We start from the raw sequence: 55,800 nt of genomic DNA, 5'->3' as shown, positions 1-55,800 counted from the left end.
CGGCGTAGTTAGATACACGACCCTGACCCCACGCCTCTCGTCCGAGCACAGCTTTTCACTTGAATTAATCTGACTCGCGAGAAATGGCACATGAGGCAACTTGAAGTGTGTCGCACCATATTCATAAATCTCGGAGTCACTTTTTATTGCGAGCAGTATCTCGACACTCTGAGGACTGCACTGCGCAACTTTTCCGGCGCGAGCATTCTTTAAATACGCAAAGCTCACGAGCGCCAGCAGTGCCACCAAAACGCCGGCAATCAGGCCAGCACGAGATCGGCGTTGCATAGACGAAATCTCCGAATTGTCAGCACTGGCAGAAAGATCTACCAGTCCGCATAGATGGTCATCGCGACTCCAGATCAAGTCTGCAGCCGATAAAAATCATAGGCAAGACATTCTGGAATCTCATGCAATTCAACTCAGCCACACCAGACGCAGATGCCGCAAGGAAGCATGATCTTCCAAGTCACAACCTATTCCTGCCATCAACCGAATGCTCGAACACCACCCCACTTGATGGTATCTCCACATCAGAAAAAGCTGCCAACTTGGATCCCGGCTGGTCAAAAATCACCACTCCATATGGAGTTTTACATTTTTCATTTGTTATTTTTGAAAAATCAAGAAGTATGCGCCCATCTTCCGCGTCATACTCCCAAGCACCACCACCATCAATATCACCCACCACCGTAGAATCTGAACAGGCCACGGCTGCCGGGAACGCCTTTACTTCGAACTTCATATCATGACCCAGCCGCAACTGCCTAATTTCAGCATCGGCTTTCCTGCTATTCCAGAGCCCGTAATATGCATCTTCAGAGCGAGGCCTCCCGCAGCCAGAGATCAGGAACACAGCGGCAATGACTACAAGCAGATTTTTCACAAAATTGCACTGCCATTGAGCACAATCAAAATTTGAGTAAAACGCAAAGATCACCCCAGGAATTACGTTTGACGACCTCATTTTCCCAACACTATTGCGATAGCCCATCATAGCGAATGAGCCACCCGCCACATCTGGGCAGTTTTTAACCAGCCGCCAATGAGGTAATATCAAGCCGATGGAGTTTGGTTCTGATTTCTTCCAACACACCATGGAGCCGATCGGCATCCAACATATCACCCTTCAACTCGTCGCCTGTCAGGCATACCACGGGAATGTCTGACTCTGTTGCGGTCAGAGCTGAACCAGATTCGTAATAGCTGAAGACGTCCTGAAAATACCAGGTATCGCCCTCCACATCTTCATCCGAAAGATTCACCCCAAGACAAACGTAAGCCCGTATGACGGGCAAGCGCATCTTTGGGTCCAGATAGGTAACTCGATAGTAGATTTCATCGACCTGCATGCAACCACCTCGTCGGCAGGCAAAGAATTCTTCGGCAGCGCCAGTCCAATTTCCAGGCTGCAAGACAGCTGCACAGCGGCGGAGCCGATCGGACCCGCCAAAGCACTGAAACTCTTACACACCCATGGTGCCCGGAGCCGGAATCGAACCGGCATGGGGTTGCCCCCGGCGGATTTTAAGTCCGATGCGTCTACCAGTTTCGCCATCCGGGCCTGGTGGCGCGTAGCGTGCCTGATCGCGCGGCGCTTGTGAACCGCAGGGCGCTGCCGATCCGCCAGACGCGCCGAACCGAGACAGCACATGCCGGCATCGGCAGGCCTGCGCACCGCCGCCCAAAAAACCCCGGCACCGCCGCCACGGCGGCACCGGGGACGCCAACGGCAAGCGTGGCGCGCGGCGCTCAGATCGCGCGTGAGTAGCGCGCCGGCTGGTCGGGCTGGCGCAGGTAGCGGTCGAAGCACATGGCGATCAGGCGCAGCAGCGGGCGGCCGCGGGCGGTGGCCTCGACCACGCCGTCGCGGTAGTCGGCCAGGCCGTCCGCGCACAGCGGCGCCAGCGCGCGCAGTTCCTCGCGGAAATAGCTGGCGACGTCGATGCCGTGGCGCCGCGCCACCGCCGCCACGTCCACCCGCCCCTGGCACATCAGCTGCTGGATCAGCTCGGCGCGCAGGGCGTCGTCGGTGCTGAGTTGCAGGCCGCGCAGCACCGGGCTGTCGCCGGCATCCACCGCCGCCTCCCAGGCCGGCAGGTCGCGCTGGTTCTGGCTGTAGCTGGCGCCGATGCGGCTGATCGCGCTGACGCCCAGGCCCAGCAGGTCGGTGTCGGCGTGGGTGGTGTAGCCCATGAAGTTGCGGTGCAGGCTGCCCTGCCGCTGCGCGCGCGCCAGATCTTCCTGCGGCAGCGCGAAGTGGTCCATGCCGATGTACTGGTAGCCCGCTGCAGAGAGCCGGCTGACCGCCAGCCCAAGCAGCGCCAGCTTCTGCTCGGCATCGGGCAGGTCGGCGTCGGCGATGCGCCGCTGCGCCTTGAACAGCTGCGGCATGTGCGCGTAGCCGTAGACCGCCAGGCGGTCCGGTCGCGCCGCGATCACCGTCGCCAGGGTTTGCTCGAACCCGGCCAGGGTCTGCCGCGGCAGGCCGTAGATCAGGTCCACGTTGACTGAACGCATGCCGTGCGTGCGACAGGCACGCAGGATGTCCAGGGTCTCGTGCACGCCCTGGCGACGGTTGATCGCCTGCTGCACCAGTGGATCGAAATCCTGGATGCCCAGGCTGGCGCGGTTGAAGCCCAGCTCGGCGAGGGTGGCGATGTCCTGCGGCGTCACCGTGCGCGGGTCCAGTTCGATCGACATCTCGCGGTCCGGCGCCTGGCTGAAGCGGAACAGGCCGCGCAGGCCCTGCACCAGTTCGCCGAGCAGCTCCGGCGCGAGGAAGTTGGGGGTCCCGCCGCCCAGGTGCAGTTGCACCACCTCGCGTTCGCCGTCGAAACACGCAGCCATCATCGCCGCCTCGCGCAGCAGCCGCTGCACGTAGGCGCGGCCGCGCTGCGGGTCGCGGGTGATGACCCGGTGGCAGCCGCAGTAGAAACACGGGCTGCGGCAGAATGGGACGTGGACGTAGAGCGACAGCGGCCGCCGCGGATCGCTGGCCTGGACCGCGGCGAACAACTGCGCCGGGCCGAAACCGGTCTGGAAATGCGGCGCGGTCGGGTACGAGGTGTAGCGCGGGCCGGGACGATCGTAGCGGCGCAACAGGTCGGCGTCGAAGGTCCAGGCGGCTGAGGGATCGGGCGCGGTGAGGATGTCCATGGACCGAGCATGCGCGGCGCGCGGTGCGGCCGCCTTGACCTGGATCAATCCGCGCACGCGGCCGGCGGCAACGGCGACACCGGCTCGAACGGGCGCCAGCTCATCTGGTGGCGGCGCCAGAAGGTTTCGGCGATGCGCTGTGCGATGTCGTCGGCCAGCAGGCGCATTGGCTGGTTGGCCAGCTCGGCGGTCGTGGCGCGGAACAGGCCCAGCCAGCGCTGGAACAGCAGGGCGCTGAGTTCGCGCATGGCCATGTGCCGCGGCATCGGCGCACCACGGAAGCGCCGCGTGCCGCGCAGCATCGCCGACCAGAAATCGCACAGCTGCTGCTGGTGCGCGTCCCAGTCCTCGATGTGCGCGGCGAACACCGTAGACAGATCCGCATCGGCGCGCACGCGGCGGTAGAACACCTCCACCAGCGCCTGCACCTCCGCTTCGCTGCATAGGTCCGGCCCCGGCAAGGGCATGCCTTCGATCTCGTCCTGCATGGCCCGCTCCACCTCGTTCGACCTGCCCAGTCTCCACGCGGTGGCAGCGGCGGCCTTGATCAGGATCAATGCCCGCCCTGCCCGCGCTGCCTAGTCTGCGACTGCGGCATGCGCCGACGCCGGTGTCGACGGGGGATCGGCGGCCAGGCGGCTGGCAGGCGCGGCGACGTGTGGCGCCGCTGCCTTGGCGCATGCCGCATCTCCCTTTCGCGATGGAACCACCGTCATGCCCTCAGCCGACGATCCGCTGCTCGACCCGCTCGATCCCGACGCGCCGCGCCCGCTGGTGCAGCGGTTGGGAGTGATTCTGTGGCCGAGCTTCCTGGTCGCCGGCGCCATGAGCGTGCTGTTCTTCGCCCTGGTCGATCCGCTGGCGCTGCGCGACATCACCTTCCCCGGCCGCCAGCTGAGCCGCGAACTGGGCTATACGGTGGGCTTCTTCATGTTCTGGCTGGCGACGCTGGCCTCGAGCCTGCTGACCGGCTTCCTGTTGCGTCCGGCGCCGCATGGCGACGACACGCCGCTGTCCTGAGCGGACTGCCGATGCCGCGTCCCATTCCCCTGCACCTGGTCACTGCGCCCGTCACCGCGGCCGGTCCTGCGCCGCCACATCGCTACACGCAGGTGCGCCGCATCGTGCTTTGGCTGCTGTTTGCCGGTTTCTACATGCTGCCGTGGATGCGCTGGCAGGGCCGCCAGGCGCTGCTGCTGGACCTGCCGGCGCGGCGCTTCGATCTGTTCGGCTGGACCTTGTGGCCGCACGACGTCGGCTGGCTGCTGCTGGCGCTGGGGACTGCCGCGGCGGCCCTGGCGGTGCTCACCACCCTGGCCGGACGCCTGTGGTGCGGCGTCGCCTGTCCGCAGACGGTGTGGAGCCATGCCTTCGCCTGGATCGAGCGCCGTTTCGCCGGCTGGCCCGCCGCGGCGCGCCACGTGGTGTGGGCGAGCGTGGCGCTGTGGACCGGGGTCAGCTTCGTCGGCTATTTCGTGCCGGTCGCCGACCTGGTCGCACGCCTGCATCCATTCGCCTGGAGCGGCTGGGAGACGTTCTGGGTGCTGTTCTACGCGCTGGCCACCTGGGGCAATGCCGGCTTCCTGCGCAGCCAGGTCTGCCGCTACCTGTGCCCGTACGCGCGCCTGCAGCCGCTGCTGTGCGACCGCGACACGCCGCTGATCGGCTACGACGCGATGCGCGGCGAACCGCGCGGCGCCCGCGCCTGCGGCCACGGCAGCATCGCCCAGCGCGGGCGGCGCCTGCTCGATCCCGTCACCGCCCGCGACTATGCCTGGCGCGCCAGCATCGCCCAGCTCGCCGGCCAGGGCGGCAGCCGCGGCGAGGCACTGGCTGCGTATGCCGGCACCCTGCCCAAGTTCAGCGCCGAGCAGCTTGGCGACTGCGTGGCCTGCGACGCCTGCGTGCAGGCCTGCCCGGCCGGCATCGACCCGCGCAACGGTGCGCACTACGCCTGCACCGCCTGCGGTGCCTGCATCGACGCCTGCGATCGCAGCATGGACCGCCATGGGTTCGCCCGTGGCCTGCTGCGCCGGGCCGGCGCCAATGCCATCGACCGCCAGCCGCGGCGCTGGTGGCGGCGGCCGCGGCTGCTGGGCGGCGTCGCCGCGCTGTCGATCGCGCTGATCGCGTGGTGGTGGCTGGCGGCGTAAGCCGATCCGGGCCGGCGCCAGTCGTTCTTGCAACATCGAACGGGCATCGCCGCCCCTGGGCCATGCGAACCCACGCGTGCAAAACAGGAAGCGCTCAGGTGGCGAAGCGCAACCGCGCTACGCTTGAAGCCGCGATCGCCCCTCTCCCTCGCCCGCGTATGCGGACGCGATGGGCGCGACGCATGTCCCGCGAAGCGGGACTTCCCCTCCACCGGATCCGCCAGGAGCGACCATGGGACACGCCAGGAATGGGCGCAGGCTGTTGACCTGCATCTGCCTCGCCATCGGCCTCTCGACCATCGCTTTTTCAGCGAGCGCGGCGCCAGCGACACACTATGTCGATCTCGCCACGCCGTTCGAACAGGCCGCGCTCGAGACGGCGGGCCAACCGGACGATGCACGGATCGCGGCGGTCCGGTCGCGCATCGATGCGATGCTGCCCGGGCTCTATCCAGAAGGTGCCGGCACAGACAAGCGGATCGACGCCGCTTTGCATCAGCTTTCCGCCGATCACGAGGACTACGACCGCGCCATCACCGATTTCCCGGCCGCCCTGAGCGGCGCGATCTTGCGATTCAAGCGTGTATTTCCCGGCTTCGCGTCACCGCTGCCGATCTACCTCTATCACTCGCTTGGGCAGCGTGACGGCGGCTCGGACTACCTGCAACCGGGCCATCGGCACGTGATGCTCTTCGGCGCCGACCTGATCGCGAAGTACCACGCCGACGATTCGCTCGAACCGTTCCTGATCCACGAGCTCTTCCATCTGCAACACGCCCGCCATTTCGCCGATTGCGACCAGCTCTGGTGCACGCTGTGGCAGGAAGCATTGGCCGTCGACGCGACCGCCACACTGGTGCCGCAGGCGACGGATCATCAATTGCTGCTCGACATCCCCGCGCCCATTCGCGCAGCGACCGATCGCCGCTGGTCGGTGGCCCTGTGCTTCGTCGCTGCACATTTCGACGACGCCGACAGCGCGGCGACCTCCAGCGCCCTGCAGATGGGCGGTCATCCCCCGGATGGGCTGCCGGATCGCTTCGGCTACTACCTGGGTCTGCGGCTTGCGCAAGCGACGGGCCTGGACATCGCCCGGCTTTCGCGCCTGGACAACAAGGCCGCGCGCCCGATCGCCCGGGCTGCGCTGGCGAAGCTGATGACGGACGCAGCGGTCACCTGCGCAGCGCCTTCAGTCAGCCCCGCGACGATGCGCCAGCAGACGAACGGTGCGCCTGGCGATGGACGCTGAGGCGCCGATGTCCTTGCGCGCAACCGTGCATCGGTCTGCGCGACCTCGGCCAGGTTCGCGGTCATCGCCACCACGATGCTCGCGCAACGCCGAGTCCAGCCCGCTCCCAATGCAGGCCGTCATTCGCGGCCGACCTCAGTCGGCGCGCAACACCGTCCAGATGGCGATCTGCCTCGGCGCAAGCAGCAGGTCGTCCAACGCGGCGTGCCACTCCCGCCGGTACGACCGATGCAGTTGCACGTCGAGGACATCTTCGCGGTCGGTCCAGGTCTCGTGTAGCTGGAAGACATTCGGTCGCTCGGGATCGACGTGCAGCGCCGCACGCACGAAGGTCTGCTCGTGACGCATCGCGTCGAGCACTGGATCGAGCAGTATGCGAAAGCGGTCGACCTGATCCAGCTTGACGTGGAAGGTGATGACGTACATTTCAGGAAGTGTTCTCGCACTCATGCCAGCGTCTCCGCTATCTGCACTTCGGCGACACGATCGGCGCCGTCGCGTTCGCCCTCGACCCGCAGCTCATGCGCAGCACCTCACCCGCCGCACGATGTCGCTGGCGAGCCGCGCCGCATGCGTCACCATCACGCCGTGGGCCACGCCTTCGTAGACGATCAGTTCGGCGCCCGGGATGATCGCCGCATAGACACGGCCACTGGCATCGAGTGGCGCGGACACGTCGCGATCGCCATGCAGGAGGGTGACCGGCAACGTGAGCGCGGCGGCCTCCGCCGAGAGATCGCTCAGCGCGATGGTGCGCTGGAACGCGACCACGGCGCGGCGCGAGCAGTCCAGCACCATGGTGGCCATCCACGCGTTGACGCGGTCCGATGCACCTGGCGCGAAGGGCGCGATATTGGCGTCGATCCAGCCCGACAGGTCGAAGGCGAGCTGCGCGCACAATGCATCCACCATCGCCGGGGTGATCCCGCTGTTGCCGACGACCCGCGGACCGGTCGCGCCGACAAGGATCAATCGCGCGATCCGGGTACGACCGTGGCGCGCGAGATAGCGGATCGCCTCGCCGCCCGCCCCCGAATGCGCCACCAGCGTGACGCTCTCCAGATCGAGCGTCTCCAGCACGGCAGCCAGGTCGTCGGCGAGCGCGTCGTAGCCGTAGTCGGCACGGTCGGTCGAGCGTCCGTGGCCATTGCGGTCGTACGCGATGGCGCGCAGGCCGGCGGCGTTGAGATGGAGCATGGTGTCGCCCCAGATCCGCCCGTCCATCGCCCAGCCCGCCAGCAAAACCACAGGCGGACCCTCGCCCCAGTCGCGCACGAACAGCGCATGACCATCGCCACGCGGGATGAGGGCCGGCGTCATGCGCTGTCCTTGTCGAGAAAGCCGATGACTTCGGCGATGCGCCCGTCCGCTGCGAGTCTGGCGATATCGGTGCCGGCGGCGATCGGCGCGCCGTGTTCGGGCGACAGCGTCCAGGAAAAGCGCACGAAGGCGCCGTGCGCATCGGGCGTGCCGCGCAGCGCGAATCGGTGGCCGGCAACCTGTGCGCGGGCAGCCGCGATCATCGCGGCGATGCCGTCATGGCCGGCGCCGGTCATCATCGGATCGGCGTAGCGGGCATCGGGGGTCCAGCCGTCCGCCAAGCGCCGGTCGCGCGAGGCCGCATCGGCATCGTTCCATAGCGCAAGATAGGCACGTGCCAGCGTGTCCGGGTCGTTCATCGCCATCTCCTCGTCGTTGATGGGCCGAGCATGCCGATGCCGATCCGACGACGCGATTACCTCGCAGGTAATGGCACCACCGCCGCAGGTCGCTAGGATGAGGACATGACCACACACGCGATCACCGTGGGCGACGTGCTGCGCGACTGGCGGGCCAGGCGCCGGCTCAGCCAACTCGATCTGGCCTGCGCGGCAGAGGTGTCCACGCGCCATCTGAGCTTCGTCGAGAGCGGGCGGGCGGCGCCCAGCCGCGACCTGCTGCTGCGCCTGGCCGAACCGCTGGCGATGCCGCTCAGGGAACAGAACCGGCTGCTGCACGCCGCGGGCTATGCGCCGGTGCATGGCGAGCGCGCCCTCGACGCGCCCGACATGGCGGCTGCGCTGGCGGCCGTCGACGCGGTGCTGCGCGCTCACGCCCCGTTTCCTGCACTTGCGGTCGACCGTCACTGGAACCTGGTGCGTGCCAACGACGCAGCGGCCGCGATGCTGGTCGGCATCGATCCGGCGCTGCTGGCGGCGCCCGTCAACCTGTTGCGCGCGACCCTGCATCCCGATGGCCTGGCGCCGCGCATCGCCAACCTCGCCGAATGGCGGCATCATCTGCTGGCCCGGCTTCGCCTCGAGATCGACCGATCGGCCGATCCCGAGCTCGAAAAGCTGCATGCCGAACTCAACGGCTTCCCCTGTCCGGCCAGCGATCGCCCGCACGGCGCTGCCGCGCGGATCGCGGTGCCGCTTTCGATCCGCAGCGGAGCCAGCGGGAGCATCCTGTCGTTTCTCTCCACCACCACGGTCTTTGGTACCGCAACGGACGTGACCCTGGCGGAGCTGACGCTGGAATGCTTCTACCCCGCCGACGATGCGACCAGACAGGCGCTCCTCACCGGCTCGCTTGCGTGAGCGAAGGCTCAGCGCGCAGCGCCGGCAGCGAGGCCGGATCTGACGTTCTCAGGGAAAAGACGGATCGCGGAAACGAAAAAAGGAGCCGCAGCTCCTTTTTCGGGGTTTCACCCGCCTCGCAAGAGGCACGTGACGCAATCTGGAGCGGGAAACGAGACTCGAACTCGCGACCTCAACCTTGGCAAGGTTGCGCTCTACCAACTGAGCTATTCCCGCTTGGGAGCCGCGCATTCTACACGCCTCCCAGGAGGTGCGCTAGTCCTTCGTTGCAAAAAAATGTCTGCCGCCGGCCGGCGGCGTGCCAGGTCGCGATTCGGCCTTTCCATTCGCGGTTCGGCGGCGTTGGGGTCGGACCGGCAGCAGCCGCCTGCACGCCGGTCGGGCAGCCACCGGCCGGCGCGACAGGCCGTCCGATCCTGAACGCAGCGAACGGTGACCATGGCGGCATTCGGCCGGGCATGGCCGCCTCGCTGAATCGGAGCGCATTCTCAGCAGCAACGCGTCCCCCGATGGGAACGCGCCGGCAACCGGCCAAGCAACCGAGGCGCTACTTCAGCGGATTCTCCGGCTCCCTGCCCTGCAGCGCCTTGTCCTGTCGGCAGGTCTTCAAGGGCTGCGCCGTGGCCGCCACGATCGTGGTGACTTCCTGGGTGTCGTCACGCGCGCGCACCTTGAGGCAGGCGCAGCCATAACCGGCACTGCCCGTGCCGGTCGCCACCCAGCGCGCTGGCGGAAACGTCGGCCACGTGCCCTCGGCCTGGTGCCCGCCCTGCTGGCCGACCGTCCATTCGCCGTCCTTGTCCACGAGCGTGGCATTGCCTGGCGTGGGATTGTCGAACCAGCCGCAGCGGGTGACGGTCTGCGCAGGCGGCGCCGCCTGTGCAACAGCGCCCAGGCTCAGCGCGACGACCAAGGCCGCGCCGATGACGCGCATGCACTGCAGGACGGGACGCGTTGGAGTCATGCGGTCAGGCGCGAATGGCGAGGCCTGCATCATCGCAAAAACGACCTGTGCCGGCATGCCGGAACGCCGCAGCGCGTCAGCGCCCGTTCCCCTGCTCCTGGTAGTCCGTCAGGTAGTGCTCCGGATTGCTCTGCGCCGACAGATCGGCGTCGTAGCGCACCAAGGCCGGCTTCGGCGTGCCCGGCACGTACAGCTCGCCCGTGGCCTCGCTGACGATCAGCAGCACGTAGGGGCGGCCGTCGAGCTGCACGGTGTAGCGCGTGTCCCTGTCGGTGCTGCGCGTGCTGGCGAGCAGGATCCTGCCGTCGATGGCGCTGTCCGCGTCGATGACCTGGATCAGCGCCTGCTGGCGCTCACGCGGGCCATAGCGCAGCGTCGACACTTTCACGCCATCGGCCGAGGCGTAGGCCTTGACCTGCTTGGCCACCTCCGGCCGCGCCGGCTCGGCGGATGCGCTGGTGGTGGCGCCGGCCAGCGGCAGCGCGCACAGCAGGAGGGCGAAGGTGTGGTGACGCAAACGGGACAGCAGGTGCATTGGCCGGGTCCTTGGTGGGAAACTAGATGGAGTGACCGGGCCGATCGCCTCGGCCCGTGCTGGAATAGACGAAGCAGACCGCCGCTTCCCCCATGGCAGCGGACCGAGGAGTAGCACAGTGACAGGACGCACCCTGCTTTGCCGCTGCGGCGGTCCCCTGGCAGCACCGCCGCCCCTTGCGCGCAGCGCCGCGCACGCCCAGCGCCTGCGCCACCGCGCACGTGCGCGGCGCGCCTGCATGGAGCGATGCCATGGCGAATGAACTGGACCGCTGGTTCGCCCAGCACATCCTCGCCCACGAGTCGGCGCTCATCGCCTACCTGATGCGCTGCTGGCCGCATCCGCAGGAGATCCACGATCTGCGCCAGGAGGTCTACACGCGCGTCTACGAAGCGGCGCGGCGCGCCTTGCCGGACACGCCGCAGGCGTTCCTGTTCGCCACCGCGCGCAACCTGATGGCCGACCGGGTGCGGCGCAGTCGCATCGTCTCCATCGAGGCGGTGGGGAATCCGGACGACCTGAACGTCCTGGTGGACGAACGCTCGCCGGAACGCTGGCTCGGCGGCCGCCAGGTGCTGGCACGGCTGGCCCATGCCCTGGACCGGCTGCCGGACCGCTGCCGCGAGGTGATCTGGCTGCGGCGGGTGGAGGAACTTTCGCAGAAGGAGGTGGCGGTGCGCCTGGGGATCAGCGAGAAGACCGTCGAGAAACACATGGCCAAGGGCGTGCGCCTGCTCGCCGATCATTTCCATGGCGCGGTGGTGACCACCGCGCCGATGCCCGTCGTGCTGCAGGAACCGCAAGATGGAAAGCTGGGCGATTGAAGCGCTGGCCGCGCAGTGGCTGACGCGGCGCGAAAGCGGCAACTGGCGCGAGGCGGACCAGGCCGAACTCGACGCATGGCTGGAGGCGTCCACCGCGCACCGGGTCGCGTTCCTGCGCCTGGACGTGGCCTGGAACGAAGCCGCGCGCCTGCGCGCGCTGGGCGCCGGCATTCCCGCCGGGCACCCGGCGCCGCGCGGCCTGAGCACGGGCCTGACGGTGACGCCGGGGCCGTCGCTTCCGCCACCGGCCACACCGCGCGCGGGCGCTGTGCGACAGCGCGCCACCTCCCGTCGCCGCGGGTGGCTGCTGGTCGCGCTCGGGGCCGCGGCCAGCGTCGCGGTCGCTGCCGGGCTGTATCTTCGCCTGGCGCCCGGGATGCCGATGGCCCAGGCCTACCGCACCGAGATCGGCGAACTGCGCACCGTCACCCTCGCCGATGGCTCACAGGCGACGCTGAGCAGCGACAGCCTGCTCGAGGCCAGCATCGGGCCGCAGGCGCGCCGAGTGGTGCTGCAGCGAGGCGAGGCGTTCTTCGCGGTCCGCAAGGATCCGACGCGACCGTTCGTGGTGCAGAGCGGCGTGCGTCGCGTGGTCGCGGTCGGCACCCGCTTCGACGTGCGCCAGGACCACGATGCGCTGCGCGTGGTGGTGACCGAAGGCATGGTGCGCATGGAGGAGACCGACGCCATGGACCGCACGCAGGCCGTGCTGCTGCCGGCCGGCAGCATCGCCACGGCGGATGCGCAGGGCGCGCGCGTGCAGCGCCGCAGCATCGCCGAGGCGGAGCGGCAACTGGACTGGCGCCAGGGCTACCTCAGTTTCGACGACGTGGCGTTGCCGCAGGCGGTGGCCGAGATCAACCGCTTCAACCGGCGGCCGCTGGTGCTGGCCGATCCGGCGCTGCAGGCGCTGCGGATCAGCGGCAGCATCCGCTGGAACGACCTGGAGGGCTTCGCGCGGCTGCTGGAACGCGAGTATCCGGTCCGCATGGAAGCGCATGCGGAAGCGGTGATCCTGCACCGCCGTTAGCCGCCGCAGCCGCACCGTGCTGCGCCGCGCCGCCCGCCTCGTTCCGTCGCACCACCAGGAGATGGAGATGTCGCATCGCTCGATCCAGCGGAGACTGACGTGGGGCGCGCTGCTCGCCACGGCAGCCGCCGCGGCGATCGCGCAGCCAGGCGGCTTCGACATCCCGGCCGGGCCGTTGGCGCCGGCACTGAACGCGCTGGCGCGGCAGGCGGGCCTGCAACTGCTGTATCGGCCCGACCTGGTCCGCGACCTGTCCACCCGCGGCGTGCACGACATCGCCGATCCGCTGCAGGCACTGGACGCGCTGCTGCAGGGCACCGGCCTGCAGGCCCGACGCGAGGGCAGCGATCTGGTGCTGCGGCGCATGGCCGCGGTCGCCGCACCGGCGCCTGTGCCACCCGCTGCCGCGGCGACGGCGCAACTTGCCACGCTGCAGGTGACCGGCTCGCGCCTCCCGCGCGCGCAACTGGAGGGGCCGGCGCCGGTGACGGCGATCGACGCCGGGCAGATCCGCGCCAACGGCTTCCAGCGCCTGCCGGATGTGCTGCGCGCGCTGACCCAGAACGGCGGCGAGACCCAGAGCCAGCAATCGGCCAGCGGCGCCGACTACACGCCGGGCGCCGAACAGGTGAGCCTGCGCGGGCTGGGTCCGAACCACACCCTGGTGCTGATCAACGGCCGCCGCGTGGCCGACTTCCCATTGCCGTTCAACGGGCGCAGCAACTTCGTCGACGTGGCGAGCATCCCGCTGGCCATGGTCGAGCGCATCGAGGTGCTGAGCGGCAGCGCCTCGGCGATCTACGGCTCCGACGCGATCGCCGGGGTGATCAACATCCTGCTCAAGCGCGACGCCGACGGCACCACCGTGGACGCCCGCGTCGGCCAGAGCAGCCGCGGCGACGCACGCACGCTGCAGGCCAGTCTCACCCACGGTTTCTCTGGAGAGACGCTGTCCGGCCTGGTCAGCGTCGAGGCGAATCTGCAACAGCCGCTATGGGCGTATCAGCGTGCCCGCCAGGATTCCAGTAGCGACGCCCCCACCGCACGCGCGGCGGCGCCGCGGCGCGCGTTCCTGCGCACCGATGCCAACGACGTGTATCTCGATCCGGGCGCGGCGACCTGTGCGCGGCTGGCGTCGCTCAACGATCACGACACCCGCTACAGCGCGCGCGACGGCGAAGGTGGCGGCGGCCTGCCCGGCTACTACTGCGGGAGCCGTCGCGCCATCGGCTACGGCACCGTGCTGCACCGCCGGCGCAGCGTCGATGCCTATGCCACGCTGCACCGCGCGCTGGGCACGCGTGCCGAGTGGTTCGCCGACGTGCAGGTGGGCCTGCAGGACATCGCGCTGATGCGCGGCGTTCAGACCTGGGCCTACATGCGCCCGGACGGCAACGAGGAAGGCTATTTCTACAACCGCCGCACCGCCCAGGTGGAGTACTGGAGCCGGCAGTTCGCCCCGGAGGAAATGGGCGGGCTGGACGTGGGCATGGTCCACAACCGGCAGCAGCGGCTCAGCGTGGCCACCGGCGTCGAGGGCGCGCTCGGCAGCGGCGATTGGGCCTACGAGGCGGTGCTGAGCCACTCCCAGGCGCGCCTGCGCACCACCTGGCCGCAGATCGTCGCCGCGCGTGCCAATGCCCTGTTCCTCGGCGAGCAGGTCGGCGTGGACCCGGGTTCGGGCTATCCGATGTTCGACGCCGACCCCGCACGGCTGTACACCGCGCTGACGCCGGCCGAGTACGCCGCGATCGCCGCACGCACCACCTACCGACCGCAAACGCGGGTCGATGCGGCCACGCTGACCCTGCGCCAACCGGCACTGTTCGGCCTGCGCGGCGGCGACGCCGGCCTCGCCCTGACCGCCGAGGTCGGCGCGCAGGCCTACGCCCTGCACCCCGACCCGCTGGCGACCCAGTCCTACTACTACAGCTGGCGCGACGCCGACGGCGCCGGCCAGCGTCGGCGCGGAGCGCTGGCCGCGGAACTGCGCCTGCCGCTGCTGGAGCCGCTGACCGTGGACAGCGCGGTGCGCTACGACCGCTATGCCTATTCCGGCCGCCAGATCGGCCGTTTCACCTGGAGCAGTGGCCTGGAGTGGCGACCGAGCGACCACCTGCTGCTGCGTGCCTCGCAGGGCCTGGCGTTCCGCGCGCCCGACCTGCACTACCTGTACGCCGGCGAGGGCATCGACGAAAGCGTGGGCACGGACTATGTCCGTTGCGCCCGCGAAGACGCCGCCGTGGCCGCGGCCGATTGCCGCTTCGACAGCGAACCGCTGCTGCGCCGGCGCCGCGGCAACCTGGACCTGAAGCCGGAGACCAGCCGTTCGTGGACGGCCGGGCTGGTGTGGTCGCCGCTGCAGGGGCTGGACCTGAGCCTGGATTACTTCGCCATCGATCTGCGCGACCAGGTGCAGGATCTGTCCGCCGACCGCGCGCTGCGCGACGAAGCCGACTGCCGCCTGGGCCGCCGCCCGCTCGCCTCGCCCGCCTGCCAGCAGAGCATCGCCCGCGTGGTCCGCAGTGCCGACGGCCGGCTCTACGCCGTCGCGCTGGCGCCGATGAACCTGGCGCGCACCACCACCAGCGGCATCGATGCGCTGCTGCACGGGCAACGCGAGACGCGCGTCGGGACGTTCGACGTGTCGCTGGCCTACACCTGGGTCCGCCAGTACCGCACCCAGCTCTACGCCGGCGAGCCGATGCAGGACGCGTTCGCGGCGAACAGCGGGGTCGACATGCCGCGTACCAAGGCCAACGCCAGCCTGCGCTGGTCGCGCCAGGCCTGGTCGGCGACCCTGCATGCGCAACGGCTGGGGCGCCTGCCCAGTTGGGAATCGGCCTTTGGCCGCTACGATGCCGGCAGCGGGCGATCGGCCTGGATCGGCGCCAGCTACCGCGTCAACGCCACCGTGGAATGCCGGCTCGATGCGCGCAGCACGCTCTCGCTGGCCGCGACCAACCTGCTGGATGCGATGCCACCGCGCGATCGCAGCGCCACGGTGTACCCGTTCTACGACATGTCCTGGTTCGACACCGTCGGCCGCCAGCTGTTCGTGCAGTACACCCGGCGCTTCGGGGCGGCGGCGCCCTAGTCGCGCGAGGCGGCAAGGTAGGGAAAGCCGCGACTGGCTCGTCTATCTACCGCAACGTCCCCCGCGGGAGACGCTGCCGCGCACTGCTGCCGGTTCCCGCACCGCCCTGTTCCGGAGCATCCGCTGCATGCAGACCCTGATCCAACGCGGCATGGCCGCCCTCCACCAGGACGACCTCGAGGGCCTGTACACGCTGTGGTCCGGCACCACCGTGCTCAACCATCTGCAGGCGGCCGACCTCGATCTGCTGATGCAGCGCTGCGATGCACGGATCCAGGCCGCGCCCGGCGAGGCGGCGCCGTGGCGGCTGAAGTGCCTGGTCTACCTGGACCGCAGCGAACACTTCAGCAGCGACCGCGCGCAGGCCTTGCGCACCGTCGCCGCCTGGGCCGAGCGCGCGATCGGCCTGGCCCCGCACGACGCCGAGGCGCATCGCCTGCTCGGCAGCGCGCACTACTGGCTGGACGAACCCGCCGCCGCGATCGGCGCCTACCGCACGGCGCATGCGCTGCAGCCACAGGTGGATCTGCAGGTGCGTCTGTTCGAGATGGAAGCGCTGCCGGCCGGGCAATCACCACAGCTGCTGCAGCTGGATTTTCGCGACCGTCATGCCTGCCACTACTACGGCGCCGGCGTGTCCATCGGCAAATGGAAGCACGCGGGGATGGATCCGGCCGACGCGGGCTACGTCGACGCTGTGCAGTTCGCACTCTACGAGCACGGCACCACGCTGTTCCGGCAGGCGCTGGAGTTGGGCGATGCAGCGACCTGCAACACCGACACACACAGCTTCGCGATGTGCTGCAACAACCTCGGCCTGCTGTACCTGGACCGCGGGCTGTACGCGCAGGCGCAGGCCATCCTCGAGGAAGGCCTGCGCCACAGCCAGTTCCAGTTCCTGTACCAGAACCTGCGCACGGCCTATCGCTACCAGGGCATGCACGCCGAGGCGGCGGAGCTGGCGCTGACCCTGATGCTGGACTACGACCTGGACACCCCGCTGTTCCTGGATTGCGCGCAGGCGGCGTGCAGCCATCTCAACCGCGTCGGCCGCCATGCCGACGTGCTGGAAATCGCCGATGCGGCGCAGGAGGCGTTCGAGACGCTGCCCGACGACGCGCAGGCCGATCCGGACCTGCTGCGCCTGTACGCGCTGGTGCAGGCGCACCACCGCCTGACCGCGGCGCGGGCGCTGGGCCGGCTGCAGCCGCAGCAGGTCGACACCGACCTGTCGCAGGCGGCCGCGCAAGCGAATCCGCACGACCTGGACACGCTGTTCGTGCATGCCAGCGCGCTCGGCGAGGCCCGCGCGTACCCGGCCGCGGTCGACGCCTACGGCGCCTTGATCGCCCAGGCCACGCAGCAGCAGGACGCGCAGGCGCTCAAGCGCGCGCGGCACGGGCGCGGTTACCTGCTGCTGTACTATCTGCCGGACGCCAAGGCCGCATTGCAGGACTTCCTCGCCGTGCAGCGCGACGGCACGGACGACTTCTACACGCACTACTACCAGGCCAACTGCCATTACGTGCTCAAGGACTATCGCAGCGCATTGCCGGCCTGCGACGCGGCGCGCGCCCTGCTCGACGACGACCTGTTGCAGGCGGACCCCGGCTCGGCGGCGCAGCTGTACATGATGGAAGCCAATTGCCACATGAATCTGGGCGCCTATCCTGCGTCGGTCGCCGCCTTCGAGCGCTCGCTGGCGCTGCACGAGCGCGCGGACGTGCGCGAGAGCTACGAGCTGGCCCGGCAACTGGCGGCCAAGCCGAAGAAGCGGCTGTTCGGGCTGTTCTCGTGATCGCCGGCGCATGAGCCACGCTTCGCACACTGCCCGCCCGCCGGGGCAGTGGCCGCGCGTGTCCTGACCCGGCCGCCGTGTCACTGCGCCATGCGCTCCTCGGGCTGAGCCTGCTGCTGGTCGGCTGCGCGGCGTCGGCACCGGCACCGCTGGAACAGCAGGTCTACGTCTGGCAACGGCAGTGGAGCGCCGCGCATGCAGTGGCGCTGGCGCAGACCCGCGCGGACTTCGCGGCGCTGCGCGTACTGGCGCTGCAGGCGCATCCGCGCGCCGGCTGGGGCCGCGCCGCGGTGGATCTGCGGCAGCTCGCCGCCGATGGCCGCCCGGTGATCGCGGTGGTGCGGCTGGACGGCCAATTGCCGGCACTGGACGCGGCGCGGATCGACACCGAGGTCCTGCAGTTGGTGCGCCGCTGGCGCGCGGCTGGCGTGGCGCTGCGCGGCGTGGAGATCGACCACGATTGCGCCACCGCGCGCCTGCCCGCCTACGCCGTGCTGCTGCGTCAACTGCGCGGCGCGCTGCCGGCCGACCTGGCGCTGAGCATCACCGCCCTGCCCGCCTGGCTGGACAGCACGGCGCTGGCGCCGCTGTTGCGCACGGTCGACAGTTCGGTGCTGCAGGTGCATGCGGTGGACGCGCCCGCGGCCGGCCTGTTCGATCCGGTACAGGCGCGGCGCTGGGCCGACCGCTACGCCCAGCGTAGCGCCAAGCCGTTCTGGCTGGCCCTGCCGGCCTACGGTGTGGCCCTGGTCGACAACGCCGATGCCGATACCGACGCCACGCCGCTGATCGAAAGCGAAGCGCCGCTGTCGGCACGCGGCACGCGCCACGAATTGCGCGTGTCGCCACAGCAACTGGCCGTCTTCGTCGAGGCGCTGCACGCGCACCGCCCGCCGCACCTGACCGGCATCGTCTGGTTCCGCCTGCCGCTGCCGGGCGATCGCCGCGCCTGGTCGCTGGCGACGCTGCAGGCGGTGGTGCACGGGCGTCCCTTGCAGGCGGCGGTGCAGGTACACGCCAGCGGCAGCGGCCCGGTCTACGACCTGATCCTGGCCAACCACGGCACCGCCGCGGCTGCGCTGCCGCGGCGCGTGGTCCTGCACGGCAGCACCTGCGAGGCCGGCGACGCCCTGGGCGATTACCGGCTGCACCTGCCGGAGCAGGGGCTCCGCTTCGACCGCACCACCGCTTCCTCGCCCCTGGCCGCCGGCGAACGCCGCGCACTTGGCTGGGTCCGCTGCCGCAACCTGCACACAGGTGCCATCGATGTCCTGCCGTGATTCCCGGCGCGCCGCCGCGCTCGCCGTCGCGCTGATCCTGCTGCCGCTGGGCCGCGCCCGCGCCTGCGGCCCGGAGTTTCCCTACCGTCTGCTCGACGACCGCGCCGGCGCGCTGGCGCAGTTGCCGGAAGGCAGCTTCGTCCGCGAGGTGCAACGCCTGGGCGCGCCGATCGACGGCCTCGGCCGCGCCAGCGCAGCGACCCTGCCGCGCTACTGGGACGCCGGCGCGCAGTTCCCGCAGCAGCGCGATGCCGTCGAACGCACGCAACTGGGCGCTGCGCGGTTCGCCCGGATCGAACACCTCCGCGCGCTGGACGACGCGCGGCGCGTCGAGCGCGAAGGGGCCGACCTGCCGCCGGAACTGCGCCTGTACACCGCCGGCGCGGTCGCATTCGCGCAGGGGCATTATCCGCAGGCGGCGGACTATTTCCGCCAGGTGCTGGCCCTGCCCGAAGCGCAGCGCCGCACGCGCAGCACCTGGGCCGCCTACTCGCTGGGGCGCAGCCTGGCGCTGGCCGCCGACGGCGCGTTGGCCGGCGATGCGCCGGCGCAGCGGCAGGCGTACCGACAGCAGGCGCGGCAAGCCTTCCAGCAGACCCGTGCGCTGCGCCTGGCCGGGTTCGACGATCCGCTGGAGCTGGGCATCGCCAGCCTCGGCGAGGAGGCACGCCTGCTGCTCGCCAGCGGCGACTGGAACGGCGCGATCGGCCTGTACGCGGTGCAGGCGGCGCAGGGCTCTGACACCGGCATGAGTTCGCTCAAGCAGGTGGCCGCCGACCTCGCCCGCCGCAGCGATGCCGAACTGGCGCCGCTGCTGCAGCAACAGGCGGTGCGACGGCTGCTGATCGCCAAACTGCTCAGCGACACCACCGCGTTCGACCCCGAGACCGGCAGCACCCTGTCCTCGGCGCGCTTCCTGCGCCTGCTCGAACAGGCGCAGCGCGAACCGGTGGAAGACGCCGACCGGCTGGCGGCGTTGGCCTATCGCCAGGGCGATTACCCCGCCACCGCGCGCCTGCTCGCGCATGCCGGCGACAGCGGCCTGGCCTGGTGGCTGCGCGCGAAGATGGCGCTGCGCGCCGGCGACGCCGCGCGCGCCGCCCAGGCCTATGCGCAGGCATCCCGGCGCTTCCCGCCGAACGAAGACTGGGGCACCCGCCGCAACGGCGACTGGAGCAACGAGACGGTCAAACCGCAGTGCCGCATCGAGGGCGAAGCGGCGATCCTGGCCCTGCAACGCGGCAGCTACGTTGACGCGTTCGCACAGCTGTACCGCAGCGGCGACCTCTACTGGGAAGACGCCGCCGCGGTCGCCGAGCGCGTACTCACCGTGCAGGAACTGCAGGACTACGTGGATCGCCACGTCCCCGCTGCGCCGCCGCCCGCCGCGGAGGCGGCAGCGGAGTACTGGGAGCGCACACCGGCGCTGAAACTGCGCGAACTGCTGGCGCGCCGGCTGATGCGCGACGGCCGCTACGACGCTGCGCTGCCCTACTTCGCCCAGGCCGGACTGCGCGAGGCGGCACGCCGTTACCGCGATGCGCGGCGGCAGGGCGCATCGGCCTGGACCGGCATCGGCCGCGCCGAGGGCCATTACCGGGCCGCATTGATCGCGCGCCGCCAGGGCATGGAACTGCTGGGCTATGAGCTGGGGCCAGACAACCGGGTCTACGCCGGCAACTACGCCGAAGCGGCCTCGCATGCGCAGCTGCGCCCGGGCGGCCTGATCGCCGCCGCCGAAGCGCAGCGCTGGACCGCCACCGCCGCCCGGCCCTACCGCCGCTATCACTACCGCTGGATCGCCGCCGCCCTGGCCGATCGCGCCGCCGACGACCTGCCCACACGCAGCCAGGCCTACGCCGCGGTGCTGTGCCAGGCCACCGACTGGTTGATCACCCTCGACCCGGCGCAGGCGCGCCGCTCCTACCAGCGCTATGTCGCGCACGGCGCCCTCAACCCGGTGCCCGGCAAGGCCTATGTGTTCGGCGTGGGCGCTTGCGAGACTCCGGATTTCGAAGGCGCGCGGCGGCGCCTGTGGATCGAGCGCGGTCAGGCCGTGCGCCAGTTCGTGCACACGCATCGCGTCGGCCTGGGCGCGGCCGGGCTGGCGCTGCTGGCCGCGGCGGCCTGGCTGGTGCGTCGGCGCGTGCGGCGCAAGTCGCGCGATAGCGCAAATCGGACGCCACAGGGCTGAGCCACGCGCCAAGTCGGACGAGCGCATGACAGCGGCCGCGTGCCATCACCGACGAAACCGTCAGGCCCGCGCTACACCGCCCTGACCAATCACGAATCCCGACTCCCGACTCCCCAGGTAGGGATCGCCCTCCCTCGCTCGTCTCTTCTCCAGGAGTTTCCCTTTCGGACTGGAATCGCGTCGGCGCACGCGGCGCCGGCCGCTCTGCCGTCCTGGACGACCGTTCTCCCGATGCAGCACCGCACCACGCGCGACAAGGACGTCACCGCTCGCGGCATGCGCCGCGTGGCGTTCGCGTGCCTGCGTCAGTCCCGCATGCACGCGGTCTGGAGACGGCGCTCAGTTCCAGCAGTCCCAGGCCAGGCAGGCGATCACCATCGCAGCCAGGCAGCACAGGCGCGTGCTGCGGCTGCGGCTCAGCAGCGCGTGCACGCCCTGCAACAGCAGCAGCGCGGCCAGCACGCACAGGCCGACCAGCCGCCCGTTGCCGCTGTGCTGGAAATTGGCGGAGGACAACTGCGGATCGGGACCGTCCACCCACGCGTACGGGCTACCGGACACGGCGTACAGCAGCAGCATGCCCAACGCATAGCCGCTCCAGGACAGCACCTGCGCGGTGATCGCCACGGCCTTGCGCGCGCCTGCCATCGCGCGGCCTCACTCGCACACGAACAGGGTGCCGGCGGCCGGCCCGGTGCCGCTGGCACGCAGCGGCCTCGCCTCGCAACGCGCGACGTCGCCGACGCGCCGCGACACCTGCACCAGGCCATCGGGTCCATAGCCGCACACCAGGTAAATACCGTGCGGGTCGGGCGCATCGAAGCGCCAGATCGACACGCCCGCATCACCCGGGCGGCGCGTTTCCTCGTTGCTCGGCACCAGCGCCGCCATTTCGCGCGGTGGCCCGGAATAGACGCCACTGGAGAACAGCCGCAGCGACGGCGCGGCGGCGAATGCGACGCGGGCGTCGGCCGGCAGGTCGGGACTCTGCAACGGCGCTTCGGCCACGCGCAGGCGCTCGGGACACTGCAGCGTCTGCCTGGCTGCGGCCGGCACCGCGAACAGCGTGGCGACGAGCAGCGGCAGCGCGCGGCGTGCCGTAGCGGAAATGTCCTTCAGAACCATCGCGTGCTCCTGGTCGACTGCGGCATCAAGACCGGCCAGGGCGTCCCTCCTGGCCTTCCACTCCCGGCGCTCCCCGCAAACACGGCGAGCCAGCTCGGCGGAGCGCGCCTACGGTGCCCACGCCATCGCCAAAGGTCAACGCGCCACCACCACGCCCGACCGGCGCGGTCGCGCGCGTCGACGCTCCCGCATTCCCCCACCCCAACCACCCGAAGAAGAGAACCCCGATGCACAGCACGACCCACGACTACAGCCAGTACAGCCCGAAATGGCAGTTCCGCTTCACTTTCTACGACACCTACGGCGAACCCAAGTCGGCCAGCTTCAAGGAGGCGATGAAGGCGCTGCCGTTCAAGGAGAAGCTGCGCCTCAACATGAACTGGTTCGCCTTCTTCTTCGGCTTCATCTACCTGTTCGTGCTCGGGCTGTGGCGCAAGGCGCTGATGCTGCTCGCCATCTCGCTGTGCTGCGGCATCGTGCTGACCTTCCTGCCGGACGCGGCCAGCCGGGCCTTCGGCATCGCCTACTCGATCCTGGTCGGCATGACCGCCAACTACGCCTACTATCTGGACAGGGTGAAGGGGAGCACCAGTTGGAACCCGTTCGAAGGCATCCGCTGGTAAGCGCCCGCTCGCGCAACGCCCAGCACACGTAGCGTCCGCCGCCGCAACGGCGGCGGACCCATCATTCCCTCGCCACCCAGGCCCGCGCCCAGGCAGCCCTTCCCTCCGCCTGTGCGACCCGTTCGTCGCGCACAGGCATCGCAACGAAGGAGCCGCCTGATGTCGCCCCTGTTCTACCGCCCGGCGTTCGCGCGCCGCACCCGCCGCGTCGCACCGCTGGCCGCCGCCATCGCGGTCCTTGTCACGGCCGGCCCGCACGCCGCGCATGCGCAAGACGCCACCACCCTGCCCGCCGTGCGCGTCAGCGAGCGCAGCGATCCCGGCACGCGCAGCAGCACCGCCACCAAGACCGACACCAGCCTGCTGGAAACGCCGCAGTCGCTGTCGGTGATCGACGATGCGCGCATGCAGGCCCAGGGCGCGCAGACGCTCAAGGACGCGCTGAGCTATACGCCCGGGGTGATCCCCACCCGCTACGGCACCGACTCGCGCTACGACTGGATCTCGCTGCGCGGCTTCGACGCCTATGCGCCCGGCTTTTACCTGGACGGCATGCCGCTGCGCAATAACGGCAACTGGGGCATCTGGCCGATCGAACGCTACGGCGCCGAGCGCATCGAGGTGCTGCGCGGCCCGGCCTCGGTGCTGTACGGACAGAGCGGCCCAGGCGGGCTGGTCAACGCGATCAGCAAGCGGCCGACCGCCGAGCCGCTGCACGAACTGCAAGTGCAGCTCGGCGATCACCAACGCCGGCAGCTCGCTGGCGACCTGTCCGGGCCGCTCAGCGAGGACGGCACCGTGCTGTACCGCCTCACCGCCCTGGCGCGCGAGGCCGAGCTGCCCGCCGGCGGCATGCGCGACGACCGCCGCTTCCTGGCCCCGGCGCTGACCTGGGCGCCGAGCGCGGCCACCCGCCTCACCGTGCTCTCGCAGCTCGGCCGCACCCGCGCCGGCGTGTACCTGCGCATGCGGCCGGCGGTGGGATCGCTGGTGCCGACCGCGATCGGCACCTATCTCCCCAGCCGCCTGTTCGAAAGCGACCCCACCTACAACCGTTTCGACCTGGACACGGCGATGTTCGCCGCGCTGTTCGAACACCGCGTCAACGACGTGCTGCGCCTGCGCCAGAACGCCCGCTACGGCCGCCTGAAGGTGGACTACCGCAGCGTGCAAGGACGCGGTTTCGTCATCGACGATCCCGCCGATCCGCTGGACCCGGCCAACTTCGCCCGACTGCGCCGCACCGCCTCGGACAGCAGGGAAACGGTGCACGCGCTGAACCTGGACAACCAGCTCGAGCTGCGCCTGCACGCCGGCGCCGTGCAGCACACACTGCTGTTCGGCCTGGACTACCAGCGCACGCGCATCGACCAGGTCACCCACAGCGGCGGCACCACCACGCCGCTGGACATCCGCCATCCGGTCTACGGCGATCCGGTCCAGTTGCCTGCCCCCTGGTACGACGGCATCGCCACGGTGAGCCAGACCGGCCTGTACGTGCAGGACCAGGTGCGCTGGCGCGAGCGCTGGCTGCTCACCCTCGGCGCCCGCTACGACCGCGCCGACAGCCGGCTCGACAGCCGCCTGGACGGCAGCCACAGCGACATCGTCGAACGCAAGGCCAGCAAGCGCGCCGGCCTCACCTACGTGGCCGCGAACGGCTGGGCGCCGTACCTGAGCTACAGCGAATCGTTCGTGCCGACCGCCACGCGCGACCCACTGAGCGGCCGCGCGTTCCGCCCGGAAAGCGGGCGCCAGTACGAAGCCGGCCTGCGTTTCCAGCCCGACGGCGGCACCCAGTCGTACAGCGCCGCCGTGTTCAACCTGCGCCGGCGCAACTACCTGACCTACGATCCGGACTACGTCCCGCGCCAGACCGGCGAGACCCTGGTCCGCGGCCTGGAACTGGAGGCGACGCTGCACCCGCTGCCGCGTTTGCAACTGATCGGCTCCTACAGCTACACACCGACGGTGCATGTCACCGCCAGCAGCAATCCAGGTGAACTGGGCAAGCCACTGTCAGCGGTCTCGCGCCATGCCGCCGCGCTGTGGGGCGACTACCGCTTCGACAGCGGCATCCGCGTCGGCCTGGGCGCGCGCTACACCGGCGCCAATCGCGGTGACCTGGACGCCGCGCGCGCCGAGGTGCCGGCATTCACCCTGTTCGACGCACTGCTCGGCTACGACCGCGATCGCTGGAACTTCGCCCTGAACGTGCGCAATCTCGCCGACAGGACCTACCTCAGCAACTGCGACGCCTACGACAACTGTTACTACGGCGAACAGCGTCGGGTGACGGCCACGGCGACGTATCGCTGGTGAGGCTAAGCGTGCGCGACGGCAGGAGGCGCCGTCACGCACGCGCTTCGCGCCGGTCGCTCCCGCGCGCATGCGCGGTCTGAGGACGTTCGCTCGTTTTGGCGAAGCACGCGGATCGATGCGACGACGAAACGATGCACGCATGACGCAACGCAAAAGGGCCGCAGAAAGCGGCCCTTTTACGTTGCATCGAACTGGAGGCCTGGGTCGGAATTGAACCGGCGTACGCGGATTTGCAGTCCGCTGCATAACCACTCTGCCACCAGGCCGGTGGACTGACGTCTTGCCGCAACGCCCATGGCGCCCGACAAAAACAAAGCCCCGCTGCCGGGGCCCTGGCGCGGGAATCGGACAATGCCTTACGGCTTTCGTCCAACACGTTGATTCAAAAGATGTTTTTGAATCAGCCCGACGCACAACGGACTGCATTGTGTACCAAGCTCCCCGGCTTGGCAACCCTGCGCTGCGCGTGCTCAGCGTTTGCGAAGAGCGCACTGCGGACACTACGACACGTGCGTGCCGCCCCACGACGACTGGAATGCCCACCACAGCGCCATGCCGGTGGCAGTAGACAAGCGCGGCATCGCGCGCCATCGCGCACGATCGGCGTCCTGCGCCGCTCTAGCATGGCGCCACACCCAACCGAGGCATCGCCATGAACCGATGGACACGCTGGAGCAGCACTGCGCTGTGCCTGGCCGCGAGCGCCACCGCCACCGCGCAGACCTGCACGCTGCAGTCGCAGACCGTGGACCTGCCGCTGGTCTCCAAGGCCACGCCCAAATTCGCCTATCAGGTGCGCGTGCAGCTCGGCAGCGATGCCGATGGCCGCAGCAACGGCAGCCAGGTGCTGGAAGTCGATACCGGTTCCACCGGCGTGGTGGTGCCGCTGAGCGACGCGCTGCGCAGCGCCTGGGACGCGTCCAGCACGCCCGGCTACATCTTCTACTCGAGCGACGGCAAGTATCACCCCGGCAAGTACGTGGACGTACCGATGCGGCTCGGCGTTTCCGCGGACGGCAAGCGCGCCGCGGCGCGGGTGGACCGCATCACCGTGCTGGCGGCGCAGTGCACCTGCGATGTCGCCAGCATCGCCCAACCACCCAAGCCGCTGGCGCAGGTACCCGCCACCTGCGCCGGCTACAACGGCAGCCCCGCGTTGAGCAGCACCACGCAGGTGCTGCGCGACTGCAGCACCATTGCGCCGGGCTTCGGCATGATGGGCGTGGGCTACGACCGCGGCGTCGACGCCGCGCGCAATCCGTTTCTCAACCTGGCGCAGATGCGCGCGCAGCGCATGAGCCCCGGCTACATCGTCGGCGCCAAGAGCATCACCCTGGGCGTCAGCAAGCGGGCATTGACCGGTTTCGCCCTGGTGCCGCTGCAGCGCGGTGCGGCTACCGCCACCGCGCCCAGCGACTGGCAGGCGCCCACCGCCTGCGCCAGCTTCCCCGACAGCGGCAGCGACTACCGCGTCTGCGGCAAACTGCTGCCCGACACCGGCGTGTCCTACATGATGCTCAATCCGGTGGTGCCGCCCGCTACGCCGGCCAGCCTGCAACAGACCGTGCAACTGGCCGGCCATGCCACGCGCGTGGTGCCGGATGCCACCCAACTGCGACTCGATGTCGTCGACGCCAAGGGACGGCCGGTGTTCGGCTACGGCTTCGCGGTCGGCGACGGCAAGGCGGCGACCCCGGACAGCGTGCAGTGGCGCGGACCGCTGAAGACGCCGCCGGGGCACATCAACAGCGGCCGCCACCTGCTCGCCGCGGGCGACTATGCCTACGACGCCGCCTGCGGACATGCTGGATTCCACGCGGTCTCCCCCGCGCCCTGACTCGGCGCAGGTATGCGGGTGTCGTCTGCGCGATCGCGCACGTCCGCACGGCGTCGCCACCGCTGGCGCGCGAGGTGCAGCAGCACTGGGTGGCACTGCTGCGTCTGCGCATCGCCGGTCATCGGTGGCCGGCGATGCGCTCGCTGCCGCAAGGCGTGTCGCTGCGCACGAACAAGCGGCGCGGCACGCGCGACGCGCTAGCGCGCTGCGGTCGTACCGCCCGACTGCGCCTGGGCCGTGTCGTAGATCGTCTTGGCACCGGTGAAGGTCGGTTGCACGTCTTCGTTCTTGCCGTCCAGACCATGATCGTTGTCGAGCCGCCAGCTGAACATGCCGCGCAGTCCGTGCTGCAAGGCGTAATTTGTCCAGGCGGCGGTGTCCTCGAGCGAGGTCTGCACATCGCCATTCTCGGTGGCCACACCGCCCATCAGGATGCCGGCGCTGACTCCGGCATCGAGCCACACCTGCGCATCCTGCGGCGTGCCCAGCGAGGAATAATCCTGCAACTCCGCGGCATCGACGTACTGATTGAATGCCGCCACCGCACCCTCGCCATACAGGCCGTCCGGACCATTGCCTGGCCATGGCACCGACACCGCGATGCCCAGCCCTGCCGCCTTGAAGCTGGCGCTGAGCTGGCCGACCAGCTCGACGACGAATGGCATGCCACCGCCTTCGGCGTCGATGCTGATCCCAGCGAGACCGTGCTGTTGCAGGTAGGCCACGATATTGGCCGTGGAACGGTTGGCGTTGTTGCGGTTGTCGGCCGCCGTCTCGGCCAGTCCGGTGTCGCCCACACCGGCATAGATCACCGCCGTCGGCGCCTGCGCCTTGATCTGGGCGAGATTCTGCATGGCGAATTGCTGGTCCAGATCCAGCGTGTAGCCGCTGGCGGCCGGCACGAAGCTGCCGAACGCCAGGTTGTAACGGCTCGCATAGCCGAGCGGGACCTTGCCCTGCGCAAGATTGTCGGCACCCGTGGCGTTCCATGTGTCGTACCAGGTCGCGATCTCGAAGGTCATCGGTAGCTCCTGAAGTGGCAGGTGAGTGGACGGCATCGCTTCGCGCGGCGCCTGACAGTCGATGCCGGCGCACGCGTTGCCCGCACACCCTGGCCGGGCCAACTGCCTCTCGGCGGGCGCCGCTGCACGGTCTGCAAGCCGCCATCGACGCTACCGCAGGCTTCTATCACGGCGGTCGACACAATCCCGATCCGGAACCGCCATTCCGGTCGCCGGCGCCAATGCGCCAGCATTCGCGCGCGACCGACCAGGCCAATGGCGGGAAGAGGCACCGTCGTCGGCACACGCAGTTGGGAGCAAGGAAACCACACGCGCCACGTCGCGCGATCACGCGGCCCAATGACAGCGACAGGCAGCACGGCGGCTGCGACAGCGGCAGACGATGGCAGGCTGTCCAGGCGAAACGTTGCGCACGACGCCGCACCGTCGGCAGCGGGCAAGGCCCCACTCGCAATGCGCAAGGGTCGCGCCGCGTGCACGTGCCCACCCACCATCGCAGCGCATCACCCAAAACGAAAACAGGACCCGAAGGTCCTGTTTTCATGATCTGGAGCGGGAAACGAGACTCGAACTCGCGACCTCAACCTTGGCAAGGTTGCGCTCTACCAACTGAGCTATTCCCGCTTGAGGCCGCGAATTCTACCGGGACCACGCAGCCTGTCAACCGTTGCCTTCGATTTTTTTCGCGTTCTTTTCCGCTACCGCGGCGCGCTCGTCGTCGCGCAGGCTCGGCCAGGCCGCATGCAGGTACTGGATGCCCGACAACAGGGTCAGGATCGCGGCGATGGCCAGGGTCCAGTCGCCGACGTGGAAGACGAACAGGCCCATCCACACACTCTCCGGCGGCGAGCCGTCTGGCATCACCGAGTACAGCAGGCACAGCAGCGCCACCATCTGCGCGGTGGTCTTGATCTTGCCGATCATCGCCACGCGCACCTTGGCGCGCTGGCCGATCTCGGCCATCCACTCGCGCAGCGCCGACACCGCGATCTCGCGGCCGACGATCACCGCCGCCCAGAACGCCATCCACGGCGTCGGGTGGCCCTGCACGATCAGGAACAGCGCCACCGCCACCATCAGCTTGTCGGCCACCGGATCCAGGAACGCGCCGAACGCGGAGTACTGGTGATAGCGCCGCGCCACCCAGCCATCCAGCCAGTCGGTGAACGCGGCCAGGCCGAAGATCGCCGCCGAGGCGAAGTTGGTCCAGGTGTACGGCAGATAGAACACCAGCACCAGCACGGGGATCATCACGATCCGCAGCAGCGTGAGCCAGGTGGGGATGGTCAACTTCATTGCGCTGCTCTACTCGCCTGCCGGATCGGGTACCGGCAGCCCGTGCAGGTTAGCGTAGATTCGTGCAGCCAGTGCGTCATTGATCCCTTCCACCCGCGCGATCTCGGCCTCGCCGGCGGCCTTGAGCCCGGCCAGTCCGCCAAAGTGCTTGAGCAGGCTGGCGCGGCGCCGCGGGCCGATGCCGGGGATGTCCTCCAGCTTGCTGGTCATGCGCGCCTTCTGGCGGCGCCCGCGGTGGCCGGTGATGGCGAAGCGGTGCGCCTCGTCGCGCACCTGCTGGATGAACTGCAGCGCCGGCGACGCCGCGCCCGGCCGCAGCTCGCGCCCGTCCGGCATCACCAGGGTCTCGTGGCCGGCGCGGCGCTCGGCGCCCTTGGCCACACCGATCAGCAGCACCCCGTCCACGCCCAGGTCGGCCAGCGCCCCGGTGGCCTGCGCCAACTGGCCGGCGCCGCCATCGATCAGCAGCACGTCCGGCAGCACCGCATCGCCCTTGCCCTCGCCTTCGGCGGCGCGACGGAAGCGGCGCTCGATCGCCTGGCGCATCGCCGCGTAGTCGTCGCCCGGCTCGATGCCGCTGATGTTGTAGCGCCGGTACTGGCTGCGCACCGGGCCGCTGGCATCGAACACCACGCACGAGGCCACCGTGGCCTCGCCCATGGTGTGGCTGATGTCGAAGCACTCCACCCGCTTGACCGGCTCGGCCAGGCCGAGCATCTCGCGCAGCGCCTCGCTGCGCGCGTGCTGGGCGTTGCGGCTGGTCAGTTCGGTGACCAGGGTGGCCTGGGCGTTGCGGCTGGCCAGCTCCAGGTAGCCGGCGCGCTCGCCGCGCACGTTCCACTTCAGCTGCACCTTGCGCTCGGCCGCCGAACTCAGCGCCGCCTCGATCAGCTCGGCGTCGGGAATCTCGCGATCCAGCAGCACCTCGCGCGGCGGCGCGTGCTCGACGTAGTACTGCGACACGAACGCGCCCAGCACTTCGGCGGCGCTGTCCTCGCCATTGGTCTTGGGGAAGAACGCGCGGGTGCCGAGATTGCGCCCGTCGCGGAACGCCAGCAGCAGCACGCAGGCGTTGGCGCCCTGGGTGGCGCAGGCCAGCACGTCGAGGTCGGCGGCGCGGCCGTCCACGTACTGCCGGCTCTGCATGCTGCGCAGCGAGCCGAGCAGGTCGCGCAGGCGCGCGGCGCGCTCGAACTCCAGGCGTTCGCTGGCGGCCTGCATGGCCTGCACCAGTTCCTCGCCGAGCTGGTCGCTGCGCCCTTCCAGGAACAGCGTGGAGCGGCGCACCGCCTCGGCGTACTCGTCGGCCGCCACCAGCGCCACGCACGGCGCACTGCAGCGGCCGATCTGGTACTGCAGGCACGGCCGCGAGCGGTTGCGGAACACGCTGTCCTCGCAGCTGCGCAGCTTGAACAGCTTGTGCATCAGGTTTAGCGTCTCGCGCACCGCGGTGACGCCGGGATACGGCCCGAAGTAGCGCCCGGGCACCGCGCGCGGGCCACGGTGCAGGGTGATCCGCGGCCACTCCTCGCGGGTCAGCAGCACGTAGGGATAGCTCTTGTCGTCGCGCAGCGACACGTTGTAGCGCGGCGACAGCGACTTGATCAGCTGGTTTTCCAGCAGTAGCGCCTCGCCCTCGCTGCGGGTGACGGTGACGTCCATGCGCGCCACCTGCGCCAGCATGGCCATGGTCCGCGCGTTCTTCGGCGAGCCGCTGAAGTAGCTGGACACGCGCTTGCGCAGCGCGCCGGCCTTGCCGACGTAGAGCAAGGTGTCGTCGGCGGCGTACATGCGGTAGACGCCGGGCGCGGTACTGAGGTTGGCGGCAAAGGCCTTGCCGTCGAACGGGGGCAATTCGGGGGTACTCATTCGCCGATCGCGAGGTCGCGCAGTTCGCCGCTGGCGATGTCGTAGCGCAGCACCGCATGCGCATCGGTCTCGGCGATCCACACGGTGCCCGCGCTCACCGCCAGCCCGCCCGGGCCGTGCAGGCGCCGCGGCAATACCGCGGTGGAGAGTTCGCCGCCGCCCAGGCGCAGGCTGCGCAGGCTGCCGTTGCCGCTGTCGGCGATCCACAGCAGCGGCGCGTCCGGGCTCAGCGCGATCGCCTGCGGGAACTGCAGGCGGGCACGGCTGCGCGGCCCGTCCTCGTTGCCGAAATCCCACGGCCCCTGGCCGCCGAGCAGGGTCTGCACCAGGTCCCCGCGCAACTGCATCGAGCGCACCGCCGAGCCCAGCGCATCGCACACGTACAGCACCTGCTGCACCGCGGCCAGGCTGCACGGCTGCGCGAACGCGGCCAGGTGGCCGCTGCCGTCGCGCAGCTCCAGCGCACCGGCGCCCGCGCGCCAGCGCAAGCTGCGGCTGCCCAGGTCGTAGCTCCAGATGCGGTTGTCGCCGGCCATCGCCAGGTGCACCTGGTTGTCGGCGATCACCACGTCCTGCGGATGGTTCAAGGGCGCCAGCAGCGGTTGCTCCACCCGCCCCTCGACCGGCTCGCCGGCGCGGCCGTTGCCGCACAGCGTATCGACCTGGCCGGTGAGCAGGTTGATCCGGCGCAGCGCATGGTTGCCGGTGTCGGCCACGTACAGCACGCCGCGCTCCAGCGCCAGCCCGCGTGGGCGATGGAACGCCGCCTCGCCGATCGCGCCATCGATGAAGTCGGCGGTGCCGATGCCGAACTGGCGCAGGACGCGGCCATTGGTGCTGCATTCGAGAATGCGGTGATGGCCGCTGTCGGCCACATACAGCAGGTCGTCGGCCACCACCAGGCCGGTCGGGAAGCGCAGCGGCAGGCGCGGCTCCGGCTGGGTCTCGCGGGCGTCGCGCAGGTCCTCGTCCAGCGGCAACGGCTGCCCGGCGCACAGCGCGTGCAGCGCCTTGTCCAGTTCGGCGCCGCCGATGCCGACCAGGCGCTCGCGCTCGACACCGCCGGCGTCGATCAGCACCAGGGTCGGCCAGGCCTGGATGTCGAAGCGCTGCCAGGCGGCCCAATCGGCATCGAGCAGGATCGGCGCGGACACGCCCTGGCTGCGCAGCAGCTTCAGCGCGCGCTGCGGCTCGCGCTCGCTGTCGAAGCGCGGCACCTGCACCACGATCACCTGCAGCCGTCCGGGATTGCGCGCCTGCCACTGGCCGAGTTCGGCCAGACGCTGCGCGCACCACACCGAGGCGGCATTGACGAAGGCCAGCACCAGCGCCCTGCCCTGCAGATCGCGCAGGCGGATCGGCTCGGCGTTGAGCCAGGCGCCGGACGCGGGAAGTTCCAGGGCGGCGATGGAATTCATCGGCCGATTATGCCGGAGCCGAGGTCGGCGGACAGTCGTGCCACGCTGCCGGCGGCCGCTTCGTCTACCAGTTGCCAGACCTGCTCGAACTGCGCGCTGCCGCCGGTGTAAGGATCCGGGATCTCGCTCCGGCCTTGCACGCCGGCCCACGGCAGCCACAGCGCCACGCGCTCGCGCGCCGACGCCGGTGCGCGCTGCAGCACGTCGCGCAGGTTCGCCGCATCGGCGCACAGCAGCCAGTCGAATTCGGCAAAGTCGCGGTCGCGCAGTTGCCGCGCGCGCAGGCCGGCGATGTCCACGTCGTGCGCGGCCGCGCAGGCCACCGCGCGCCGGTCCGGCGGCTCGCCGCGGTGCCAGTCGTCGCCGGTGCCGGCCGAGTCGACCTCCACCACGCTCGCCAGCGGCGAACGCTGCAGGTGGTGGCGCAGCGCGCCCTCGGCCATCGGCGAACGGCAGATGTTGCCCAGGCACACCAGCAGCAGCTTCATGCCTGGCCGCCCTGCAGATAGGCCTCGGCGCGCGCCAGGTCCTCGGGCGTGTCCACGCCCGGCGGGAACGGCGCAGGCGACAGCGCCACCGCGATGCGGAAGCCGGCTTCCAGCACCCGCAACTGTTCCAGCGACTCGATCCGCTCCAACTGCCCCGGCGGCATCGCCGCGAACCGGCGCAGGAAGCCGGCGCGATAGGCATAGATGCCGATATGCCGCAACCACGGGCCGGGCAGCGGCAGCTGCGCCTGCGAGGCGGCGAAGGCGTCGCGGTGCCAGGGGATCGGCGCGCGGCTGAAGTACAGCGCATCGCCGTCGGCGCGGCGCACCAGCTTGACCACATTGGGATCGAACAGGTGTTCGGCCGCGTCCACCGGCGTGCCCAGGGTCGCCATCTCGGCGCCGCTGTCGGCCAGGGTCCGGGCCACCGCGACGATGCCGGCGACCGGCGCGAACGGTTCGTCGCCCTGCAGGTTGACCACCAGGGTCGCATCGTCCCAGCCGGCGATGTCGGCGCACTCGGCCAGGCGGTCGGTGCCGGAGGCGTGGTCGCTGGAGGTCGTGGCCACGTGCACGCCGTCCAGGTCGGCCACCGCGGCGGCGATGCGCGCATCGTCGGCAGCCACCCACACCTGCGTGGCACCGGCGGCGAGCGCACGCCGGGCCACGTGGCGGATCAGCGGCTCGCCACCGAGCGCACGCAAAGGCTTGCCCGGCAGCCGCGAGGCGGCATAACGGGCCGGGATGGCGACCACGAAGGGCGGCACGGCGGCGCTCATGCCGCCACCGCGCTGGCGGTGGGAACGTCACTGGCGGCGGCAGGCAGGTGCGGGAGGGGGGCGAATCCGGCCATGAATTGATCTTTCTCCGTCAATTATTGAGAATAGTTCGCATTCGCCATTCGACGACCGGACTGTCCCAGCACGCGTGCCGCTGCGACAGCCTCTGGCGCGACGACCGCGTTGCCTTCCGCCCATTCTATAGACCCCACCGATGAACCTCCCCGCTCCCCCGCTCCGATCCGCTGCGCCGCCCTCCTCCGCCACCACGCGCCGTGCGCTGTGCCTGGCCATCGCCGCATTGCTGCTGCCTGCCGCGGCCGGCGCCGCCGAGGCCGACGCCAGCGCGACCGGCGACCGGCAACCCACCGAGCTGGAGAAGCTGGATGTGGTCGCGCAGCGCAAGGATGGCTATACCCCGCCGCCCAGCGCCACCGGTACTGGCTTGGTGCTGAGTCCGCTGGAGACGCCGCAATCAGTGAGCAGCATCGGCCGCGAGCAGATGGACGATTTCGGCCTGGACAACGCCAACGCGGTACTGGCCTTGGCCACCGGCGTCAACGTGGAGAAGATCGAGACCGACCGCACCTACTACACCGCGCGCGGCTTCGACATCATCAATTTCCAGGTCGACGGGCTGGGCCTGCCGTTCACCAACGGCGGCGCCGAGGGCGACCTGGACACGGCGATGTACGAGCGCGTGGAGGTGCTGCGCGGCGCCAACGGCCTGCTGTCCTCGACCGGCAACCCGTCGGCGACGATCAACTTCGTGCGCAAGCGCCCGACCCAGGACCTGCAGGGAAGCGTCGGCGTCACCGCCGGCAGCTGGGACATGCGGCGGGTGGACGCGGACCTGTCGGGCAAGCTCAACCACAGCGGCAGCGTGCGCGGACGCATCGTCGCCGCCGGCCAGGACGGCGACAGCTACCTGGACCGCTACTCGCTGAAGAAGCGCAGCGTCTACAGCATCGTCGAGGCCGACCTGAGCGACAGCACCCTGCTCAGCGTGGGCGCCAGCGACCAGAAGAACGAACCCCATGGCGGCATGTGGGGCGCCCTGCCCCTGTACTACAGCGACGGCAGCGCCACCCACTATGCACGCTCGACCAGCACCTCGGCCGACTGGTCGTACTGGAACAGCACCGACAAGCGCGCGTTCGTGGAACTGCAGCAGGCGCTGGGCGGCGGCTGGCAGCTCAAGGCCGCGCTGAACTACCGCAAGCTGGAGTCGGACGGCAACCTGTTCTACGCCTACGGCACGCCCGATCGCGCCACCGGGCTGGGGCTGTACTCCTATCCCTCGCGCTACGTCAGCCACGAAACCCAGAAGTACGCCGACCTCTACGCCAGCGGCCCGTTCGTGCTGGGCGGACGCGAGCACGAACTGGTGGCCGGCGTGAAGTGGGCCGGCATCGACGTCTCGCAGGTCTCCACCTACCCCGATTCCAGCGACACCAGCGCCTGGTTCGCCCTGCCCAGCCTGGAGAACTGGAGCGGCGACATCGCCCTGCCGGCGTTCACCACCGCGCCGACCGGCGCCGCGTTTGACATGATCCGCCGCAGCGCCTACGCCACCGCGCGCTGGAACCTGAGCGATGCGCTGAAGCTGATCACCGGCGTCAACCACACCCGGATCGAGAGCCGCGGCCAGAACTACGGCGTGCAGCACGTCTACGACGCCAGCAAGACCACCCCGTTCGTCGGCGCGGTGTACACCTTCGGTCCGAACTACGCGCTGTACGCCAGCTATGCGGAGATCTTCAATCCGCAGACCGAACTGGACCGCAACCTGCGGGTGCTGGACCCGATCACCGGCAGCAACGCCGAACTGGGCATCAAGGGCCAGTGGCTGCAGCAGCGGGTCAATGCCTCGTTCGCCATTTTCCGCGCCAAGCAGGACAACACCGCCGAAGCCGATGCCTACGTCGGCACGCTGCAGACCTACAAGCCAGTGGACGCCACCTCCACCGGCTACGAGTTCGACATCGCCGGCCGGCTCGGCGAACACTGGCAACTCAATGCCGGCTACACCCAGCTGAGCCTCAAGGACGACGCCGGCAACAACGTGCGCACCTACGTGCCGCGCCGCACCTTCAAGCTCGCCAGCACTTACACCGTGCCGCAGTGGGAAGCGCTGAAGCTGGGCGCGACGCTGACCTGGCAAAGCGACATCTCCCGCGACCAGCAGGCCGTGGACACCAGCGGCAATGAGATTTTCACCCGACAGGACAGCTACGCGCTGCTTGGGCTCATGGCGCACTACGACTTCACCCCGCAGTTCAGCGCCACGCTCAACGTCTACAACGTCACCGACCGCAAGTACATCAACAGCCTGTACTGGGCGCAGGGCTACTACGGCGCCCCGCGCAACACCGCGCTGTCGCTGAACTATCGGTTCTAGCGCGGTTGGCCGACGCAACGCGGCGCTCAAGGCGTGGGCTGCGACGAGCGGCGCAGCAGGCCCGAGCGTCGCGCCGCCTGCGTGCCTCCAGGCACCTCTCGGAAGCGTCTTGAACGTCCTGTAGGAGCGGCTTCAGCCGCGACGGGCCTTACCGGTAACGCCCATCGCGGCTGAAGCCGCCCCTACGGGAGACGCTGGATCCGGCGCGATTGCGGCGGAAACAGCCGATGCGCGGCGCCGCTAGTCGCCGGACTCGCCGGCGCGGCCGCGCAGCTTGTCCAGCCGATCCAGCAGGCCGATCCAGAACGCCGCCGGCAGCTCGGCGACCAGCGGCACGCTGAAGCACCAATCGTTGACGAAGGCGGCGCACTTGACCGCGTCCTTCTCGGTCATCAGCACCGGCAGTTCGCTGCCGAAAGCCAGGTCCGCGGCGCGGTACTGGTGGTGGTCGGGAAAGGCATGCGGGACCACGCCGATGCCCTGCGCGCGCAGCATGTCGAAGAAGCGCTGCGGATGGGCGATGCCGGCCACGGCATGCACGCGCTGGCCGGCGAAGCTGCGCAGCGGCCGCGCACGGCCCCCGCGCAACGGCTGCGCGCTGTCGATGCGCAGGCGCATCGCCCATTCGCCGAAGCCGGCTTCGAGCGCGCCGCTGTCGCTGGCCTGGCCGAGGTTGATGACCCGGAAATCGCATTCGTTGCCGCGCGCCACCGGCTCGCGCAGCGGCCCGGCCGGCAGCAGACGGCCGTTGCCGTAGCGGCGCTGGCCGTCCACCACCTCGATCTCGATGTCGCGCTGCAGGCGGTAGTGCTGCAGCCCGTCGTCGCAGACCACGATGTCGCAGCCGGCCTGCAGCAGCGCGCGCGCCGCGGCGACGCGATCGCGGTCCACCCGCACCGGCACGCCGGTCTTGCGCGCGATCAGCACCGGCTCGTCGCCGCCCTGCTCGGCCGAGGTGCCCGGCTCGATCCAGCGCGGCTCCTGCGGCTGGCTGCGGCCGTAGCCGCGGCTGGCCACGCCTGGGCTCCAGCCGGCGTCGCGCAGGCGCTGCACCAGGGCGATGGTCAGCGGCGTCTTGCCGGTACCGCCGGCGGTGAGGTTGCCGACCACCACCACCGGTGCGGCGATGCTGTGGCGCTTGCGCCAGCCGCGCCGGTACAGCGCACGGCGCAGCGCGATCGCCGCCGCGTACAGCGGGGTCAGCACGCGCGCGTGCAACGGCGGCGAACCCGTGCCGTACCAATAGGCGGGGGTGTGTGGCCCGCGCTCGCTCATCCGAGCTGCCTTTCGCGGAACTGCATGCTGTGCAGGTGCGCATACACCCCGCCCAGCGCCAGCAGTTCGTGGTGGGTGCCGCGCTCGACGATGCGGCCATGGTCCATCACCAGCACCTGGTCGGCGTGTTCGATGGTCGACAGGCGGTGGGCGATGACCAGCGTGGTGCGGTCGGGCATCAGCCGGTGCAAGGCATCCTGCACCAGCCGCTCGGATTCGTTGTCCAGCGCCGCGGTGGCCTCGTCGAGGATCAGGATCGGCGCGTCCTTGAGCATGGCGCGGGCGATCGCCAGGCGCTGGCGCTGGCCGCCGGACAGGCGCCCGCCCTTGGCCCCGACCTGCGCCTGCACGCCCTCGGGCAGGTGCTCGACGAACTCCATCGCGTTGGCGTCGGCGATCGCCTGCTGCAGTTGCGCCGGGCCCGCGTCGCGCATCTCGCCGTAGGCGACGTTCTCGGCGATGCTGCCGTCGAACAGCATCACCTGCTGGCCGACCAGGGCGATCTGCCGGCGCAGATCCTCCAGGCGGTATTCCTGCAGCGGATGGCCGTCGAGCAGGATCTGCCCGGACTGCGGGTCGTAGAAGCGCGGGATCAGCTTGACCAGGCTCGACTTGCCGCTGCCGGAGCGGCCGACGATGGCGGTGACGGTGCCGGGTTCGGCGACGAAGCTGACCTCGGCCAGCGCCGGCCGCGCCTGCCCCGGATAGGCGGCGGTGACCTCGCGGAACTCGATCCGGCCCTGCGCGCGCTCGATGTGGCGGGTGCCGCTGTCCTGTTCCTCCGGCGCGTCCAGCACCACGAACAGCCGCTGCGCCGAGGCGACGCCCCGCTGCAGCATGTTCTGCACGTTGGTGAGGTTCTTCAACGCCGGGATGATCGCCATCATCGCGGTCATCAGCGACACGAACTCGCCGGCGGTCAGGCGCCCGGCCAGCGCCTCGTGGCCGGCGATCAGCAGCAGCGCGGCCAGGCCGATCGCGCCCAGCAACTGCACCGCCGCCGAGGAGATGCCGCGGGTGGATTCGACCTTCATCGCCAGATGCAGATTGGTATTGGCCAGGTGCTGGTAGCGCTCCATCTCGCTGGCGCGCGCGCCATAGACCTTGACCTCCTGGTTGCCGGACAGCGCCTGCTCGGCGGACTGCATCAGTTCCGCGTTGCTCTCCTGGATGCGATGGCTGACCCGCCGGTAGCGCTTGGCCACGCGGTCCATCACCCAGGCCAGCGGCGGCGCCACCAGCAGGATGGTGACGGTCACGGTCCAGCTGTACCACAGCATCACCGCCAGCGCGCCGACGATCTGCAGGGTCTGCTGCACCATTACCTTCATCGCGTCGACCGCGGCCTGCGCCACCTGCTCGCTGTCCGAACCCAGCCGCACCAGCATCGAGGCCACCGGCTCGGCGTCGAAGCGGCTGCCCGGCAGGCGCAGGTACTTGTCCAGCACGTTGACCCGGAAATCGCGGGAAATGCTCCGCGCCGCACGCCCCATCGACATGTCGGTGACGTAGCCGGCGATGCCGCGCAGCACGAACAGGCCGACGATCTGCAACGGCAGCCACATCGCCACCTCGCGGTTGCGGGCGATGAAGGTCTCGTCGGTGATCGGCTTCATCAGCGCCAGGAAGCCGGAGCCGGCCAGCGCTTCCAGCAGCGCGCCGACGGCGGCGATCAGCAGCAGGCCGCGGTAGCCGCCGGCATAGGACAACAGGCGGCGATAGGTCCGCCAGGGAGAATCCTGGACGGGCACGTCGGTGGGTACATTCACTTGGAGCTTCCGTCCCTGTTGACTTCGGGGGCAGTGGCGATGGCGATGCGGCGGAATCCGAGCTGGCCCAGCGCGTCCTGCGCGGTGACCACCGCCTGGTACGGCGTGCGCGCGTCGGCACGCAGCAGCACCGGCTGCTCGCGGTCGTCGCCGGCGACCTGGGCGATGCTGCGCTTGACCGACTCCACGTCGGTGCGCAGCACTTCCTGGTCGTTGATGAAGTAATGCCCGTCGGCGTTGATCAGCACGCTCAGCGCGCGCGCCGGCGGCGGCGCATTGCGGTCGCTGGCGTTGGGCAACTGCAGTTGCAGCGTCGAACGTGCATCGAAGGTGGTGGTCACGACGAAGAAGATGATCAGCACCAGGATGACGTCGATCAACGGCACCAGGTCGATGTGCGGCTCGTCCTGGCCACGGTCGTCGCGGATCCGCACCGGCTCAGCCCTTGGCCGTCGCGGCGTTCGACGCGGCGCCGCGTGCCGCTGGCGCCACGGCACGGCCGTGGCCGTCCAGTGCATCGGTCAACGCGGTGGCTTCCTGCTCCATCTCGATCACGTAGCCGGCGATGCGGCCCTTGAAATGGCGATGGAAGATCAGCGCCGGCACCGCGATGATCATGCCGGTGGCGGTGCACACCAGCGCCTTGCCGATGCCGCCGGCGAGCTGGTTCACATCGCCCAGGCCATGGTCGAGGATGCCGAGGAACATCTGGATCATGCCGACCACGGTGCCGAGCAGGCCCAGCAGCGGCCCGGCCGAGGCGATCGTGCCCAACGCGTTCAGGTAACGCTCCATGCGGTGCACGACATGCCGGCCGGTGTCCTCGATGCGCTCGCGCACGATCTCGCGCGGGCGGTTGCGCACGTCCAGGCCGGCGGCGAGCAGCGCGCCCAGCGGCGAATTGCGCCGCAACGATTCGATGTGGGTGGGGTCGAGCTTGCCGCGCGTGGCCCAGTTGCGCACTTCCTGGCCCAGTCCCGGCGGCAACACTTCGCTACGGCGCAGGCTCCAGAACCGCTCCAGGACGATCGCCAGCGCGACCACGCCCAACAGCAGCAACGGCACCATCGGCCAGCCACCGGCCTTGACCAGTTCCCACACGTCGCAACCCTCCGGCACGCTCGGCCGTTCGTTCACTGGCCGATAGGATAGCAGCCGCCCGCGCCCGCTCCGCCGCGTCCCACAGCCGCGCCCGCCAGGGCCGCCGCTCGCGCAGTTGCAGGCCGGCGCGCCCCAACCACACGCGCAGCGCACCGCCCTGCGGGGTGTCGGCGACCTCGGCGCCGGCGGCCTGCCAGCGCGCCACCACGCCCGGATGCGGATGGCCGAAGCGGTTGCCGTAGGCCGCCGAGACCAGCACCAGCCGTGCGCTGGTGGCGGCGACGAAGGCCGGCTGCGAGGAATGCGCGCTGCCATGATGCGGCGCCACCACCACGTCGGCGCGCAGCGCCTGCGGTGCCTCGCGCAGCAGCGTGCGCTCGACCACGTCGCCAATGTCGCCGGCCAGTAGCAACGCGCCATGCGCGGTCTCCACGCGCAGCACGCAACTGGATTCGTTGCGCAGATAGGGAAAGTGCCGCGCCGGGTGCAGAAATTGGAAGCGCACCCCATCCCACTCCCAGGCCTCGCCGGCCACGCAGGCCCGGTCCACCGGCAACGGCGCGCCGGCGGGGGCCTGGACCAGGCCGACCGGCAACGCCGCGCGCACCGCGGCCAGGCCGCCGGCGTGATCGTTGTCGCCATGACTGATCACCGCGCGATCCAGCCGCGCCACGCCAAGCGCATGCAGCGCCGGCACCACCACCCGCTCGCCGGCGTCGTAGCCGTCCTCCACCGCCGGCCCGGTGTCGTACAGCAGCTGATGGTGGGCGGTGCGGACCAGCAACGACAGCCCCTGCCCCACGTCGAACATCACCAGATCGACCTCGCCCGGCCGTGGCCGCTCCAGTGGCGGGTGCAGCAACGGCAGCCACAGCAGCGCCGCCAGCGGCTTGCCCGGCACGGCGCGCGGCAACAGCAGCCAGAACGCGCCCAGCAGGGCCAGCGGCAGCGCCCAGTCGCGCGCCTCCGGCAGCCAGCGCAGGGCGAAGCGGCTCTCGCCCAGGGCGACGAACAACGGCCAGGTCAGGTCGAAGCAGGCAGCGGCCAGGCGCCACAGCCAGACGCCCGTGCCGGCATGCAGTGCCTCCAGCGCGGTGCCGAGCAGGGCCAGCGGCACCACCACCAGGCTCCACCAGGGGATCGCCAGCAGATTGGCCAGCGGCCCGACCAGCGAGGCCTGCCCGAACAGCATCGTGCTCACCGGCAGCAGGCCGACCGTGGCCACGCCCTGCGCGGTCAGGAAACTGCGCAGCGTCTCGCGCCAGCCGCGCCCGGCGTCGGGCATGCACCAGGCCAGCCAGGCGACGCCGAGGAAGCTCAGCCAGAAGCCGGCCGAGAGCACCGCCAGCGGGTCGCAGAGCAGCATGGCGATCGCCGCCAGCGCCAGCGCGTCGACCACCCGCACCGGCCGCCGCCACAGCCGGGCCGCGACCACCACGGCGATCATCAGCGCGGTGCGCACGGTCGGCAGGGCCATGCCCGACACCAGGGTGTAGCCGCCGGCCCCGAGCAGCGCCAGCGCCGCCGCGGCCTGGCGGCGCGGCCAGTAGCGGCCCAGTTGCGGCCACAGCCGCCACAGGCCACCGCCGAGCAGTGCGAAGGCACCGGCGACCAGGCCAACATGGAAGCCGGAAATGGCGATGAGATGGGTCAGGCCGGCGGCACGCAGGATGCGCCAGTCGCGATCGTCCAGGCGCCGCGTGTCGCCCAGCGCCAGTGCCTGCACGTAGCGCGCCGAGGCCTGCGGCACGGCCGCGGCGATGCGTGCGGACATCTCCGCACGCCAGGCGTCGATGCCCTGACCCGGCGTCAGTTGCGCTGCCACACGCGGCACCACCACGTAGCCGCTGGCGCTGATCCGCTGCGCCAGCGCATAGGCCTCGGCATCGAAGCCGCCCGGATTGCTCAAGCCGCGCGGTGCACGCAGGCGCACTTTCAACTGCCAGCGCGCGCCGGCGCGCAGGGCGCTGCGCGGCCCGGCTTGGTGCGTGCCGAAGTCGTCGTACCACGCCAATTGCAGCAGGCGCCCGCGCACCGGCGCCGGCTGCGCCGCGTCGTTGCCTACGCGGAACAGGAAGCGGGTGCGGCGGGTCTCCGCCTGCGGCAGTTCCACCACCTGGCCACGGACGTCGACCACGCGCTTTTCCCAGTCGGCCGGCAACTGCCTTGCCAGCACCATGCCGGCGACCAACGCCAGCCAGCCGGCACCGATCGCGAACGCCCCCAGCCAGCGCCAGCGCGGCGCCGCCACGTACAGCGACGCCCCGACGAGCAGGATCGCCACGGCCAGCGGCCAGGGCAGCAGGCGCGGCAGCCACAGCGCGGCCAGCACACCGGCGGCGAGGCTGGCCGCGACCGCAGCGCCGAACGGCGCCGGTGCCGGCCAGCGCGACCCGCCAACGCCAGCGACGTCTCGACGCGACACGGCCTCTGCTGCCAGTTGCATGTGCTTGCCCTCCATGGCATCGGCGGATCGGACGCAACGACACGACTCCGCGCGGGCATCCACAACGTGCAATGCCATCGCGATCGCCGTGCCAGCGTCGCATCGCGCTCCGACGCGGGCCATCGGGCTACGCCGGGACACCGCGTCAGAATTTGCCTAAGCCGAGCGCGCGCCGCGTCACAGTCCTGGCGCAGTTCGCCGCAGCTTCATCGCCAGGCGCCTATGGTGCTGTGCCCAACGTCGTAAGGAGTGCGCGCATGCGCAAGGGCATCGCACTGATCGTCGGAGTCACTGGCATCTCCGGCTACAACCTCGCCAACGTGCTGGTCGCCGACGGCTGGACCGTCTACGGGCTGGCGCGCCGCCCGGTGCCGCAGGAAGGCGTGATCCCGGTGGCGGCCGATCTGCTCGACCGCGAGGCCACCGTGGCCGCGCTGCGCGGGCTACCGATCACCCACGTGTTCTTCTGCACCTGGACGCGGCGCGACACCGAGAAGGAGAACGTCGCCGCCAATGGCGCGATGCTGCGCCACCTGTGCGAAGGCCTGGACGGCGCAGCGCTGCAGCACATGGCGCTGGTCACCGGCACCAAGCACTACCTGGGCTCGTTCGAGCACTACGGCAGCGGCAAGGCGGAGACGCCATTCCGCGAGAGCGAACCGCGGCAGCCGGGCGAGAATTTCTACTACACGCTGGAAGACCTGCTGTTCGACGCCGCCGCGCGCCATGGCTTCGGCTGGAGCGTGCACCGCTCGCACACCATGATCGGCCAGGCCAACGGCAGCAATGCGATGAACATGGGCGTGACCCTGGCGGTGTATGCGACGCTGTGCAAGCACACCGGGCAGCCGTTCGTGTTTCCCGGCTCACGCGCGCAGTGGGACAGCCTCACCGACCTCACCGACGCCGGCCTGCTCGGCCGCCAGTTGGCCTGGGCGGCGACCAATCCGGCCGCACGCAACCAGGCCTTCAACACGGTCAACGGCGACGTGTTCCGCTGGCGCTGGATGTGGGGCGAAATCGCCGCGTTCTTCGGCCTGGACCCTGCCCCCTATCCGGAGGCGCCGATGCCGCTGCAAGCGCGCCTGCAGGACGCCGCGCCGGCCCTATGGCGCGAGATCGCCGAGCAGCATGGGCTGGTGCAGGCGGACGTCAACCAACTCGCCTCGTGGTGGCACACCGATGCCGACCTCGGCCGCGAGATCGAGTGCGTCAACGACATGACCAAGAGCCGCGATCTCGGCTTCCTCGGCTACTACGACAGCCGCGCATCGTTCCTGGAGCTGTTCACGCGACTGCGCGCGCAGCGGGTGATTCCCTGAGGCGCGCGGCTGGGTGACACGTGTAGGAGCGGCTTGCAGCCGCGACGGGCCCTACCGGTGATGCTCCGTCGCGGCTGAAGCCGCTCCTACGGGGCGCTTGCGATCGAAGTGCTTGCGCCTGTCCGAGGATCGCTGGTGTCGGCAGATGCAGTGAAGCCACTGCGGCTCGCTGCCTGGTTCGTCGCGCGTGACGTCGCTCCACCGCGCGGCGAAGCGTCTATGTGCACTGTGGGAGGGACTTCAGTCCCGACGCGCATTGCATCGGGGCGCAGGACACCGCTCTTGTCGTGACCGCGAGCGCTGCACAGCAAGCCAGGCTGTCACGCCCGGCCCCGCATGCAACAGACTTCGGCGGCTCGCGACCTCAGGCCGCGACTATTCCCGACACCGTGCAAGGTGGCGACATATGCCGCCACCACGCTCGCTCAAACGTCCGCAGGCGCCAATTCGCGCAGCTTGCCCTGGTGCAGTTCCAGCACGCGATCCAGCTTGCGCGCCAGGCTGCGGTCGTGGGTGACCAGGACCAGGCTGGTGCGTTGCGCGCGGTTGAGTTCGAGCATCAGCGCGAACACGTTGGCCGCGGTCTTGTCGTCGAGATTGCCGGTCGGCTCGTCGCCGAGCACGCAGGCCGGGCGATTGACCAGGGCACGCGCCACCGCGGCGCGCTGGCGCTCGCCGCCGGACAACTCGCCCGGCTTGTGTTCCAGACGATGGCCCAGGCCCACCGATTCCAGCAGCGCCCGCGCGCGCGCATCGGCATCGGGCATCGGCGCGCCGCCCAGCAGCACCGGCATCATCACGTTCTCCAGTGCAGTGAACTCGGGCAGCAGGTGATGGAACTGGTAGACGAAGCCCAGCGAGCGGTTGCGCAACTGCCCGCGCGCCGCGTCGGTCAGCGCCGACATGCGCTGCCCGGCCACGTAGACCTCGCCGGAGGTCGGCACGTCGAGGCCGCCGAGCAGGTGCAGCAAGGTGCTCTTGCCGGCACCGGACGCGCCGACGATGGCCACGGTCTCGCCAGCGGCCACGCTCAGCTCAAGGCCGTCGAACACCGGCGTGCGCATCTTGCCTTCGGCGTAGGTCTTGGCCAGGCCTTCGGCGCGGATCGCCGCGCCCGCTTGTGGCTTCTGCATTCCCGATTCCCGATTCCCCATTCCCGATTCCCGGCCCTCATTCATAGCGCAGCGCCTCCGCCGGCTGCGTGCGCGCCGCACGCCAGGCCGGGTACAGCGTGGCCAGGAAGCTCATCAGCAAGGCCACGATGGTGATCACCATGACGTCGTGCGGCTGCATGTCGGTAGGCAGGCCGGTGATGTAGTAGACGTCCTCCGGCAGCAGCTTGATGTTGAACACCGCCTCGATGCCGGCCAGGATCCGCTCCAGGTTGAGCGTCAGCACGATGCCACCGATCACGCCGGCGACGGTGCCGATCACGCCGATCAGCGTGCCCTGCACCATGAACACCTGCATCACCCCGCCCGGGCTCAGTCCCAGCGTGCGCAGGATGGCGATGTCGGCCTGCTTGTCGGTCACCAGCATCACCTGCGAGGACACCAGGTTGAACGCGCCCATCGCGATGATCAGCGACAGCAGGATGCCCATCACCGTCTTTTCCATTTTCAGCGACTGGTACAGGTTGGCGTTCTCGCGGGTCCAGTCGCTGACCATGTACGGGCCGTGCAGGTTCAGCGCCAGGTCGCGCGCCACGTTCCAGGCCTGGTCCATGTCGTACAGCTTCAGGCGCACGCCGGTGACGCCGTCGCCCATGCGCAGCACGCGCTGCAGGTCCGGCATGCTGGTCACCGCCAGGCCGCGGTCGATCTCGTTGTAACCGGCCTCGAAGATGCCGCTGACGGTGAAGCGCTTGTAGCGCGGCACCATGCCCATCGGGCTGGCCTGCGGCTCGCCCAGCATCACCACCACCTTGTCGCCGACGCCCACGCCCAGCCACAGCGCCAGCTCCTGGCCAAGCAGGATGTTGTAGGACCCCGGGGTCAGGCTGTCGACCGAGCCCTGCTTCATCTTCTGCGCCAGCACCGAGACCTTGGCCTCTTCCTTGGGCAGGATGCCGCGGACGATCGCCGGCTGGTTGCGCTGGCCGGTGAGCAGGGCCTCCTCCTCGACGTAGGGCGCGGCGCCGGCGACGCGCTTGTCGCGCATGGCCACGTCCACCGCGTGCTGCCAGTCCTCCATCGGCGCGCCCTGCGCGCTGACCGTGGCGTGCGCGGCCATCTGCAGCAGGCGGTCGCGGATCTCCTTCTGGAACCCGCTCATCACCGCCAGGGTGGTGATCAGCACGGTCACGCCCAGGGCGATGCCGAGGATCGAGGCCATGGAGATGAAGGAGATGAAATTGTTGCGGCGCTTGGCGCGCAGATAGCGCAGGCCGATGGCCACGGGTAAGGGTTTGAACATGCGCAGCCACCATCCAGGGAGCGCTATGGTGCCATTTGCGGCGGCGCAGACGAAGCGGCATGGGCGGCAGCGGCCAGACGCAGTTCACGTCGTGCCGCCGGTGGCAGCGTGTCCGGCCACCACGCCAGGCGCTGGGTGCGCCCCTGCGCGTCGCGCCAGCGCACGAACGCCAGCGGCCCGCGCCAGGCGACCTGCAGCGCGCTCACTGCCGCGCCGTCGACGCTGGGCGCACCGGCGCCGGCAGGAAGCACCAACGTGCGCGGCGCCCGCCCGGCCTCACGGCGCAGCAGCCACGCCGCGTAGAGCAGCGCCAGCACGGCGGCCGGCCAAGCCAGACGTAACGGCAGATCGGAACCGAGCAGCGACAGCGGCGCCAGCGCGCCGAGCAGGGTCAGCGCGGCCAGCAGCCAGCGCGAGGGGCGCCAGTCAAGCCGGCATGGCGCGGATGGAAGCGATGAGATCGGCGGCGCGCGCATCGGGACAGGCCTCGTAGCCCATGAACCAGCGCCACAACTTATCGTCCTCGCAATCGAGCAGGTATAGGAAAACCCCGCGCTCGGCCTCGGAAGCCTCCCCCCAGCGCCGGTCCAGGTAGCGGCCGAACAACTGGTCCAGTTCGCGCATGCCGCGGCGGCAGCGCCAGCGCAGCTTCTTCAGTTCGGTGCTCTCGTCCATCGCATGCGCCCTTGCCTGGGGGCGGCGCCGCACGGCAGCCGCCGAAAACGAACGCGGCACCGAACCCGAAAGCCGGTGCCGCGCGATCGGCGGGCAGGCCCGCCGCTTGGAACGTGCGCCGCTGCGATCAGGCGCGGCGCGCCATCATCAGCTTCTTGATCTCGGCGATCGCCAGCGCCGGGTTCAGGCCCTTCGGGCAGGTCCGCGCGCAGTTCATGATGGTGTGGCAGCGGTATAGCTTGAACGGATCTTCAAGATCGTCCAGACGCGCACCGGTGTCCTCGTCGCGCGAGTCGATGATCCAGCGGTAGGCCTGCAGCAGGATCGCCGGGCCCAGGTAACGTTCGCCGTTCCACCAGTAGCTCGGGCAGCTGGTCGAGCAGCAGGCGCACAGGATGCACTCGTACAGGCCGTCGAGCTTCTTGCGGTCCTCCGGCGACTGCAGCCGCTCGCGATCCGGCGGCGGCGGAGTCTGGGTGCGGATCCACGGCTTGATCGAGGCGTACTGCGCGTAGAAGTGGGTCAGGTCCGGCACCAGATCCTTGACCACGCTCATGTGCGGCAGCGGGTAGATCGGCACTTCCTTCTTGCCGCAGTCGGCGATCGCCTTGGTGCAGGCCAGCGTGTTGGTGCCGTCGATGTTCATCGCGCACGACCCGCAGATGCCCTCGCGGCACGAGCGGCGGAAGGTCAGGGTCGGGTCGATCTCGTTCTTGATCTTGATCAGCGCGTCCAGAACCATCGGGCCGCACGCGTCCAGATCCACCTCGTAGGTGTCGGTCCGCGGGTTGCTGTCGTCGTCCGGATTCCACCGGTAGACCTTGAAGGTCCGCACATTTTTCGCGCCCTTGGCGGGAAAGTGCTTGCCCTTGCCGATCTTGGAATTCTTGGGGAGGGTGAACTCTGCCATGGCTTTAAAATCCGGGAATGGGGATTGGGGAATGGGGAATGGGAAGCGGGAGCGAAGAGCGCATGCGCTGTTCTCGATTCCCGATTCCCTACTCCCGTTTCCCGGCTGTGGTCAGTAAACGCGCGGCTTCGGCGGCACCACGTCCACGTCCTTGCTGAGCGTGTACATGTGCACCGGGCGGTAGTCGAAGCTGCACTGGCCCTTGTCGTCGACGGTGACCAGCGTGTGCTTCTGCCAGTTGACGTCGTCGCGGTCGGGGAAATCCTCGTGGGCGTGCGCGCCGCGGCTTTCCTTGCGCTGTTCTGCCGAGTTGATCGTCGCCACTGCGTTGAGCAGCAGGTTGTTCAGCTCGTAGGTCTCGATCAGGTCGGAGTTCCACACCAGCGAGCGGTCGGACACCTTGACGTCCTCGAAGCTGGCGAAGATGTCGGCCATCTTGTCCACGCCTTCCTTCAGCGTCTTGCTGGTGCGGAACACCGCCGCGTCGGACTGCATGGTGCGCTGCATCTTGTCGCGGATCACCGAGGTCGGGGTGCTGCCGTTGGCGTTGCGCAGCTTGTCCAGCAGGCCCAGCGCCTTGTCGCAGGCGTCGCCCGGCAGGCCCTTGTGCGGCGCGCCGGTCTTGATCGTCTCGGCGCAGCGGTTGGCCACCGCGCGGCCGAACACCACCAGGTCGAGCAGCGAGTTGGAGCCCAGGCGGTTGGCACCGTGTACCGACACGCAGGCGGCCTCGCCGATGGCGTACAGGCCCGGCACCACCGCATCGGGGTTGTCGCCGTCCTTGCGCACCACTTCGCCGTGGTAGTTGGTGGGGATGCCGCCCATGTTGTAGTGCACGGTCGGGATCACCGGGATCGGCTGCTTGTGCACGTCGACACCGGCGAAGATGCGCGCGCTCTCGGCGATGCCGGGCAGCTTGTCGTCGATCACGCCCGGGCCGAGGTGGGTCAGGTCGAGCAGGATGTGGTCCTTGTGCTCGCCGACGCCGCGGCCTTCGCGGATCTCGATGGTCATCGAACGCGACACCACGTCGCGCGAGGCCAGATCCTTGTAGTGCGGCGCGTAGCGCTCCATGAAGCGCTCGCCGCTGCTGTTGCGCAGGATGCCGCCTTCGCCGCGCACGCCTTCGGTGATCAGGCAGCCGGCGCCGTAGATGCCGGTCGGGTGGAACTGCACGAACTCCATGTCCTGCATCGGCAGGCCGGCGCGCATCACCAGGCCACCGCCGTCGCCGGTGCAGGTGTGCGCCGAGGTGGCGCTGAAGTAGGCGCGGCCGTAGCCGCCGGTGGCCAGCACCACGCCGTGGGCACGGAACAGGTGCAGCGAGCCTTCGGCCATGTCCAGGGCGAGCACGCCGCGGCAGGCGCCTTCCTCGTCGAAGATCAGGTCGAGCGCGAAGTACTCGATCATGAAGCGCGCGTTGTGCGCCAGCGACTGCTGGTACAGCGTGTGCAGCATGGCGTGGCCGGTGCGGTCGGCGGCGGCGCAGGTGCGCTGCGCGGACGGGCCTTCGCCGTACTTGGTGGTCATGCCGCCGAACGGACGCTGGTAGATCTTGCCGTCCTCGGTGCGGCTGAACGGCACGCCGTAGTGCTCCAGCTCGATGATCGCCGGGATCGCCTCGCGGCACATGTACTCGATCGCGTCCTGGTCGCCCAGCCAGTCCGAGCCCTTGATGGTGTCGTAGAAGTGGTAGCGCCAGTCGTCCTCGCCCATATTGCCGAGCGCGGCGGAGATGCCGCCCTGCGCGGCCACGGTGTGCGAACGGGTCGGGAAGACCTTGGTCAGGCAGACCGTCTGCAGGCCCTTCTGGGCCAGGCCGAAGGTCGCGCGCAGGCCGGCGCCGCCGGCGCCGACCACGACCATGTCGTACTTGTGTTCGGTGATCTTGTAAGCGGACATCGAAATGTGGTTCCTAGAGGGGGCGCCGATGGATCAGGCGATGCCCAGCGCGATGCGCGCCACGGCGAAGATGCTGACGATGGCGCCGAGCACGGCGACGAAGCGCACGATGGTCTGCGCGGCCAGGGCCAGCAGCGAGGTGTGCACGTAGTCTTCCAGCACCACCTGCATGCCGAGCTGGGCGTGCCAGAACGCCGCGATCAGGAAGCCGACCAGCAGGATCGCGTTCCACGGCTTGGCCACGGCCTCGGTGGCGGCGACGTAGTCCGAACCGAGCAGGCTCAGCACGAAGATCAGGAACCAGATCGACAGCGGCACCAGGGCGGTGGCGGTCAGGCGCTGCAGCACGAAGTGCTCGGTGCCGGTCTTGGCCGCGCCCAGGCCGCGGACGTTCTTCAACGGGGTGCGATAGCGGCTCATGCGGTGGCTCCCAGCAGCACGTAGGCCCACACCGCGGCGGTCAGCACGAAGCTGAGCACGACCGACAGCCAGCCGATGGTGACGAAGGCGCGGACCGCGTAGCCCTGGCCGAAATCCTGCAGGATGTGGCGCAGGCCGCCGAACAGGTGGAAAGCGAAGCACCAGGTCCAGCCGAACAGGAACACCTGGCCGTACCAGGCGCCGGCGATGTCGCGGAAGAGATTCCAGGAGGCGGGGCCGAGCATCAGCGCCAACAGGCCGGCGGCGATGATCAGGGCACCGATCGACAGCACGATGCCGGTGGCTCGATTCAGGATCGAGGTCACCATCTGGATCTGCCAGCGATAGACCTGCAGATGCGGGGAAAGGGGACGTTCGCGCGTAGCCATTCGCTGGGCTCGTTGTCTCGGCTGGGCGGCGTGCTTAAGGCCGCGTTGGCTCAAAGCTGCTCAAAAATCGATGCAGCGTCCGTTTTTCTCCCAGTCGCCGTAGCGCGTCGGCTCGAGGCCGCCGCGCCCGCCGATCTCCCGCGGCGCAGGCTCGGTCTGCGGAGGGGTGTCCTCGGCAGGCCGCTGCGTTTCGGGATCGGACTCGGGTGTGGGGGTTGGTTGGCCTATCATGCGGGTCTCACAACTCGTCAATTTTAGTCCTCCCCTCTCGTGCCTGACAACCTGAATCTGGAATCCGGCGGTTTTTCCGCCTTGCCACACCTGCAATACGTCGCCTTGCGCGGTCCGGATGCAGCGGCCTTCGCCCATGCGCAATTCGCCAACGACGTGCAGGCGCTGGCACCCGGGCAATGGCAATGGAACGCCTGGCTCACCGCCAAGGGCCGGGTGATCGCGGTGTTTGCGCTACTTCGCCAGGCCGACGACGCCTTGCTGATGCTGCTGGCCGACGGCGGCGCCGAGGAACTGGCGACGGCACTGGGCCGCTTCGTGTTCCGGCGCAAACTGCGCGTCACGGTCGAGGACACGCTGCATGCCTTCGGTCGTTTGAGCGTACCCGAGCAGGCCCGGGGCGCGGCGTCGGCGCGCGATGAGGCCGGCGTGATCGAACTGGACATGGGCGGCGACGGCCTGCCGCGCACCCTGCGCCTGGTGCCGGCGCCGGTCGCGGATGCGCCGGCCGCCGACCCGGCGCTGGCGCAGGCCTGGCGCGCGGCCGACCTGCGCCTGGGCCTGGCCCGGCTTGCGCCGAGCCAGCGCGAACAATGGACGCCGCAGCAGTTGGGCCTGGACCGGCTGCACGCCTTCAGCGTCAAGAAGGGCTGCTACCCCGGCCAGGAAATCGTCGCCCGCACCCACTTCTTGGGCAAGGCCAAGCGCGCCGCGCAGTTGCTGGAAGTGGATGCGACCGTCGCCATCGACGCACCGGTGCTGCGCGACGGCCAGCCGTTCGGCAGCGTGGTCAGCGTCGCCGGCACCCTGGCATTGGCGGTGCTGCCGCTCGAGGAGGCGCCGCCGGCGGGACTGGACGTCGACGGCCACCCCGCACGGTGGCAGCCACTGGTCGACGGCCTGGCGCGCTGAGCGCGCGCCGTAACGCCAGCTTTCGCTTACGGCTGTTGCGAATCCCCAATCCCAAATCCCGAATCCCGCGCCTCCAGGCGCCCCCCACTCTCGGCATCGAAGAAGTGCAGCGCGTCGCCGCGCACCGCCACCCGCAGGCGCTCGCCCAGGCCCGGCAGCGCGCGCGGCGCCACCCGCATCACCAGCGGCTGCGCGCCGTGGCTGAGATTGACGAAGATCTCGTTGCCGACCGGCTCGATCACCTCGATGGTGGCCTCGAAGCCGCCCTGCGCGTCGTCGCTGGGCTGCAGGTGCTCCGGCCGCACGCCGATCGCCAGCTCCCGGCCCAGCCATTGCGGCGCGACCTGCGCACCCGGCAGCGGCACCCGGTCGCCGTCCTGCAACTGCAGCTGCAGGCCGCCCTCCTCCACCAGCCGCCCGCGCAGCACGTTCATCGCCGGGCTGCCGAGGAAACCGGCCACGAACAGGTTGGCCGGGCGGTCGTACAGCGCCATCGGCGTGTCGATCTGCTGGATCACCCCGTCCTTGAGCACGACGATGCGCTGGCCCAGGGTCATCGCCTCGACCTGGTCGTGGGTGACGTAGATCATGGTGGTGCCGAGCTTGCGGTGCAGTTGCGCGATCTCGGTACGCACCGAGTGGCGCAGCTTGGCGTCCAGGTTGGACAGCGGCTCGTCGAGCAGGAATACCGCCGGCTCGCGCACCAGCGCGCGACCCAGCGCCACGCGCTGGCGCTGGCCGCCGGACATGGCGCGCGGCAGCTTGTCCAGCATCGGGGTCAGGCCCAGGGTGTCGGCGGCGGCGGCCACGCGCTGGCGGATGACCTCCTTGCTCTCGCCGCGCAGCTTGAGCCCGAACGCCAGGTTCTCGGCCACGGTCATGTGCGGATACAGCGCATAGCTCTGGAACACCATTGCGATGTCGCGGTCCTTCGGCGCCACCTCGTTGACCACGCGCTCGCCGATGCGCAGCTCGCCGCCACTGATCTCTTCCAGGCCGGCGATCATCCGCAGCAGCGTGGACTTGCCGCAGCCCGATGGCCCGACCAGCACCATCAGTTCGCCGTCGGCCACTTCGAAGCTGGCCCCGTGCACGGCGACCTGACCGTTGTCGTAGACCTTGCGGATGTTGTCCAGTTGTACTTTCGCCATGTATCCGGTTTCCGGCAGTGAGGAACGGGCTGCCGCCGGTCCCTCCCGAGGGCAGTGCATACGAATTCGGGTCGCATCATGCCCGCGCGCAGGCAACAATGGATCGCGATGCGGTATTCTGCCATGTAACCGTTTTCACGGGGCAACATCGAGCCTGGGAGGGCATGCAATGCGATCCGCCAGCCGCCGCTCCGGCGCGCCGCCGTCATCCTGCCGGATGACGACCGACCTGCAGCATGAGGCATTGGAGAGGTATGCTCAGAGGTCTGGCAGTCGTATTCATCTCCTGGATCGTGCGTTCCCGCCTGGCGGCCCTCCCGCGTCACGCCCTCGCCCGAACCGGCCGGATACAGGCCGTCGCCGCCGTTCGCTTTCCCACGCCACGTCACTCCCAGCCCCCAGGTGATCGACACCATGTCACCCGAAACCGAAACCCGGCCGATGCACGATACCTTCCTGTTGTTCGGCGCCACCGGCGATCTGGCCCAGCGCTACCTGTTCCCCTCGCTGCTGCGCATGCTCGACGACGGCTTCCTGCCGGAAGACTTCCGCATCCGCGCACTGGCGCTGTCGCCGCACGACACCGCCAAGTTCCACGAGATCCTCAAGCCGCGCCTGCAGGCGGCGATGCCGCAGATCGGCGAATCGATCGTGCAGGCGCTGCTGGCGCGCATCGACTACCGCTCGGTGGACCTGCGCGATGCCGAATCGGTGGCCGCCGCGGTGCGCGATCTGACCGCGCGCCGCTGCGTGAGCTACCTGGCGATCCCGCCGGGGCTGTACATCAGCACCTGCCAGGGCCTGGCCCTGGGCGGCGCCCTGGCCGCACCGCACCGGCTGATGCTGGAGAAGCCGATCGGCCACGATTCGGACAGCGCCCGCGAGATCGTGCAGGCGATCGGCGCGCTGATCGACGAGGACCGCGTGTTCCGCCTGGACCACTACCTGGGCAAGGCCGCGGTGCAGAACCTGATCGCGCTGCGCTTCGGCAACACCCTGCTGGAAGCGGTGTGGAATCGCAACTACATCGAGTCGGTGGACATCCTGGTCGCCGAGAGCGAAGGCGTGGACGGCCGCGACGCCTACTACGCGCGTTCCGGCGCGCTGCGCGACATGGTGCAGAGCCATATCCTGCAGCTGCTGTGCCTGGTGGCGATGGAGCCGCCGGCGTCGCTGGAAGCCGACCGCATCCGCGACGAGAAGGTCAAGGTGCTGCGCGCGCTGCGTCCGCTCAGTGCAGAACATGCCGCCCGCGACAGCGTGCGCGGGCGCTACACCGCCGGCACCATCAACGGCCAGCCGGCGCAGGCCTACCAGCCGCCGGAAGGCAGCGACGTGGAGACCTTCGCCGCGGTCACCGCCTACATCGACAACTGGCGCTGGGCCGGCGTGCCGTTCCGCCTGTGCACCGGCAAGCGCCTGGCCGAGCGCTCCACCCGCGTGGTGGTCACGCTCAAGCCGGTCACCCACTGGCTGTTCGAGCGCCCGGCCGCGCAGCAGGTGGCGCCGAACCGGCTGACCTTCCAGTTGCAGCCGCAGGAGAACATCGAACTGGGGCTGATGAGCAGCCTGGCCGGCCCGGAATGGGGCGCGCTGGAACTGCAGCCGCTGGAACTAGAACTGTCGGTGCCCACCGGCCTGCACCGGCGCATCGCCTACGAGCGGCTGATGCTCGACGCGCTCAACGGCAACCATGCGCTGTTCGTGCGCGACGACGAAGTCCGCGCCGCCTGGGCCTGGATCGACAGCGTCAGCGCCGCCTGGGCGCAGGCGCAGCTGCCGCTGCTGCCCTACCCGGCCGGCAGCTGGGGGCCGGAGGAAGCGCAGGCCTACGTCTCCTGCGACCAGTCCGGCGCCGCGCCGAAGGTCGCGCAATGAGCGCGCCGCAGCGCCCGGTGCTGGTCGCCGACATCGGCGGCACCAATGCCCGTTTCGCCCTCGCCGATCTCGACGCCTCGGTGCCGCTGCTCGACGACAGCACCCAGACCTACTCGGTGGTGGAATTCCCGTCGCTGGGCGACGCCGCCCGCCACTACCTGGAACAGACCGGGGTGGACGCGCGCAGCGGTACCTTCGCGGTCGCCGGCCGCGTCGACGGCGACGAGGCGCGCATCACCAACCATCCGTGGGTGATCTCGCGGGCGCGCACCCGCGCCATGCTCGGCTTCGACGAACTGCACCTGATCAACGACTTCGCCGCGCAGGCGATGGCGATCAGCCTGCTGCGACCGCAGGACGTGGTCCAGGTCGGCGGCGCCAGCTGGACGCCGTCGCCGATCGAGGTGCCGCGCAACTATGGGGTGATCGGCCCCGGCACCGGCCTGGGCGTGGGCGGCCTGCTGATGCGCGGCGGGCGCTGCTTCCCGCTGGAGACCGAGGGCGGCCACGTCAGCTTCCCGCCGGGCACGCCGGAGGAGATCCGCATCCTCGAACTGCTGTCGCAGCAGTTCGGCCGCGTCTCCAACGAGCGCCTGATCTGCGGCCCCGGCCTGGTCAACATCCACCGCGCGCTCAGCGAGATCGCCGGCGACGATCCGGGCCCGCTGCAGCCGGAGGACATCACCGCCCGCGCCGCGCAGGGCGACTACCGGGCGATGCGCACGGTGGACGTGTTCTGCGCCGTGTTCGGCGCCATCGCCGGCGATCTGGTGCTGATGCAGGGCGCCTGGGACGGCGTGTTCCTGACCGGCGGGCTGGTGCCGAAGATGCTCGACGCGATCCAGCATTCCGGGTTCCGCCAGCGCTTCGAGCACAAGGGCCGGTTTTCGTCGATCATGGCGCGGGTGCCGTCGCTGGCGGTGATCCACCCCCGTCCCGGCCTGCTCGGTGCCGCCGCCTAC

General features: G+C 69.7%; 51 protein-coding genes and 4 tRNA genes (2 of these 55 cut by a window edge). 18 read left to right on the top strand and 37 right to left on the bottom strand.

All coding sequences use genetic code 11. The features are described from left to right. From RAB71_RS09140 to RAB71_RS09115, 6 genes are all read right to left on the bottom strand, one after another. A protein-coding gene (locus RAB71_RS09140; RefSeq protein ID WP_138985745.1) for a hypothetical protein crosses the window boundary here: on the bottom strand, window positions 1-246 show its 5' portion. The gene continues 168 nt to the left of window position 1, outside the view; only the first 246 of its 414 coding nucleotides appear in the window; the start codon lies at window positions 244-246; the stop codon falls past the left edge of the window. A gap of 223 nt (window positions 247-469) precedes the next feature. Next, window positions 470-1,114 carry a hypothetical protein gene (locus RAB71_RS09135; RefSeq protein ID WP_146095610.1) on the bottom strand — a complete coding sequence of 215 codons (645 nt, stop codon included), beginning with the start codon at window positions 1,112-1,114 and terminating at the stop codon, window positions 470-472. Continuing rightward, a complete protein-coding gene (locus tag RAB71_RS09130) occupies window positions 1,032-1,352 on the bottom strand; it encodes a hypothetical protein (RefSeq protein ID WP_138985747.1) in 321 nt (106 codons plus the stop codon). Before RAB71_RS09130 ends, RAB71_RS09135 begins: the two co-directional genes overlap by 83 nt. Before the next feature lie 125 nt (window positions 1,353-1,477). Next, window positions 1,478-1,564: transfer RNA gene (locus RAB71_RS09125), tRNA-Leu, on the bottom strand. 188 nt (window positions 1,565-1,752) lie between these two features. After that, complete coding sequence (gene hemN / locus RAB71_RS09120; protein WP_029562033.1) at window positions 1,753-3,159, bottom strand: oxygen-independent coproporphyrinogen III oxidase; 1,407 nt, start codon at window positions 3,157-3,159, stop codon at window positions 1,753-1,755. Window positions 3,160-3,203: 44 nt separating this feature from the next. Next, window positions 3,204-3,647, bottom strand: coding sequence for a group III truncated hemoglobin (locus tag RAB71_RS09115; RefSeq protein ID WP_010342607.1), 444 nt, complete (start codon window positions 3,645-3,647; stop codon window positions 3,204-3,206). A 226-nt stretch (window positions 3,648-3,873) separates the two neighbouring features. On the opposite strand from RAB71_RS09115, the gene RAB71_RS09110 reads away from it, so the two are divergent. The 3 genes from RAB71_RS09110 (at window position 3,874) to RAB71_RS09100 (ending at window position 6,561) form a co-directional block, all read left to right on the top strand. After that, window positions 3,874-4,179, top strand: a complete 306-nt coding sequence (locus RAB71_RS09110) for a hypothetical protein (protein WP_010342608.1) — start codon at window positions 3,874-3,876, stop codon at window positions 4,177-4,179. 11 nt (window positions 4,180-4,190) lie between these two features. Beyond that, entirely contained in the window at window positions 4,191-5,312 is a 1,122-nt protein-coding gene (locus tag RAB71_RS09105; RefSeq protein WP_010342609.1) for a 4Fe-4S dicluster domain-containing protein, read from the top strand. Between the two features lie 232 nt (window positions 5,313-5,544). Next, on the top strand, window positions 5,545-6,561 hold the full coding sequence (locus RAB71_RS09100) for a hypothetical protein (RefSeq protein WP_199774631.1): 1,017 nt from the start codon (window positions 5,545-5,547) through the stop codon (window positions 6,559-6,561). A 135-nt stretch (window positions 6,562-6,696) separates the two neighbouring features. On the opposite strand, the gene RAB71_RS09095 is transcribed toward RAB71_RS09100, so the two are convergent. The 3 genes from RAB71_RS09095 to RAB71_RS09085 form a co-directional block, all read right to left on the bottom strand. Further along, window positions 6,697-7,011 (bottom strand): putative quinol monooxygenase, encoded by a 315-nt coding sequence (locus RAB71_RS09095; protein ID WP_100224018.1) that lies wholly within the window; start codon window positions 7,009-7,011, stop codon window positions 6,697-6,699. A 69-nt stretch (window positions 7,012-7,080) separates the two neighbouring features. Beyond that, window positions 7,081-7,881, bottom strand: a complete 801-nt coding sequence (locus tag RAB71_RS09090; RefSeq protein ID WP_010342612.1) for an alpha/beta fold hydrolase — start codon at window positions 7,879-7,881, stop codon at window positions 7,081-7,083. Continuing rightward, complete coding sequence (locus RAB71_RS09085; RefSeq protein WP_010342613.1) at window positions 7,878-8,240, bottom strand: nuclear transport factor 2 family protein; 363 nt, start codon at window positions 8,238-8,240, stop codon at window positions 7,878-7,880. Before RAB71_RS09085 ends, RAB71_RS09090 begins: the two co-directional genes overlap by 4 nt. Window positions 8,241-8,345: 105 nt before the next feature. Here RAB71_RS09085 and RAB71_RS09080 point away from each other — a divergent pair, with 105 nt between their 5' ends. Beyond that, window positions 8,346-9,140 carry a helix-turn-helix domain-containing protein gene (locus tag RAB71_RS09080; RefSeq protein ID WP_010342614.1) on the top strand — a complete coding sequence of 265 codons (795 nt, stop codon included), beginning with the start codon at window positions 8,346-8,348 and terminating at the stop codon, window positions 9,138-9,140. 140 nt (window positions 9,141-9,280) lie between these two features. Here the strand turns inward: RAB71_RS09080 and RAB71_RS09075 are convergent. From RAB71_RS09075 to RAB71_RS09065, 3 genes are all read right to left on the bottom strand, one after another. After that, window positions 9,281-9,356 (bottom strand) — tRNA-Gly (locus tag RAB71_RS09075). A 331-nt stretch (window positions 9,357-9,687) separates the two neighbouring features. Further along, window positions 9,688-10,161 (bottom strand): DUF4087 domain-containing protein, encoded by a 474-nt coding sequence (locus RAB71_RS09070; RefSeq protein WP_316685628.1) that lies wholly within the window; start codon window positions 10,159-10,161, stop codon window positions 9,688-9,690. 19 nt (window positions 10,162-10,180) lie between these two features. Then, the gene (locus tag RAB71_RS09065) at window positions 10,181-10,639 is read right to left on the bottom strand and encodes a hypothetical protein (protein ID WP_010342616.1); all 459 of its coding nucleotides are present in this window, start codon (window positions 10,637-10,639) and stop codon (window positions 10,181-10,183) included. Between the two features lie 251 nt (window positions 10,640-10,890). On the opposite strand from RAB71_RS09065, the gene RAB71_RS09060 reads away from it, so the two are divergent. From RAB71_RS09060 to RAB71_RS09035, 6 genes are all read left to right on the top strand, one after another. Beyond that, window positions 10,891-11,463: an RNA polymerase sigma factor gene (locus RAB71_RS09060; RefSeq protein ID WP_010342617.1), complete on the top strand. Its 573-nt coding sequence runs from the start codon at window positions 10,891-10,893 to the stop codon at window positions 11,461-11,463. Next, window positions 11,444-12,493 (top strand): FecR domain-containing protein, encoded by a 1,050-nt coding sequence (locus RAB71_RS09055; protein ID WP_104609563.1) that lies wholly within the window; start codon window positions 11,444-11,446, stop codon window positions 12,491-12,493. The genes RAB71_RS09060 and RAB71_RS09055 overlap by 20 nt, the downstream gene beginning before the upstream one ends. A gap of 67 nt (window positions 12,494-12,560) precedes the next feature. Further along, a complete protein-coding gene (locus RAB71_RS09050) occupies window positions 12,561-15,590 on the top strand; it encodes a TonB-dependent receptor (RefSeq protein ID WP_010342621.1) in 3,030 nt (1,009 codons plus the stop codon). A gap of 127 nt (window positions 15,591-15,717) precedes the next feature. Then, complete coding sequence (locus RAB71_RS09045) at window positions 15,718-17,388, top strand: hypothetical protein (protein ID WP_010342622.1); 1,671 nt, start codon at window positions 15,718-15,720, stop codon at window positions 17,386-17,388. 77 nt (window positions 17,389-17,465) lie between these two features. Next, window positions 17,466-18,668 (top strand): DUF3142 domain-containing protein, encoded by a 1,203-nt coding sequence (locus RAB71_RS09040; protein WP_010342624.1) that lies wholly within the window; start codon window positions 17,466-17,468, stop codon window positions 18,666-18,668. After that, window positions 18,655-20,862 (top strand): hypothetical protein, encoded by a 2,208-nt coding sequence (locus tag RAB71_RS09035; protein ID WP_052470998.1) that lies wholly within the window; start codon window positions 18,655-18,657, stop codon window positions 20,860-20,862. Before RAB71_RS09040 ends, RAB71_RS09035 begins: the two co-directional genes overlap by 14 nt. 339 nt (window positions 20,863-21,201) lie before the next feature. Here RAB71_RS09035 and RAB71_RS09030 read toward each other — a convergent pair whose 3' ends face one another. Then, on the bottom strand, window positions 21,202-21,510 hold the full coding sequence (locus RAB71_RS09030; RefSeq protein WP_010342627.1) for a hypothetical protein: 309 nt from the start codon (window positions 21,508-21,510) through the stop codon (window positions 21,202-21,204). A gap of 9 nt (window positions 21,511-21,519) precedes the next feature. Beyond that, window positions 21,520-21,987, bottom strand: a complete 468-nt coding sequence (locus tag RAB71_RS09025; RefSeq protein WP_010342628.1) for an STY0301 family protein — start codon at window positions 21,985-21,987, stop codon at window positions 21,520-21,522. 227 nt (window positions 21,988-22,214) lie between these two features. Between RAB71_RS09025 and RAB71_RS09020 the strand changes: the two genes are divergently transcribed. Both RAB71_RS09020 and RAB71_RS09015 read left to right on the top strand, forming a co-directional pair. Next, window positions 22,215-22,610 carry a DUF2628 domain-containing protein gene (locus RAB71_RS09020; RefSeq protein WP_010342629.1) on the top strand — a complete coding sequence of 132 codons (396 nt, stop codon included), beginning with the start codon at window positions 22,215-22,217 and terminating at the stop codon, window positions 22,608-22,610. Window positions 22,611-22,769: 159 nt separating this feature from the next. After that, a complete protein-coding gene (locus RAB71_RS09015; RefSeq protein WP_010342630.1) occupies window positions 22,770-24,932 on the top strand; it encodes a TonB-dependent siderophore receptor in 2,163 nt (720 codons plus the stop codon). Window positions 24,933-25,124: 192 nt separating this feature from the next. On the opposite strand, the gene RAB71_RS09010 is transcribed toward RAB71_RS09015, so the two are convergent. Beyond that, window positions 25,125-25,198, bottom strand: a tRNA-Cys gene (locus RAB71_RS09010). A 386-nt stretch (window positions 25,199-25,584) separates the two neighbouring features. On the opposite strand from RAB71_RS09010, the gene RAB71_RS09005 reads away from it, so the two are divergent. Continuing rightward, window positions 25,585-26,769: a hypothetical protein gene (locus tag RAB71_RS09005; protein WP_010342631.1), complete on the top strand. Its 1,185-nt coding sequence runs from the start codon at window positions 25,585-25,587 to the stop codon at window positions 26,767-26,769. 197 nt (window positions 26,770-26,966) lie between these two features. Here the strand turns inward: RAB71_RS09005 and RAB71_RS09000 are convergent, their stop codons facing one another. The 7 genes from RAB71_RS09000 to kdsB all read right to left on the bottom strand — a co-directional run bounded on the left by RAB71_RS09000 (window position 26,967) and on the right by kdsB (window position 33,641). Then, a complete protein-coding gene (locus RAB71_RS09000; RefSeq protein WP_199774632.1) occupies window positions 26,967-27,893 on the bottom strand; it encodes a glycosyl hydrolase family 18 protein in 927 nt (308 codons plus the stop codon). A 446-nt stretch (window positions 27,894-28,339) separates the two neighbouring features. After that, a tRNA-Gly gene (locus tag RAB71_RS08995) sits at window positions 28,340-28,415 on the bottom strand. Window positions 28,416-28,451: 36 nt separating this feature from the next. Beyond that, a complete protein-coding gene (gene pgsA / locus RAB71_RS08990; protein WP_010342633.1) occupies window positions 28,452-29,087 on the bottom strand; it encodes a CDP-diacylglycerol--glycerol-3-phosphate 3-phosphatidyltransferase in 636 nt (211 codons plus the stop codon). A 9-nt stretch (window positions 29,088-29,096) separates the two neighbouring features. Next, a complete protein-coding gene (uvrC, locus tag RAB71_RS08985) occupies window positions 29,097-30,956 on the bottom strand; it encodes an excinuclease ABC subunit UvrC (RefSeq protein WP_010342634.1) in 1,860 nt (619 codons plus the stop codon). After that, window positions 30,953-32,374, bottom strand: coding sequence for a hypothetical protein (locus tag RAB71_RS08980; protein ID WP_010342635.1), 1,422 nt, complete (start codon window positions 32,372-32,374; stop codon window positions 30,953-30,955). Before RAB71_RS08980 ends, uvrC begins: the two co-directional genes overlap by 4 nt. Further along, the gene (locus tag RAB71_RS08975; RefSeq protein WP_010342637.1) at window positions 32,371-32,862 is read right to left on the bottom strand and encodes a low molecular weight protein-tyrosine-phosphatase; all 492 of its coding nucleotides are present in this window, start codon (window positions 32,860-32,862) and stop codon (window positions 32,371-32,373) included. Before RAB71_RS08975 ends, RAB71_RS08980 begins: the two co-directional genes overlap by 4 nt. Continuing rightward, window positions 32,859-33,641, bottom strand: coding sequence for a 3-deoxy-manno-octulosonate cytidylyltransferase (kdsB, locus tag RAB71_RS08970; protein WP_010342638.1), 783 nt, complete (start codon window positions 33,639-33,641; stop codon window positions 32,859-32,861). The genes RAB71_RS08975 and kdsB overlap by 4 nt, the downstream gene beginning before the upstream one ends. Window positions 33,642-33,855: 214 nt before the next feature. On the opposite strand from kdsB, the gene RAB71_RS08965 reads away from it, so the two are divergent. After that, a complete protein-coding gene (locus tag RAB71_RS08965; RefSeq protein ID WP_081481957.1) occupies window positions 33,856-36,042 on the top strand; it encodes a TonB-dependent siderophore receptor in 2,187 nt (728 codons plus the stop codon). Window positions 36,043-36,282: 240 nt separating this feature from the next. On the opposite strand, the gene lpxK is transcribed toward RAB71_RS08965, so the two are convergent. From lpxK to RAB71_RS08940, 5 genes are read right to left on the bottom strand one after another with little or no spacing between them, the layout of a single operon-like run. After that, complete coding sequence (lpxK, locus tag RAB71_RS08960) at window positions 36,283-37,317, bottom strand: tetraacyldisaccharide 4'-kinase (protein WP_104609562.1); 1,035 nt, start codon at window positions 37,315-37,317, stop codon at window positions 36,283-36,285. Beyond that, window positions 37,314-39,086: a lipid A export permease/ATP-binding protein MsbA gene (msbA, locus tag RAB71_RS08955; RefSeq protein WP_010342641.1), complete on the bottom strand. Its 1,773-nt coding sequence runs from the start codon at window positions 39,084-39,086 to the stop codon at window positions 37,314-37,316. The genes lpxK and msbA overlap by 4 nt, the downstream gene beginning before the upstream one ends. Continuing rightward, window positions 39,083-39,520 carry a biopolymer transporter ExbD gene (locus RAB71_RS08950; RefSeq protein ID WP_010342642.1) on the bottom strand — a complete coding sequence of 146 codons (438 nt, stop codon included), beginning with the start codon at window positions 39,518-39,520 and terminating at the stop codon, window positions 39,083-39,085. Before RAB71_RS08950 ends, msbA begins: the two co-directional genes overlap by 4 nt. A 4-nt stretch (window positions 39,521-39,524) precedes the next feature. Beyond that, a complete protein-coding gene (locus RAB71_RS08945; RefSeq protein WP_029562039.1) occupies window positions 39,525-40,187 on the bottom strand; it encodes a MotA/TolQ/ExbB proton channel family protein in 663 nt (220 codons plus the stop codon). Continuing rightward, entirely contained in the window at window positions 40,081-42,633 is a 2,553-nt protein-coding gene (locus RAB71_RS08940) for a DNA internalization-related competence protein ComEC/Rec2 (RefSeq protein ID WP_104609568.1), read from the bottom strand. Before RAB71_RS08940 ends, RAB71_RS08945 begins: the two co-directional genes overlap by 107 nt. Window positions 42,634-42,890: 257 nt before the next feature. Between RAB71_RS08940 and RAB71_RS08935 the strand changes: the two genes are divergently transcribed. Then, complete coding sequence (locus RAB71_RS08935; protein ID WP_010342645.1) at window positions 42,891-43,955, top strand: SDR family oxidoreductase; 1,065 nt, start codon at window positions 42,891-42,893, stop codon at window positions 43,953-43,955. Between the two features lie 425 nt (window positions 43,956-44,380). On the opposite strand, the gene lolD is transcribed toward RAB71_RS08935, so the two are convergent. The 9 genes from lolD to RAB71_RS08890 all read right to left on the bottom strand — a co-directional run bounded on the left by lolD (window position 44,381) and on the right by RAB71_RS08890 (window position 50,897). Next, window positions 44,381-45,109, bottom strand: a complete 729-nt coding sequence (gene lolD, locus RAB71_RS08930) for a lipoprotein-releasing ABC transporter ATP-binding protein LolD (RefSeq protein WP_175300596.1) — start codon at window positions 45,107-45,109, stop codon at window positions 44,381-44,383. 16 nt (window positions 45,110-45,125) lie between these two features. Further along, a complete protein-coding gene (locus RAB71_RS08925) occupies window positions 45,126-46,370 on the bottom strand; it encodes a lipoprotein-releasing ABC transporter permease subunit (RefSeq protein WP_010342649.1) in 1,245 nt (414 codons plus the stop codon). A 23-nt stretch (window positions 46,371-46,393) separates the two neighbouring features. Continuing rightward, complete coding sequence (locus RAB71_RS08920; protein WP_010342650.1) at window positions 46,394-46,846, bottom strand: hypothetical protein; 453 nt, start codon at window positions 46,844-46,846, stop codon at window positions 46,394-46,396. Continuing rightward, window positions 46,797-47,045, bottom strand: a complete 249-nt coding sequence (locus tag RAB71_RS08915) for a succinate dehydrogenase assembly factor 2 (protein WP_010342652.1) — start codon at window positions 47,043-47,045, stop codon at window positions 46,797-46,799. Before RAB71_RS08915 ends, RAB71_RS08920 begins: the two co-directional genes overlap by 50 nt. Before the next feature lie 127 nt (window positions 47,046-47,172). Then, entirely contained in the window at window positions 47,173-47,955 is a 783-nt protein-coding gene (locus RAB71_RS08910; protein WP_010342653.1) for a succinate dehydrogenase iron-sulfur subunit, read from the bottom strand. 111 nt (window positions 47,956-48,066) lie between these two features. Continuing rightward, window positions 48,067-49,857: a succinate dehydrogenase flavoprotein subunit gene (sdhA, locus tag RAB71_RS08905; RefSeq protein WP_010342654.1), complete on the bottom strand. Its 1,791-nt coding sequence runs from the start codon at window positions 49,855-49,857 to the stop codon at window positions 48,067-48,069. A 33-nt stretch (window positions 49,858-49,890) separates the two neighbouring features. After that, on the bottom strand, window positions 49,891-50,277 hold the full coding sequence (sdhD, locus tag RAB71_RS08900; RefSeq protein WP_010342655.1) for a succinate dehydrogenase, hydrophobic membrane anchor protein: 387 nt from the start codon (window positions 50,275-50,277) through the stop codon (window positions 49,891-49,893). Beyond that, window positions 50,274-50,666 (bottom strand): succinate dehydrogenase, cytochrome b556 subunit, encoded by a 393-nt coding sequence (gene sdhC, locus RAB71_RS08895; protein ID WP_010342656.1) that lies wholly within the window; start codon window positions 50,664-50,666, stop codon window positions 50,274-50,276. Before sdhC ends, sdhD begins: the two co-directional genes overlap by 4 nt. 60 nt (window positions 50,667-50,726) lie before the next feature. After that, window positions 50,727-50,897, bottom strand: coding sequence for a DUF1674 domain-containing protein (locus RAB71_RS08890; protein ID WP_081481960.1), 171 nt, complete (start codon window positions 50,895-50,897; stop codon window positions 50,727-50,729). Window positions 50,898-50,936: 39 nt separating this feature from the next. Here RAB71_RS08890 and RAB71_RS08885 point away from each other — a divergent pair, with 39 nt between their 5' ends. Beyond that, window positions 50,937-51,809 carry a folate-binding protein YgfZ gene (locus RAB71_RS08885; protein ID WP_029562042.1) on the top strand — a complete coding sequence of 291 codons (873 nt, stop codon included), beginning with the start codon at window positions 50,937-50,939 and terminating at the stop codon, window positions 51,807-51,809. Between the two features lie 26 nt (window positions 51,810-51,835). Here RAB71_RS08885 and ugpC read toward each other — a convergent pair whose 3' ends face one another. Then, window positions 51,836-52,960, bottom strand: coding sequence for an ABC transporter ATP-binding protein (gene ugpC / locus RAB71_RS08880; protein ID WP_010342659.1), 1,125 nt, complete (start codon window positions 52,958-52,960; stop codon window positions 51,836-51,838). 441 nt (window positions 52,961-53,401) lie between these two features. On the opposite strand from ugpC, the gene zwf reads away from it, so the two are divergent. Both zwf and glk read left to right on the top strand, forming a co-directional pair. After that, window positions 53,402-54,838, top strand: a complete 1,437-nt coding sequence (zwf, locus tag RAB71_RS08875) for a glucose-6-phosphate dehydrogenase (RefSeq protein WP_010342661.1) — start codon at window positions 53,402-53,404, stop codon at window positions 54,836-54,838. Then, on the top strand, window positions 54,835-55,800 hold the 5' portion of the coding sequence (glk, locus tag RAB71_RS08870; RefSeq protein ID WP_010342662.1) for a glucokinase. Its footprint extends 42 nt past the window's final position; 966 of the gene's 1,008 nt are visible here — the first part of the coding sequence; the start codon lies at window positions 54,835-54,837; its stop codon lies beyond the right edge, outside the window. Before zwf ends, glk begins: the two co-directional genes overlap by 4 nt.

The organism is Xanthomonas sacchari (genome assembly GCF_040529065.1).
In the GTDB taxonomy this organism is placed as follows: domain Bacteria; phylum Pseudomonadota; class Gammaproteobacteria; order Xanthomonadales; family Xanthomonadaceae; genus Xanthomonas_A; species Xanthomonas_A sacchari.
Note: the sequence above shows the minus strand (reverse complement) of the source record. Positions and strands in the feature narration are given on the sequence as shown.

Excerpts from the sequence above, each read along its gene's own strand:
- RAB71_RS09070 (WP_316685628.1), bottom strand. The coding sequence starts at position 10,161 with ATGCCGGCACAGGTCGTTTTTGCGATGATGCAGGCCTCGCCATTCGCG.
- pgsA (WP_010342633.1), bottom strand. The coding sequence starts at position 29,087 with ATGAAGTTGACCATCCCCACCTGGCTCACGCTGCTGCGGATCGTGATG.
- RAB71_RS08920 (WP_010342650.1), bottom strand. The coding sequence starts at position 46,846 with ATGCGCGCGCCGCCGATCTCATCGCTTCCATCCGCGCCATGCCGGCTT.
- RAB71_RS09015 (WP_010342630.1), top strand. The coding sequence starts at position 22,770 with ATGTCGCCCCTGTTCTACCGCCCGGCGTTCGCGCGCCGCACCCGCCGC.
- RAB71_RS08925 (WP_010342649.1), bottom strand. The coding sequence starts at position 46,370 with ATGTTCAAACCCTTACCCGTGGCCATCGGCCTGCGCTATCTGCGCGCC.
- RAB71_RS09135 (WP_146095610.1), bottom strand. The coding sequence starts at position 1,114 with ATGCCGATCGGCTCCATGGTGTGTTGGAAGAAATCAGAACCAAACTCC.
- RAB71_RS09130 (WP_138985747.1), bottom strand. The coding sequence starts at position 1,352 with ATGCAGGTCGATGAAATCTACTATCGAGTTACCTATCTGGACCCAAAG.
- RAB71_RS09055 (WP_104609563.1), top strand. The coding sequence starts at position 11,444 with ATGGAAAGCTGGGCGATTGAAGCGCTGGCCGCGCAGTGGCTGACGCGG.
- sdhD (WP_010342655.1), bottom strand. The coding sequence starts at position 50,277 with ATGAGCCGCTATCGCACCCCGTTGAAGAACGTCCGCGGCCTGGGCGCG.
- lolD (WP_175300596.1), bottom strand. The coding sequence starts at position 45,109 with ATGGGGAATCGGGAATCGGGAATGCAGAAGCCACAAGCGGGCGCGGCG.
- RAB71_RS08940 (WP_104609568.1), bottom strand. The coding sequence starts at position 42,633 with ATGCAACTGGCAGCAGAGGCCGTGTCGCGTCGAGACGTCGCTGGCGTT.
- sdhC (WP_010342656.1), bottom strand. The coding sequence starts at position 50,666 with ATGGCTACGCGCGAACGTCCCCTTTCCCCGCATCTGCAGGTCTATCGC.
- uvrC (WP_010342634.1), bottom strand. The coding sequence starts at position 30,956 with ATGAGTACCCCCGAATTGCCCCCGTTCGACGGCAAGGCCTTTGCCGCC.
- RAB71_RS09105 (WP_010342609.1), top strand. The coding sequence starts at position 4,191 with ATGCCGCGTCCCATTCCCCTGCACCTGGTCACTGCGCCCGTCACCGCG.
- RAB71_RS09080 (WP_010342614.1), top strand. The coding sequence starts at position 8,346 with ATGACCACACACGCGATCACCGTGGGCGACGTGCTGCGCGACTGGCGG.
- RAB71_RS09060 (WP_010342617.1), top strand. The coding sequence starts at position 10,891 with ATGGCGAATGAACTGGACCGCTGGTTCGCCCAGCACATCCTCGCCCAC.
- RAB71_RS09045 (WP_010342622.1), top strand. The coding sequence starts at position 15,718 with ATGCAGACCCTGATCCAACGCGGCATGGCCGCCCTCCACCAGGACGAC.
- ugpC (WP_010342659.1), bottom strand. The coding sequence starts at position 52,960 with ATGGCGAAAGTACAACTGGACAACATCCGCAAGGTCTACGACAACGGT.
- RAB71_RS08910 (WP_010342653.1), bottom strand. The coding sequence starts at position 47,955 with ATGGCAGAGTTCACCCTCCCCAAGAATTCCAAGATCGGCAAGGGCAAG.
- sdhA (WP_010342654.1), bottom strand. The coding sequence starts at position 49,857 with ATGTCCGCTTACAAGATCACCGAACACAAGTACGACATGGTCGTGGTC.
- RAB71_RS09095 (WP_100224018.1), bottom strand. The coding sequence starts at position 7,011 with ATGAGTGCGAGAACACTTCCTGAAATGTACGTCATCACCTTCCACGTC.
- RAB71_RS09005 (WP_010342631.1), top strand. The coding sequence starts at position 25,585 with ATGAACCGATGGACACGCTGGAGCAGCACTGCGCTGTGCCTGGCCGCG.
- RAB71_RS08980 (WP_010342635.1), bottom strand. The coding sequence starts at position 32,374 with ATGAATTCCATCGCCGCCCTGGAACTTCCCGCGTCCGGCGCCTGGCTC.
- RAB71_RS09100 (WP_199774631.1), top strand. The coding sequence starts at position 5,545 with ATGGGACACGCCAGGAATGGGCGCAGGCTGTTGACCTGCATCTGCCTC.
- RAB71_RS08915 (WP_010342652.1), bottom strand. The coding sequence starts at position 47,045 with ATGGACGAGAGCACCGAACTGAAGAAGCTGCGCTGGCGCTGCCGCCGC.
- RAB71_RS08890 (WP_081481960.1), bottom strand. The coding sequence starts at position 50,897 with ATGATAGGCCAACCAACCCCCACACCCGAGTCCGATCCCGAAACGCAG.
- RAB71_RS08975 (WP_010342637.1), bottom strand. The coding sequence starts at position 32,862 with ATGAAGCTGCTGCTGGTGTGCCTGGGCAACATCTGCCGTTCGCCGATG.
- RAB71_RS09065 (WP_010342616.1), bottom strand. The coding sequence starts at position 10,639 with ATGCACCTGCTGTCCCGTTTGCGTCACCACACCTTCGCCCTCCTGCTG.
- RAB71_RS09035 (WP_052470998.1), top strand. The coding sequence starts at position 18,655 with ATGTCCTGCCGTGATTCCCGGCGCGCCGCCGCGCTCGCCGTCGCGCTG.
- RAB71_RS09020 (WP_010342629.1), top strand. The coding sequence starts at position 22,215 with ATGCACAGCACGACCCACGACTACAGCCAGTACAGCCCGAAATGGCAG.
- RAB71_RS09030 (WP_010342627.1), bottom strand. The coding sequence starts at position 21,510 with ATGGCAGGCGCGCGCAAGGCCGTGGCGATCACCGCGCAGGTGCTGTCC.
- RAB71_RS09090 (WP_010342612.1), bottom strand. The coding sequence starts at position 7,881 with ATGACGCCGGCCCTCATCCCGCGTGGCGATGGTCATGCGCTGTTCGTG.
- RAB71_RS09050 (WP_010342621.1), top strand. The coding sequence starts at position 12,561 with ATGTCGCATCGCTCGATCCAGCGGAGACTGACGTGGGGCGCGCTGCTC.
- lpxK (WP_104609562.1), bottom strand. The coding sequence starts at position 37,317 with ATGAGCGAGCGCGGGCCACACACCCCCGCCTATTGGTACGGCACGGGT.
- hemN (WP_029562033.1), bottom strand. The coding sequence starts at position 3,159 with ATGGACATCCTCACCGCGCCCGATCCCTCAGCCGCCTGGACCTTCGAC.
- zwf (WP_010342661.1), top strand. The coding sequence starts at position 53,402 with ATGCACGATACCTTCCTGTTGTTCGGCGCCACCGGCGATCTGGCCCAG.
- RAB71_RS08965 (WP_081481957.1), top strand. The coding sequence starts at position 33,856 with ATGAACCTCCCCGCTCCCCCGCTCCGATCCGCTGCGCCGCCCTCCTCC.
- RAB71_RS09110 (WP_010342608.1), top strand. The coding sequence starts at position 3,874 with ATGCCCTCAGCCGACGATCCGCTGCTCGACCCGCTCGATCCCGACGCG.
- RAB71_RS09115 (WP_010342607.1), bottom strand. The coding sequence starts at position 3,647 with ATGCAGGACGAGATCGAAGGCATGCCCTTGCCGGGGCCGGACCTATGC.
- kdsB (WP_010342638.1), bottom strand. The coding sequence starts at position 33,641 with ATGAGCGCCGCCGTGCCGCCCTTCGTGGTCGCCATCCCGGCCCGTTAT.
- RAB71_RS09085 (WP_010342613.1), bottom strand. The coding sequence starts at position 8,240 with ATGAACGACCCGGACACGCTGGCACGTGCCTATCTTGCGCTATGGAAC.
- RAB71_RS08935 (WP_010342645.1), top strand. The coding sequence starts at position 42,891 with ATGCGCAAGGGCATCGCACTGATCGTCGGAGTCACTGGCATCTCCGGC.
- RAB71_RS09025 (WP_010342628.1), bottom strand. The coding sequence starts at position 21,987 with ATGGTTCTGAAGGACATTTCCGCTACGGCACGCCGCGCGCTGCCGCTG.